Consider the following 57,671-nt stretch of genomic DNA (forward strand, 5'->3'; position numbering starts at 1 on the left):
AAATTAAGGTCCGCACCGAGGACAGCAAAGTTAAGGAAGGCACCGCTGTGCTAGACACGGTGACTGTCAAGGAAATCCTCAGGAAGCTGGTCAGCGATCTGGAGCCGATGCGCGGGCGCAGCATGTTTGAAATCGATTCTGACGGGAAGCTGGCCCGCCTGCTGCTGGACGGCAAAATCTACATTGTACGCGAGAAAGAATATACTGTCAGAATCCGCACTATGCTCGTTATGGAGGGTGTGCTGCAAATCTGGGTGGAGATCGCTCCTTATAAGCGCACCTGAGTCATAATCATGGTACAATAGTGGGCAAATCATAGAATGGTAGAGTATAGCCGAAGCACCGTTTCCCACCTTCCACTAAGGAGCTGTCTGTCCATGATTATGCTCATCAAGTATCTGCTGTTTGTTCTGCTGGTCGTCTTTATGATCAGCGCCGCCATGTACAGTTTCTCCTCCCGGAGGGCCGTAGACCCGCTAATCAAAGGGCTTAAGCGATCAATTATGAACATGCTGCTCGGCGCAATGCTGGTAACGCTCTCACTGATGTCGATGTTCATCTTCCGCGGCTCGACGCTTAATGTTGTCATTGAAGCAGCTTTTCTGCTGCTGGGTATCTTCAACATCTTCTCGGGGCTGCGCAGCCACGGGTACTACAGCCGGCTCCGCAGCGGGAGCTGAGTGTTTACGGTATCCGAAACCGGTATCAGAATGGGTATTTGAATCCGGCTATTAATCGGTATTTCAATCGCTATTTGAGTCATTGCATCTCTATGTGAATCTTTGCATTGGTATTTGAATCGCTAGTTATCTTTGAATCGCTAGCTAAATCGCAGCATCTCCCTCACTCGGCTCTCCGGTAGAACTATGCGAAGTGGAAATTGTACACTTATTACTGGCCAAGCCCTACCTTTCAGGGGAGCAGTTGGAAAAAAGGCACTTATTTCGTCCGCTTTCCTCCCCTGGTGCAGATTCCGGCGGATTAGATGTCCTTTTTCCACTTATTGTTCCAAAATCGGGGAGTTCGGGACAATTAGATGCCCTTTTTCCACTTGCTGCCCGCTGCTCATAATAGAGACCTATCCACTCAGTGTCCATGTAACCAGATGTCCAGTCCGTCGCCCATATAGTATTCAGCTTTTTCAGCCGTTCAGCTTCTTAGCTTCGCAGCCATTAATCCAACCAGCTATTCTATGGCTTGCCGCAATTCCCCTAGTTAGTCCCTAATGCAAATAGACCAGGTTACTCTCCCGGTTACTACAGGATAGCCTGGTCTATTTAGTCTGTATTCGTCTGTATTCGATTCTGATTCGTCTGCACTTGTCGATATTATTCGTTCTGTATTCATTTTCTGTGCGAAGACTGCATGTATTCCTACACTATTGCTAAATGTATATATTTGAGCGTTTTAACCGTGGTCAATCGACTGCAGCATCAGGACGGCCTTGGCCACAATGGTCTCCACGTGACTGATTTCAATCTCCAGCTTGCAGGTACGGCGGCTGATCTCCAGCAGCTTCGGCATGACGATAATGGAATGCTCGATTTGCACCGGGCGGATGAAATAGGTGGACATGTTATCCAGCACATAGTCATTGCCGGTGATGTCCTTGGCCGCCTTAAATGCGGAAAGTGTCATCAGTGTGGACAATATCCCTTCCGAAATCGTCCCCAGATCTGTTGCCATCTGCGGTGTGATGAAGCCGTGGAAGAACAGCTTGCCTTCCTCATCGCGCTCATCGGCAAAACCGTTCCAGATCAGATGATCGAAGGTCTCCCCGAGCTGCGGCTGGTTGCTGGCATCACGCAGACTCTGCAGCACTTCCCTGCGGGTCAGCGAGCCGACCAGCTTGCGGTTACGGTCCACGATCGGCAGGAAGTCGATCCCTTCCCACATCATAATCTGCGCTGCCGAAGCCAGGGAGGTCTGCAGTGCAGCGGTCACCGGGCTGCGGACCATGGCCTTCTCGATGCTCTGCCCTTCTGCGAGCTCCTCCACATCGCGGCGGCCCACGATACCGATGACCCGATTCCACTCGTCGGTCACCGGGAAGCGCTGCTCACCGCTCGAGAGGGACAATTCGCGTAATTCGCCGACTGTACTGGAGATTTTGAGCGTATTCAGGCGCGGCTTGCCCTCCACAATATCTTCCACGAGCATAATCTTCTTCTTGATCAGCCGGTCAAAAATCGCCCGGTTAATCATTGAAGCTACTGTAAACGTATCATGCCGGGAAGAAATCACCGGCAGGTCCAGTTCATCCGCCAGCGCCTTCACCTCTCGGCTGGTACCGAAGCCACCAGTTACTAGCACCCCTGCCCCCTGCTCCAGTGCAAGCGAATGCACATCATCACGGTTACCCACGATCAGCAGGCTGTCGGCATCGATATAACGGATCATGGCATCCACTTTCATCGCGCCAATCACATATTTATGAAGATGTTTGTTCAGACCTTCCGCTCCGCCGAGGACATGTCCCTCGACAATGTCCACTACATCTCCAAACGTAAGCTGATCAGAAATATTGCGCGGCTTTTTTTCTACCCGGACCGTACCGATCCGCTCCTTGGTAATAACGATTCCCAGGTTCTCCGCTTCCTTCACGGCACGGTATGCTGTACCTTCACTGACGCCCATTTCCTTGGCCAGCTTGCGGACGGAGATCTTCGTTCCCACCTTCAGACTTTCAATATGCTGCAGCAGTTGTTCATGCTTTGTAATATTATCGCCTTGACCTTCCAACTGTTACACCCCCATACCCCGATCTGTACTATTCTGTACCCATTATAACGCTGGTTACAGCGGAGTACAACAGAACGGGTATGCTTCTTTCAAGAGATATGTCAACTGTATGACAAGCGATACCAGAGGCGATTAAGGGCAGCCGCACTTAGAACAACACACACATAATGCATGCATAAGTACAGCCTTGAATATAGCTATAACACAGTTCACCCCCGGTCCGCAGCTTTCGCGAGACAGGGGGTGAGCCGCTTCAGCTTGCCTATAGGCGCCGGCCAAATCCTATAATCTCTGGGACACCCGGGTTTCTTCGTTCCACTGGCCCTGCCACTGCTCCAGCTTAGCCTTGCGGACCGCCTCCAGGCGTTTCTGCTTCTCTTCATCCACTCCGATGATAAAGTGCAGGTGCGAGGCAATCACCATGAAGGCAAATGCACACCAGACAATACCAAAGCCCAGCACCCAGCCGGGACCATTCTGAAAAGACAGCTTCGGCAGCGCGTACAGCAGCATCGCCAGAGCCGCCAGCAGATACACGGAATGCTTGAATTTGTTTCTTTTTTTCATTGTCGAACCGCTCCTTCGTTCTAAAGGGTTGTCAGGCTGAACTTGAATCTATATCTCTACTCTATGAACTTCAGGTTCGGATTATGAGACAAGTTGCTAATTTTTCATCTTGCTGATTCCGCTGCCTCCTGGTTAAGTCTAGCCTGAATGCCGGGAGTGTGAGATGATGGAGCCATGAAGAGGAGGAATTTACATTGAATAACATTTGGGGCCAGTCCGAGTACATAATCCGCAAAAAAGTATTCTCCGTCATGGGGGCAAAGCTGCATATTTACAACAGTTCGGAGGAACTTTTGCTCTTTTCGCAAATGAAGGCGTTCAAACTGAAAGAGGATATCGCCCTGTACACGGACGAGAGCATGGAGAGAGAGCTACTGCGCATTAAAGCCCGCAAAGTGATAGATCTCAGCGCCACCTATGATGTCTATGATTCGGAGACCGGGAAATCTCTGGGCGCACTCCGCCGCAAAGGCCTGAAGTCTATCATCAAAGATGAATGGGTGATTCTGGACACCGGCGATACCGAGATCGGATTCATTAAAGAGGACAGTATGTTCATGGCGCTTCTGCGGCGTGTCATTACTCTGATTCCGCAAAAATATAATGTGGAGATCGGCGGCATGGTCATCCCGGCCTTCCGGCAGAACTTCAACCCTTTTGTCACCAAAATTATCGCCGACTTCTCCGAGGACCGCAAAGGTGTACTCGATAGACGTATTGGCGTAGCTGCCGCGATTCTGCTCTGTGCCATTGAAGGCAAACAGGATTAGATTAGAAATGTCGGCCTTAGCATCAAAAAGAGGGTGATTCCGGAGCCAAATGGCACTGAAATCACCCTCTTGCTATTATCAGGAGAATCCCCTTCTATAGCGCTTATTGTTGTCCGCCGTACATTTGGGACAGGCTGTCGGTGATGATTTTGTTCACATCTTCGATGACTACACTAAGGCGGCGCTCTGCGTCGAACAGGCGGCGGATGCCGAGATTCAGGTTAAGCACCTCGAACAGCTTCTCCATCTTCTCCATTTCCTCCTGCGGAGGCATCTCTCCGCTCATCATCTGCTGCTGCAGCTCGATTTGGCTCTGACGGAAATTGTCGAGCATCAGCTTGCTCTCCGGATCTGCTTCGATCACTTTCATCGCGCTGGTGATATCTGATACCTCGGTGCTGTCTTTAATGGCTCTCGCCAGTTCATGTGCCTTGTCAATTACGTTCATTATAAATCCTCCTAAAAGTTTTGTTAGCATCTGCTTCCCTGAGTCTTCTTCGCAAAACTCGCTTCGTAAGCATACGCTTAAGTTTTGTGTATCCGCCCAAATTTCGCGGTCACGTTATTCCCCCTCCAGCGGCCAGACTTCTGTCTGTGCGGCCTGCACCTGTACTCCATCTGCTGAACGGGTCACCGCCGCCGGACATTTAATCCGCCCGGCACGGCTTTTTAAAGAATAGGTCAATCACCAAGGGTCAGATGTCTCCATATGATGAATGATATGTAACCCTAAAGATTCATATTGCCGGCATCATGCTGCCTACCGGAAGGAGATCCACGATGTCCCAACTCAAGATCCCGGTCCAAACGGTCCACTCGGGCATCCTGCAGGAAAACGCTGTAATGCTAGGCGACAAATCCATGAAGAGGCTCAAAATACCGGCGCACGGAACAATCCAGCTAACCTTCGGCTCTTTCCGGCAGGAGGTTACCGTTATTCCGGTTCCCAAATCCGACAGCCTGCGCGTAAGCGAAGGGCTGGCGCGCAGGCTGGGCTTAAGGCAGCGCCTCACGCTTAACGCTTCCTATAGTTCAGGCAGCCGCAATCTGCGGCTGGGGCCGATGATTGGAGTTCTGGTGAGCCGGGACCATCCCGAGCATCCCGACAGAGTGTTCGGCCAGATCACGATGTTCTGCCGGGAACTGACCAATGCCTGCCATGCACAGGGCGCCTATGTATATTTCTTTACCCCGGAAGCGCTGGAAACGCGCAGCACTACCATCCAGGGCTGGGTATACGATGAGGGCTGGCGGAAGCTGAGTCTTCCTGTGGCCGATGTGATCAACAATCGGCTGACGACGCGAAAGGTAGAGAACAAACCTAGCGTACAGCATTTTTTGGCGGATGTAAAATCCCGCTACGGAACTCATTTTTTCAATGAAAAGTTCCTTGACAAGACAGAGGTATTCGAAGCGCTGGCACAAGATCCCGCCCTGCAGCGGTATTTGCCGGAGTCACATGCCCTGAATGGCTTCGCCGTATTGAAAAGAATGTGCAGCAATTATCCTAGTGTGTTCCTGAAACCTGTACGCGGCAGCCTGGGCAAAGGCATTCTGCGCATCTCCAAAGAAGACGGCGGCGGCTATCGGCTGCAGTCGACAACACCGCTGGGGACACGCAAGCAAAGCTATCCCAGTCTGGCGAAGCTTTTTGGGTCCATTGCCCCGAAGATGAAAACGACCCGCTACCAGATTCAGCAGGGCTTGCCCCTGCTGGAGCTTGGACGGCGGCCGGTGGACTTCCGGGCACTCGTACAGAAGAACGGCACCGGCAAATGGGGCGTCACCTCCATTGTGGCCCGGACCGCCGGAAGTAATCATTTTGTCTCTAATCTCGCCCGGGGTGGGACGCTCAGTACGGTCCGGGAAGCCATCGGCAAAAGCAATCTACCGCCCGGAGCGAAGGAAAGCTCCCAGGTTCAGCTTCCCCGGGCAGCACTGGCGATCGCCAGAGGCGTAGAGACTTATATCCCGGCGCATTTCGGGGAGCTGGGCATCGACCTTGCGCTGGACCAGTCGGGCAGAATCTGGCTGCTAGAAGTCAACTCCAAACCGTCCAAGAACGACAATACACCGCTGAACGACCAGAAGATCCGCCCCTCCGTCAAACAAATGATTCTATACTGCCGCTATCTGGCCGGGTTATAAGGAGGACATCATGACCGAAACAGCAATGGGGTTCCTTGGCATTATGACAGGCCGTCGCCACGGGAATCCTCCCATCGCAGAACCGGAATTCTGCAGTCATCTATGCCGGGCGGCCCCGTTGTATGATCTGAAGGTCCTTGTTTTCCATCCGGAAGGTGTCGCCAAGGACGGCGCCTCTGTCAGCGGGTATCTCTGGCAGGAAGGTCAGTGGGTGCCTGCGCAGTCACCTCCGCCCGATATTCTCTACAACCGCTGTTTCTACCGGACTCCGGAGGAGAAAAGAACTGCAGCCGCTGCCCTGGCTGTACTCTCCCGCTGTCTTCCCTGGTCACGCGGACTCCCGGATAAATGGGGCGTGTACGAGATCCTGCGGCGCAGCCGTACAGCCGCTGCCCTACTGCCCGAAACTCTGGTTTATAGCGGCCGTGAAGCACTCGGCAACATGCTTGCCGAAAGGGAGTACGGTGTTTTTCTGAAACCCAAAACAGGCTCCCACGGCAAACGCACCATGCACGCTGTACTTCTGGGCAAAGGCGAAGGCGGCGGAGTGAGTCTGCGGGGAAGAGACCGGTTGAACGAACCTTTTCAATATGTTTTCGGTACGCTGGACGAAGGCCTGGACTGGATCCACGGCTTCATCGGCCAGCACCGCTATATCATACAGCCATATCTGCATCTCACCGGCAGCGGAGGACAGCCGTTCGATGTGCGGGTGCTGATGCAGAAGAACGGTACCGGCGCCTGGTCTATGACCGGTATGGCCGTACGTCTGGGAGGCCGGGGATCGCTTACCTCGAATCTCCACGGCGGGGGAACCGCGGTTCCCGCTCTGCCCTTCCTGCTTGCCGAATACGGCAACACAGGCCGAAGCCTGTATGAGGAGCTGATCTCAGCAGCCGCTCTCCTGCCTCCACTGCTGGAAGATTCCTGCGGGAGACTCGGAGAGCTCGGTCTCGATTTCGGCATTGATGCCGGAGGAAGAATCTATCTGCTTGAAGCTAATTCCAAGCCAGGGCGCACAGTGTTCCGGCTGACGGGCGACCGCCGGGCTGCTAGGCTCGCCGCCGAGAATCCGCTGCGCTATGCGCGTCATCTGCTGCTTACATCAAGCGGCAAACCACAAGCTGTCTCACCGGCAGCTCCGTTCAACGGGAGAATGATATCAATCGTTCCTAAGGAGGATTCATAAATGGGTCTCACTTTTTGCAATGTGCATTTCACCAAGCAGCCCCAAAGAGTTGTCTATGTCTCGGGTGAACTGATGAAAAGCCTGAAATTATCCGGCAAGAAAAACATCCGCCTGCGGCTTGGGAAGGATGCCATCCCGGCGATGATCAAGCCGATCAAACGCGCCGGCAAGCATCTCTTCCTGGCCTCGGGAGTGAAGAGCGCAATCAAGGTTCCGAAATCAGGCGGCATTTATTTGCGCAACCTGCAGAATGATGAGGTCCAGCTCGGACCGCTGGTCGGCGTACTGTCCGACGGGCCCGCCTCCGCGGCACAGCCTTTTGGCTCCCGTACCGGCTTCATCAAGCAGCTGCTGCGCGAAGGCAGCAACAAATGCTATATCTTCGCCTTCATGCCGCGTGACATCGACTGGCAGCAGGAGCAGGTCAACGGCTATTTCCTCACGGCCGGCGGCAAATTCGAGCGTAAGATGGTGCCGCTGCCGGATGTCGTCTACAACCGTCTGCCCAGCCGCAGAGCGGAGACTTCCCCATACATCAACCAGCTGCGGGAGCGGTTCGGACGCAAGAAGATTCCCTACTTCAACTGGAGCTTCTTCAATAAATCGGATGTTTACCGCCTGCTGGAGAATGACGGTGCCGCCAACCGCTTCGTGCCTGAAACACACAGCAATCCCAGCACAGAACAGATGCGCGATATGCTGGACCGCCACCACTTTGTCTATTACAAACCTTCCGCAGGCAGTCTTGGACACGGCATCTACCGCCTGACCTACCTGCCGAAGAAGGGGTACTTCGCCCGTTACCGTAAGAGCGGGAAGAATGTGCTGCTGCGCTTCACCAGCTTCGACAGCCTGATGCGCATGCTGCGCGGCCGTCACGGACAGAGCCTGCAGAATTATGTGGTTCAGCAGGGGATCCGGCTGATTGAGATTGACGGCTGCCCGATTGATTTCCGCTTCCATATGCACAAGAACGGCAGCAACCAATGGGTAGTTGTCGGCATCGGGGCCAAGAAAGCCGGCCGGGGCAGTGTCACCACCCACCTGAAGAACGGCGGCGCCCTGCTTACACCGCAGCAGGCACTGGGCCGTGTCTTCGGCGCAAGATCGGATGAAGTGCTGCAGCGCGCCAAAACAACAGCCGTCAAGCTGGCAGAATCCCTGGAAATCCAGCACCGGCATCTGCTCGGTGAGATTGGATTTGATCTCGGGATTGACCAGGATGAGGATATCTGGATGTTCGAGGCCAATGCCAAACCGGGACGCTCTATCTTCCGCCACCCCTCCCTGCGCGCTGAGGGCAAAGCTTCCATTGAGCACATCCTGGAGCATTGTCTGTATCTCAGCAAATTCCGCAGGAGGGATGACTTGTGAACAGCCGTATCCCTGACCCCGGCAAGCCCGTTATCGCCATCCTGACGACCAGTGACCGGCTGAAGCAGTTTCGCGGCAACCGCAATAACTTCCGCGATATTATCCGCACCGGCAAAGAAATGGGTTATCTGGTATATGTCGTCACCGTCCGCGACCTGAAGCTGGAGGAGCGGATGGTGAACGGCTTCGTCCCCTCTGCCAGCGGCAAGCTCTGGTACTCCATTCCTGTCCCGCTGCCGCAGGTGATTTATAACCGGATTCCGAACCGCGATGAAGAGGAGAAGGCACCGGTCGCCCGCAAAATAGCGGAATGTCTGGAGCATCCTGAGATCCAGCTGTACAACCCGAGATTTTTCAATAAATGGAATCTCTTCGAGTGGCTCAAGGAATCCAAAGCAACCTCAAAGCATGTGCCCAAGACCCGCCGTCTGCGCAGTGCAGCAACCCTGACGGCCATGCTGAAGAATCACGACAGTCTCTACCTCAAACCGGAGAACGGCAAAGCCGGCAAAGGGATTATGCGGCTGAGATACCGGATGGATGCTATGCTGCCTTACCGGCTGCAGATCCAGAGCGGCAAGAAGAACACGACCTACAAAGCCGCGTCCATCGAACGTCTGTGGGCCAGAATCGTCAGGGAAAAAGGGGTATCCCGCTACATCGTGCAGCAGGCCATTGTGCTTGCTGCGCACCACGGGCGCCCCTTCGATCTTCGCGTGCTGCTGCAGAAGAACGGCCGTGGCGCCTGGGCGGTCACCGGCATTGGCGCACGGCTGGCCGGAGCCCGCAGCATCACTACCCATGTGCCGCGCGGCGGCAGCATTGAAGAGCCCTCCAGCATGCTGGAGGGAACCTTCGGAGCAGAGCAGGCTGCGGCCATCCTGAAGAATGTCCCCACCACGGCGCTGCTGATTGCCCGGCAGATTGAACGCGCTTCGGCCACCATGCTGGGCGAGATGTCAATGGACCTCGGCGTCGATGAAGAAGGCGGGCTGTGGTTCTTCGAGGCCAATTCCAGGCCGATGAAATTCGATGAGCCGGCGATCCGCAAGCTGTCGCTGGAACGCATTTTTCATTATGGCCAGCATCTATCCCGCCAGACTAAGCCTAATTAAACCCGTAAAGGAAGTGACACCATGCAGATATCCTCACTCTACGACAGCAATCCGGTGCAGTGGAATTCCAGACTAGCCGGATTGCTTGAATTCCTGAGGGAGTATGGGGAGCAGCGGATTACGCTTCGCGGATGCAGGCAGCTGGCCCGGCTGACACCGGAGCAGCTCGCCTTGCCGGGAGTTTCGCTACTCGTTGCCACTGTACGGGGTCAGAACGGCCGTCAGCTCGCAGGTGTCAGCTTCGTCTCCGGCTACGGCAAGGAGGCCTGTGTAGTAGCCGTTCATCCCCTGTACCGCAAGAGGCATACCGGCACAGCCCTGCTTACCGCGCAGCTGGAACGTCTTGGGCAGCTGGAATGCCATGTAGCCTGCGATAACCCGGCCAGCCTGAAAATGTGCTTCAACAGCGGGCTAGCCGCCGTAGACCTGGTTAACGGCCCTACGGGTAAACCCACGCTGCTGCTGCGGTCCTCCCGGACTGCAGCCGGACCTACTATTCTCCCACAAGAAGGTGAACTCCTGTGCCAGAGCCCGTCTTAGGCATCCTCACGCTATATCTGAATGACGCCAAACAGCTTGAGGAGAAGAGCGTGTACCGGAGGATGATTATTGAAGGCAGCCGGATTGGCCTGGATGTCTTTGTGTTTACCCCCGCAGATGTGCATGTAAGCAAAGAACAGATCCATGCCCTTGTCTATGATGTCAAAAGCGGAACATGGTCGCGCAAATGGCGCTCCTTCCCGAATATGATCTATGACCGCTGCCGGATTCAGCGCAGCCAGCGGTTCCAGCAGTTGCTGCGCTTCCGCGCGCGGTATGATCATCTGACCTTCCTGAACCGTCCGCTGCGTAATAAATGGACGGTCCACCAGACCTTTTCACAGAAAAGCCGTTTCCGGCAGCATATGCCGGAGACTCTTCTATATCAGTCTTCCGCCGATCTCCACCGCATGCTGAAGTTCAGTCCGGTCGTCTACGTCAAGCCGATTAACGGCACGGGCGGACGCGGCATCCTGCGAATTGAGCGGCAGCGGGAAGGCAAGTCCCTCTACGATATCCAGGGACGCCGCCAGAGCCGGCAGATCATCGCGCCCCGCAAGGTGTCGCTGAGCCGCCTGGATTCGATTGTCCGCCAGTGGTGTCTCGGCGGACGGTTCCTCATCCAGCAGGGCATTCCGCTCCGCTTGCCAAGCGGCCGGTTCCATGACTACCGGATGCTCGTGCAGAAGAACGGCCAAGGCGTCTGGGAATTCACCGGCATGGCCGGCCGGGTAGGCGCGGCCCGCAGCGTCACCTCGAACCTCCATGGCGGCGGGCATGCGATGCGGGCCGAGGCCCTGCTGAAGCAGTGGCTCGGCAGCGAAGAGCGGGCCGACAAGGCCATGCGCACCGCAGAGAAGCTGGGAATCGAAGCTGCCGCGTACCTCGAAGATAGCTTCGGCGCGCTCTGCGAGCTGGCCCTCGACCTCGCGATCGACCGCGAGGGCAAGATCTACGTGCTGGAGGTCAACCCCAAGCCGGCCCGCGAGGTCTTCGCCCGCTCCGGCGACAATAGCACTTACCGCAAAGCGCTGGTACGCCCGCTGGAATATGCGATGTGGGTGTATAAGAACAAGAATACGCCGAGCTCGGCGAAGACGGTTGAGGAATGAAAGATTGGTAATGAACAGCAATGAACCGCTCCTTCACAAATACAGAAGGGGCGATTCTTATTACTGAATCAATAAAAATAGGTAAGGTATATAACAGATATTAACAAAATTGAGTTATTGTCTGAGTCGGAGAAAGAAAAACTTAAAGAAGTCACAGACAGATTTGTTTTCCGTGTCAATAGCTATTATCTTTCTTTGATTAACTGGGACGATCCGAAGGATCCTATTCGAAAACTAGTCATTCCAGGTGAAGGAGAGCTAATGGAATATGCCCGCTGGGATGCTTCAGATGAGGATACAAATTATGTTGTACCAGGCTGTCAGCATAAATACAGAACGACAGCACTTCTAATCGTATCCGAGGTTTGCGGGGCTTACTGCCGCTATTGCTTCCGTAAACGGTTGTTCCGTAATGATGTGAAAGAGGCTCAGTCTGATGTCACACTAGGATTGGAATATATTTCAAGTCACCCCGAGATTAACAATGTACTTCTAACGGGGGGGAGACAGTCTGATTCTCTCGACTTCGAAGCTTCGTTCAATCATTGAAAGTCTTAGAGCGCATATAGGAAGATCAAGAGCTGCTGAATTTGATTCAGACTCATTCTACTGAAGACAAACGGATATATGTGATGGCACACATTAATCATCCTCGTGAAATAACACCTGAAGCCAAAAAAGCTTTTAAAGCTCTTCATAACGCTGGAGCTATTGTCGTTAATCAGACACCGGTTCTCAAAGGTAAAAACGATGATCCCGTTATTCTCGGAGAACTTCTGGACCGACTTTCGTGGGCTGGAGACACGCCTTACTATTTCTTCGTTAACCGTCCTATCGCCGGTAACCGGGAGTTTGCTGGGGGAAATCAGGGAATTGGTTCAAATCATGCAGAAGTACGAATAAGAAGCTAAAGATCCTATTTTCAGCTTACTGCAGTGTGGGGTCGATATCCTTTTCATGGTTGTTTTGGCTAACCTCTTTGAAAAGCGAACCTTGCTCCAAAGCATCTTCTGACTTCAGGCCGAGCAAACGTTCTAATTCCCCAATGGTCACTGGTTTGGCATGCCGCATTAGTTCATATCCTAATTGGCCGTTTGGTTCAAGTGTAGCGGTTTGGACATCTGTGAAGTTCGTAATCCCTTGCTCTCTGAGCCTTATTTCAAGTTGGTCTACTGACATACGAATGGAGCGAAGAGTAGTAATGTTGATTTGTCCGTTTTCAATAACGATCTTGGATTGGCCACTAAGCACCTTTTCAAGCCAATTAAATTTCAATTGTAAATATTCAATAATTAATAATGACACAATAAATACCGAAGCAGAGCCTATCGCTTGCCACAATTCATGATTCGCAATAGGTTGAACTATGGTAGTACCGATTGAGATCATTATTACCGTCGTCGCTACACTCATCTGCGAAATTGATTTTCTGCCGGCAATTCTCAGAAGAATCATTCCGACTAAGACTAGAAAAGCAGATTTCCATATCCAAGCTAGATCCATCAGATCATCCTCCAGAAATACCGATTTCAATTAGTATGTAATTCTAAATTGTATCCTATTCAAAATTTATCCATAATGCATATATTGAACCTTTCCATTACAAAGACACTCCAGAACTATAAAAAAAACAATTAAGAGCTTCTTCCTCGATCTATTGTGGGAGAAGCTCTTCTCTCTCCTATTCACAAAATTCACGCCAGCGTACTTATGCCTTGCGGTTTGACTTAATGATTCGTTAACATAAGGCGCATTGTATTACGGGCCACTCAAACTCTTTGATTGAGATTGTTTATGATGTTAAAAGCGGAACATGGTCGCGCAAGCGGCAAGTTCCTCGTCCAGCCGGATATTCCGCAGCAGCTGCCCAGCAGCAGGTTCCATGACTACCGGATGCTCGTGCAGAAGAACGGCCAGGGCTTCTGGGAATTCATCGGCATTGACCGGCCAGGTAGCCGCTGCGCATACCAAGAAGACAGCTTCGGCGCAAGCTGCGAGCTGGCACTGGACCTCGCGATCGACCGCGAGGGTAAGATCTACGAGCTGGAGGTCAACCCGAAGCCGGCCCGCGAGGTCTTCGCCCGCTCCGGCGTCAGCGGTACCTACCGCAAAACGCTGGTCCGCCCGCTGGAGTACGCGATGTGGGTGTATAAGAACAAGAATACACCGAGCTCGGCGAAGACGGTTGAGGAGGAAATGGAATAGATCGACAAACAACCGCCCTTTCGCAGGTTTGCGAAAGGGCGGTTGTTTACTAGATTACGTGATCCTTAATTCATTTTCCCCGTTGTGCCAGCAGCTTCAGCAGAACCGTCACAGCCTCAGCTCTTGTAGCAGAGTCTTGCGGAGCAAATTCGTTGTTACCCTTCCCTTGCACGATACCCGCTTGCTTCACGAAATCAATGCTGGCCTTTGCCCAGCCTGGAATATTCTTATCGTCAGCGAAGCTGGTGGTCAGCTTGACTCCGGTAGACTCACCCAGCGCTTTGGCGAGGATGACCGCCATCTCGGCGCGTGTGATTTCTGCATTCGGACGGAAACCGCCGTCCTCATAACCTGTAATTATGCCTGCTTGCACCGCCTGTGCGATGGCTGTCTGCGCCCACACTCCAATTGTAGCTGAATCTGCGAATTTCAGATCCGCCCCTGCTCCTTGATGCTTCAGCGCATTCATCAGCATCACAGCGAATTCCGCACGCGTCACTGAATGATTCGGCTGGAACGTTCCGTCCAGGTAACCCTTAACCACGCCCATGCTCAACGCTTGCTGGATGTTGGCTTCTGCCCAATGTCCAGCGACATCACTCAGGATAACTTCCGTAGGACTCTCCGTGACCGGCGCTCTTACTGGCAATCCCGTCACTTCGTCTACACTGAGCACTGCATATTTCCCGAAGTGATCCACTTCCACAATGATGTGATTCCCTTCGCTCTTGCCGCCTGCGACTTCAATCCAGGCTTTCTTCACCTCATCATAATAGAATACCGCTGCTAGTTGGTTGCTTGTCACAAGGGATGGATCAAAGGCAATGTTCAACCTAACCGGTTTAATGAAGTTCTCCAGGAAGTTTTTGGTAACCTCGTACACGGGACTGAGCAGGAGCTCGTTATTTGGGAAAAGCTTTTGTGGATCCAGCACCTTTTCAATGGATAATATCAACTCTTTGTTTATAGCTCCGGCGGGAATGGAAATCTTGATGGCATCCTCGAAGCTAACTTCACCCGCCTGGTTTACGGGAAGCGTTAATGTACCGTTGGTACTGCTAACAATGATATTCGTTGGGAGGATGAAAGTACTTCCAGGGTCAATACTAACAAGCTGTGTAGCCGGGAATTCGGCAGTTATAATGCCTGAGTCCGCTGCATTCGTCGTTGATGCTCCAGCAACAGTGAAGAAGTTCGCAGGCACTCCCGTTAAGGTATACCCTGGCTTGGGCGTGATTGTAATCATCGCCGTATACGCCGTGCCTGGGGCAAATACGGTCATCGCTGGTGACCAGCTAACCGTGGCTATATATTCTGGCGAATAAGTCGCCGTCGTTACCGGCGTAGTCTCGATGATCGGTGCGGTCACACCCATTATCCCGGGTGTAGTAATTGGAACGTTTGATACAGGCACTTCCGTGACAGGCAACGCTGCCGTCGCCGGGAACTCGGCGGTTACCACTCCTGAATCTGCTGTATTGGTGGTGCTAGCTCCCGGTACGGTAAAGAAGTAGGCGGGTACTCCAGTTAAGGTATACCCCGGCTTGGGCGTGATTGTGATCGTCGCCGTATAAGCCGTTTCTGGAGCAAATAAGGTCGTCGCTGGTGACCAGCTAACCGCGGCAGAATATTCTGACGAGTACGTTACCATCGTTACCGGTGTGGCACCGGTTAGCGGTGCAGTTACACCCGCTATCTCTGCTGCCTTGATGGGAATAGCTGTCACAGGCACGATCGCCGTCGCCGGGAATGCGGCGGTTACCACTCCTGAATCTGCTGTATTCGTGGTGTTTGCTCCCGGTACGGTAAAGAAGTAGGCGGGTACTCCAGTTAAGGTATACCCCGGCTTGGGCGTGATTGTGATCGTTGCGGTATACGCCGTTCCTTCACCAAAGCTTGCGTCTGCCGGACTCCAATCTATCGCCGCTGTATACTCTGCCGTGTCCGCTATCGATGCTGTCGGCGCTTCACCTGCGACCGGCGCAGTCACTCCAGCTATCGCTGCCGTCTGGATAGGCACCGCTGCCGTCGCCGGGAATGCGGCGGTCACTACACCTGAATCCGCTGCATTCGTCGTTGTAGCTCCCGCTACAGTGAAGAAGTCTTTAGCCACTCCTGCTAAAGTGTAACCTGGCTTGGGCGTGAGGCTGATCTTCGCCGTGTAAACTGCTGCTCCCGCAAACTTCGTGTCTGCCGGAGTCCAATCTATCGCCGCTGTATACTCTGCCGTGTCCGCTATAGATGCTGTCGGCGCTGCACCTGCGACCGGCACGGTTACTCCAGCAATCGCTGCCGTCGTGATAGGTATCGCTGCCGTCGCCGGGAATACAGCGGTCACTACTCCTGAATCCGCTGCATTCGTAGTGGTTGCTCCGACTACAGTGAAGAAATCTTTAGCTACTCCGGCTAAAGTGTACCCCGGCTTGGGCGTGAGGCTGATCTTCGCCGTATAAATCGCTGCTCCCGTAAACTTCGCGTCTGCCGGAGTCCAGTCTATCGCCGCCGTATACTCTGCCGTGTCCGCTATCGATGCTGTTGGCGCTTCACCTGCGACCGGCGCGGTCACTCCAGCTATCGCCGCCGTCGTGATAGCTATCGGTGCCGTCGCCGGAAATACGGCGGTCACAACTCCTGAATCCGCTGCATTCGTAGTGGTTGCTCCGACTACAGTGAAGAAATCTTTAGCTACTCCGGCTAAAGTGTACCCCGGCTTGGGCATGAGGCTTATCTTCGCCGTGTAAACTGCTGCTCCCGCAAACTTCGTGTCTGCCGGAGTCCAATCTATCGCCGCTGTATACTCTGCCGTGTCCGCTATCGATGCTGTCGGCGCTTCACCTGCGACCGGCACGGTCACTCCAGCAATCGCTGCCGTCGTGATAGGTATCGCTGCCGTCGCCGGGAATACAGCGGTCACTACTCCTGAATCCGCTGCATTCGTAGTGGTTGCTCCGACTACAGTGAAGAAATCTTTAGCTACTCCGGCTAAAGTGTACCCCGGCTTGGGCGTGAGGCTGATCTTCGCCGTATAAATCGCTGCTCCCGTAAACTTCGCGTCTGCCGGAGTCCAGTCTATCGCCGCCGTATACTCTGCCGTGTCCGCTATCGATGCTGTTGGCGCTTCACCTGCGACCGGCGCGGTCACTCCAGCTATCGCCGCCGTCGTGATAGCTATCGGTGCCGTCGCCGGAAATACGGCGGTCACAACTCCTGAATCCGCTGCATTCGTAGTGGTTGCTCCGACTACAGTGAAGAAATCTTTAGCTACTCCGGCTAAAGTGTACCCCGGCTTGGGCATGAGGCTTATCTTCGCCGTGTAAACTGCTGCTCCCGCAAACTTCGTGTCTGCCGGAGTCCAATCTATCGCCGCTGTATACTCTGCCGTGTCCGCTATCGATGCTGTCGGCGCTTCACCTGCGACCGGCACGGTCACTCCAGCAATCGCTGCCGTCGTGATAGGTATCGCTGCCGTCGCCGGGAATACAGCGGTCACTACTCCTGAATCCGCTGCATTCGTAGTGGTTGCTCCGACTACAGTGAAGAAATCTTTAGCTACTCCGGCTAAAGTGTACCCCGGCTTGGGCGTGAGGCTGATCTTCGCCGTATAAATCGCTGCTCCCGTAAACTTCGCGTCTGCCGGAGTCCAGGCTATCGCCGCCGTATACTCTGCCGTGTCCGCCAGAGCCGCAACCGGAGTTTCTCCAGCTACCGGCACAGTCACTCCATCAATTGCTGCTGATTGGATAGGTACAATCTTGATATCCTGGGCATCTACACTCCGGATATGTTCAGCAATCGCTGGTTGTGCAGCCCCTTTTACCCGTAAATAAATCTTATCGCCTAGTCTGACTACAATGTTGTCCACGCTTGTATCGACTATCGGCGTGTACGAGCCTGTGTTGACTTTATACTCCATCCCACTTGCCACGCCGGTTAACTTCGTCGTTCCTGCATTCGTTCCTGGTGTCAAAGCTATAAACGCCCATAACTCAGGATAATGTCCTGGAAGCATATACCAATCTTCGCTGAAATCCCAGTCACTAAATGTGGTTGGATCTTGCATTTCTGCGGTTGTTTTACCCGTACCTTTCCTGGTATCCGTCTGTCCTGTTGTGCTACTATCGTAGAAGCTGTTGCTAATGGTTCCACTGGAGAGGTAAGCAACCAAGCCCCCCATATCATAATAATTACTCCCACTCACATTTCCTGTGGCATAACTATTGATAATGGTTCCATCGTTTCTAGCAACCAATCCGCCCACTAAAGATCTTCCAGCAACACTTCCTGTGGCGTAACTGTTTTTGATGATTCCGTTGCTGTAATTACTACCAACCAAGCCACCACTTATTCCATTTCCAGTAATACTTACCAATGCGTAGCTGTTGCTAATAGTTCCGTAGTTTTCATTAACTAAACCTGCTGAACCATTCACGATTCTTCCGGTCACGTAAGTGTTGCTAATAGTTCCGTAGTTAGTGGATAACAAACCACCCGATGAGTACCTTCCTTGCACCTCAATATCTTCCAGAATCATATTGGTAATATTCCCTGTAGACCTTCCAAACAATCCGACCTCAAAAACAATAAAAGGTTGATCAATTTTCAGATTTGTGATTTTAAATCCATTGCCGTCCATGTTCCCACTAAACGGAGAACTGCTGGAGCTATTGGCACTATAGATCCTCACTCCTATCGGCATCCAATTATCATAACTACTCAAATCAATATCAGCTATTAAATTAAAATAAAGACCTGGATCCAAATAGTTCCTAACCTCACTCAGTTGATCGGCCGTTGCAATCTGATAAGGATCACTTGCTGTACCCGTTCCTCCAGCGAAGCCTCCCGCAGCATGAGCCGTCCCACCTCCAGGTGCAATAACCCCCGATATTCCTCCTATTACCATTAGTAGCACCAGAAAAACCGACAATCCTTTTTTATACGCCTTATTCATACGCATTCCCTCCTCCAAAACTTCTCCACTTCATATATCTCTCACAAATATTTCCGATCTCCTAGCTTCTTTGTGTCATTTCTCATTGTATTCATCCCACTATAAGCCTTTCCGTGCAAAAAAATAACTCCCCATTTGGGGAGGTAGGCCTAATAATTATTCAACGAATATCTTTAACTCTTTGGCACGCTGCAAGGCATGTATCCGATTGTTCGCTTCAAGCTTTCTATACACATTCCGGATATGAAACTTTACAGTTTCGCCAGTGATGTTTAGATCTGATGCAATTTCCTTGTTCGCCAAACCAGCCGCAATCAATACTAGGACCTTCGTTTCCTGATCGGTCAGTAGTTCTTTACGGGGCTGTTCGGCTGGTAAGCTGTCTTGGCTCTTGACCTGCATAGCCTGAAGCAGTTGCTGCACATAACCAGAAGTAACAAGCAGCTTATCCCCCAAGTGATTATCTTGAAGTCTCTTCCCATAAGCCGCCAGAAGCTCTGCCATCACAGGGCCTTCATCTATAAAGCTGCGAATATACCCCCCCGGCTCTGCCTTTTGCAGGGCTGCCTCTACCTGAATCAGCGCCGCCTCCATTTGACCAGAGCGCTGAAGCGTCAGACTTTGCAGAATGATGACCTGAATACGATCACGCAGACGGTCTTCCCTCCCCAACATGCGATTTAACTGTTCCAGCAAGTACAGTGCTTCATCCATCCGCTCACAAGCAATAAGTACTCTGGCAAAAGCAAGATATTCTGTCACCCGATTCAACGAAACCTCATCCGTATGCGCAAGACCGCAGCTTTGCAGCCAGTCTAAAGCCTCTTGAAGTAAGCCTTGCTCCAGGGACAGACAAGCCTGTTCTGCTTCAATTCTGTACATAAACAATTCGTAATCCGGAGAGGCAATTTGCATTTTCAACTCGTTCAGCAGCGCTCTGGCCCGGATCGGATTGCCTTTTGCTTGCTGGATCCGTGAAGCATTCATGGATATTTGGATCATTATCCGCGCAAAGGGCTGCATATCCTGGCGTCCGAGCACCATCGCAGCATACCTCTCCGCCTCTTCGAGCCGGTTCCACTCGTATAACAGCTTGCTGTAGGAAGCGCATAAGAATCCGAGAAAAGGGTATTCCTGCTTGTTCTGCCACACGCTGATCCATTTGGGCAGGAATGCATCCGCTGCATGAAGATCATTGATATGGGTCAATAGATCGTCAAATGAATCAAAGCCCTGGTATCTGTTGCGTCCCACCGTCTGAAAGAAACTGCCTTCCGGCATATACTGCTCAACCAGCCCGAAGTAGTCTGACGTTCGTTCCACATCTTTGTGCAGATAGGAGGTGATCGCATGGAAAAAGTAGATATTGCCCATGGCCTGCTTCCATTCCGCATCCGATACTTTGCCCTCCAGTGCTTGAAACCGGATGGTTGCCTGTTTCACTCTGTGAAAAGCTTCGGTCCATTCCCCAACGCCCAATAAGACAGAAATATAAAATAATTCAACCATTGGCTTCTCAGCAAAGGAGTTTTCCGGTAAAACAGAGACCCATCGGATCAATACAACACTTTTCGTCTGGACTAACGTATGTAGATTTTTCTCAATTAACCGGACAGCATCCGGATAATATTTCCCTTCTAAATAATGTTCCACCGCTTCTTCGTCAAAGCCTTGTGACTCCAGCCACTCTGCCGCGCGAACATGCACCTGCATCCATTGATCTGTGTCTGTTCTGAACAATAGCTGCTGTAAGAAATCCGAGAGCAGGTGATGATACCTGTACCATGTCCGATGATCATCCAAGGGGACAATGAATAAATTCATTTGCTCCAGTCTCTCCAATTGTGCTTGAGCATTCGCCTGACCGGTTACTGCCTGGCATAAGGAAGCGTTCATGCGGTTCAGGATGGAGGTTTCCAATAAAAAAGCACGTATCTGCTCCGGCTGATGGTGAAATACCTCTTGCAGCAAATAATCGGAAATATCATGCTGATGGCCGCTGAACTGCTGAAGGGTAGCCGAAATATTGTCACTTTGCTTCAAAGAAAGGGCTGCCAGCTGCAAGCCGCTGATCCAGCCTTCCGTCTGCCGGAACAGCATCTCCACTTGGTCTGGAGTTAAGCCTAAATCCGTTGTTTCGCGAAAAAAAACAAGTCCTTCGTCCAAATGAAAACGCAAATCCTGCATTTTAATCTGATGGAATTCACCTTTGGCCAGCAGCCTGGCAGTAGGTATGGACAGATCCGTACGACTTGCAATATAGAGGTGAATATGTGGAGGTAAATGCTCTAGCAGATAGGTGATGGATTGATGAATAGCGGGAAGTTCTATGACATGATAATCATCGAGTATAACTACCAATTCGTTCGGAAAAGCATTCAATGCATTCAACAATTCCATAATCGCAGGCTCTGAAGATTGTGAAGGACCGCTATCCAGCAGGGATTGCACCGCTAAGCCGAATCCGGGCTCTCTCTCCTGAATAGAAGCGGTGAAGTAACTCCAGAACTGGATCCAATCATTATCCTGTGCGTCCAGCGAAACCCAGGCCACAACGCTGAGGCATTGTTTCACCCATTCACTTAATGCCGTAGTTTTGCCATATCCAGCCTGAGCGGAAATCAGTGTTAACTTAGCCTCCCTTCCTTCATTCAGCTTATGAAGCAGCCTCGGCCGGGCTACCAGAGATTTACGGACATGGGGGATATGAAGTTTAGTATGGACCAACAATAAATATCCCTCCGTATATTTGCAGCATGTTATGCTGATATTCGCTATAAGTTAGCACCGTCTCTTCAGTCTCATATTATATCAGATAAGATACTTAATAATATCGACTCCACCCTAAAAAGTAGCGGTTGATATTTTCACCCTTGGAACGTAGTTCACTTCATTTCTGCGAAACCAAGGGGTATAGGTATCTTTAACGAATACAATTGATCTTTCTTTCGCATATAAGTATACACCTTGTGCAATGAGTATTCTTGTCGCATACTCCAAGTAAGGGAGAGATGACATGAGAAGAATGAGGAAAATCACGATCACGAATGGCACGCAGATTTCGTTAAGAACTTCGGGTATGCCCCCGAAGCGGATATCATCGGGGCAGCTTTTAAAGCGAACGGTCATCTAATGCATGCAGGTACGGTACTATTGCAATCCTACTCGGTATATGAAGAGATTCTGATCCACTTTCAGAACAACATCAACGTCTATCTCGCTGAGCAGGATGGCGTGAAGCTTCTGAAGTGGCTAGGTGATGCGGTCAACGATCGGAAACCCTATTCAGTGGGCAGCAAGTTCCTCACGATGCCGGAGCCGGCGCAGAGATAATTCTGGAAGCTTCGGAACATTAGCATAAGACAGGGGAGAAAATCATTGAATTTGCGTGAAAAGCAGATGCAATGGACGAGGGAGATTATTAAGGATACAGCGCTGGGCTTGTTCTGTGCTCAAGGTATTGAGCGCACGGGTATGGCTCAAATAGCGGAGCAAGCCGGCGTCTCCCGGCGCACTTTGTATCATCATTATAAGGACAAGGAAGAATTAGCCGCTCAAATCTATGTCCTGAACCTGGAGCAGATGTTTGGACAGCTGCTGTTTGACTTTGATTTTGCACAGCCTGTACAGTCACTGGAGAAGATTCTGAATCAATACCTGGCGCTGAGAGATCATCAGGAGTCACTGATCTACTATGATGCCATTTTCGGAGTATACTACAGCACCCTGTCCAAGAATCCTGCGGACCTGCCTGATTTCAAGAAGGCTATGGAAGTCTGTTATTCGGGGTTAATACGCCTTGAGACCGAATCTGTGACTCTGGAGGACAAAAAGAAGTGGCTGGACATTCTGCAGAAGTCCACCCGCCTGTATTTCATGTATTTACAAAAAGCCGTAATTATTACCCATCAGCGGGGCGGTTTGGTTACCGAGGAAGACCGGGCAGCGGACCGGCAATTCAAGGATTTCATCATGAATGGTGTACGGGCAACCTGACGATCATCGTGGTTCCCTCTTCAGCCGTAACGTCCACCTCAATGCTCCCCTGATGCAGGGAAACGATTTTTTGGACAATCGCAAGCCCCAGACCGTTCCCGTTGTTATTTCCCCTGCGCGACTTGTCTGCTTTATAGAATCTTTGGAATATGGCGCCAACCTCTTCCGGAGAAATCCCGATGCCGTTATCGCTGATGGTGACGGATACTTCTGCTGCACTGCTGTCTACACGGATACGGATCTTCCCGCCTTCAGGCGTGAACTTGATGCTGTTGCTGAGCAGATTCATCCATACTTGCTTCAGTTGGTCTTCATCACCAATGATATTGACGGCTTCGGGCAGTTCCAGATCGATAACGATGCTTCGGGCAGACCATTGCGGCTCACAGGTCACAACAATAGTTCTAATCTGCTCGTCAAGCCGGAAGAAGCCTGCTTGGAAGGGATGATGTCCGGAATCCAGGGAAGCGAGCTTCAGCAAATTATCACTTAGTCTCGACAGACGTCCACTCTCCGCAATGATGATATCCAGATAGTCCTTGCGCTCCTCCTCCGCAATCAAATCATTATTCTGCAGCGCCTTGGCAAAGCCGGAAATAGATGTGAGCGGTGTCTGGATTTCATGAGAGACATTCGATACGAAATCCTGCCTCATCAACTCCAGCTGCTTCAATTCTCCGGCCATCTCTACATAGCTTTGCGTCAACTCCCCGATCTCGTCCACACGGTTCCTTTTAAGATCCACCTCGAAGTCACCTTTGGCCAGTCTTTTGGTTGCATCCGTCAATGCCTTGATCGGCTCCACCAGATATCTGGCAGCCACAACAATACATACACTTCCCAGCACAAGCACTAGCAGCAGCACAAAGAGTACCATCCGGTTGACGATATCCTCATTCTCGGCAGAGTACTGCAAGAACATTGCATACCACTCCCCCTTGAGCATAAAGGGCATCCCGATGAACGTATCCTTATCTTCCGTCGAGGAACGATAAATCTTTCCCTGCAGCACTTGCCGGACAACCCCGGGGGTGATGGTCACAGCCGGACTATCCGAGAGCCCGTAAAAAGTATGTTCTCCGGATGGATCGTACAGGTTAATGGGATGTGCCGATATCTTAACCATACTATTCAGGAACTCATTGGTATCTTTAGGCTTGGCGTCATCATAGCGGTGAATGATCTCCTGGCCCACTGCGAGCATTTCGCTCTGTCCCTTATAGCTTATTTGCTGCTGAAAAACATACAAGCCAATGAAAAAGGAACAGATCAGGCTGAAGATGATGATACTGAGAAACGTAAGAATGACCCGAACATACAGTGTCTTGATCATGGCTCAGGGATCAGCCGGTATCCCAGGCCGCGGGCGGTTTCGATTTGAAAACCCTCGCCATTGCCGCTGAACTTCTCCCTCAGCCGGCTGATATGCACATCTACAGTCCGCCCGTCCCCTTCATAATGGAGTCCCCAGATTTGCTGAATCAGTTGTTCTCTGGTGAAGATCTGCCCGGGGTGACTGATCAGCAGAAACAGAAGATCAAATTCCTTCAAGGGAAGCGTGACCGGTGCCCCACTGCGTGTAACCTGAAAGGTCCGGCGGTTAAGCACCACATTGCCGAGCTGCACGGACTGTGAAGTAACTACCAGTGAGCGTTTGAGCAGCGCTTTTACCCGCATCACCAGTTCCACCGGATCAAACGGCTTGGTCAGGTAATCATCCGTTCCGAGCTGAAACCCTTTGATTTTGTGGGCAGATTCCGCTTTGGCCGTCACCATGAGGAGGGGGAGGTTGGCATCCGAACGCCTGATTTCCCTGCACAGCTCCCAGCCATTCAGTCCCGGCATCATAATATCCAGAATGACAAGATCGATCTGTGAATCCTCTATGATGGACAAGGCCTTGGTGCCGTCCCCGGCTTCTTCGAGGTCGAACCCTTCTTTGCGCAGATATAGAGACATCAGCTTCCGGATATTATCATCATCATCCGCGATAAGTATAGTAGCCACGATCATCCTTCTCTCTTAAGCGTTATCCAAACTGCCAGCCGAGCAGATTCCAATAGTAGAAGAAGATCATCAGTACGACAGCCGAAAGCGTCACTAACGTGTAATGCACCCGTTTAAAGGCGGTCCAATACTTATTTATCCAAACCAATATAGCCGAGATTAACATTGCTAAGGTCAAGCCCGCCATAATGATTGGCATAACCAGGCTGACAGACAGCAAAGGACTGATACCGCTGAGCTTCTGCATAATGTCCATGGACATAATAACCATAAACAGAGTAATAAAAGATAACAGCGCCCAGCCGGCAGTTCCCGCAGATAATCGGATGGCCCGCTTTTCTGGGGGCGTCATCGCCTTGAACCTGCGTCTGAAGAAGAGGGGGCCGGGCAATGCCGTGATGAAAATGAATCCCACGACACCAAGGAGGATAAGCCAAAACTTACTCTGGTCCAAAAGGGGCGTACGCTCCAGCGGCATCTCCGGAGCCATGTCCAGGAGCATATGTGTAACTTTGCCGGACTCATCCGTAAGGAAGCCGATTTGATCGGTCCCTCCTTCAAGCTGGAACAGGTTAGGACCGATGGCTCTGTACAGCTGTTGTTCACTGCCGCTTCCCAAGGATAGCTTATTATCCGCAATCGTAACATTCAGCTGGGCAAAAAAGTTAAAGAACTTGTCAATATCACTTATGTTGCGGCGTGTAAATTGATAGGAGCCGGCATATTTCTGCACGGATTCCCCAGAAGCCGAGAACTCCGGCTGCTTCACTTCGGGAGCGGGATAATACCGGTTGAACAAGGCCTGGACCAGTTTTGCTGCCGATTCACTGCCTTGACCGCCATTGTAGGATAAGAAAATCCCCAGTTGCTTGGCAGGTGCGAGAAACAATTCCGTATTAAACATCGGATCGGAGCCGCCATGAGAGATTAATGTTAACCCGTTCACCCGCTTCTCAGCGAATCCGAGTGCTACTCCCGGCAGGCGCTTATCGAGCTGGAATGCCGTTGAATGCATGAATGCAGCAGTCTCAGGCTTCAGAATCTGCCGGTCTCCATATCTCCCGTCCTGCAGATGGGCGATCATGAAGTGTGCCATGTCTACCGCAGATACGGTACCCGAGCCGGCAGGACGAAATCCGCCCTCGAATGTAGGCGTGCCTGGAATAAAGCTTCCATTCTCGCTATTATACCCTACCACCTGGTACGGGATGAATGAGTCCGGCAATGGCTCCACGACCGTCGAATATTTCATGTCCAGCGGATCGAAAATATACTTTTGAATATATTCATTGTATGGAATGCCGCTTACATCCTCCACAATCATACCCGCAAGCGTGGCACCATAGTTAGAATAGGCACTCATCTCACCGGGCGGTCTGATCCGGGCAAGCATATGTTTATGGAGTGTTTCCGAGATGGACCCAGGCAATCCGGCTGGATCAGTGACGATCTGATAACCGACTCCCCCCTCTTCAAACCCTGCTGTATGGGTCATCAAATGACGCATGGTGACGGGTTCAGGATAAGTGGCGGGAATCTTCACGGATTTCAGGTAGGTGTTAATGTCCGTGTCCAGCTCAATCTTACCTTGTTCCACCAGCTGCATTACAGCAGTCCAGGTGAACAGCTTGGTCGTAGAAGCGATACGGAACATGCTGGTTACAGGGTCAACCGGAGCCGCTTGTTTCAGATTGGAACTGCCATACCCTTTGTCCAAAATGATCTTGCCGTCCTTAACGATGGAGATCACCGCTCCCGGAATTTGCAGCCGGTTCATATCCTCTTCCATGATTCCGTCAACGAAAGCAGTCAGACCCGCGATATCCTCCAGATTGGCGGCAGGTGCTTCAGTCTGAGGTACCACTGGCTTGGTTTGAGCCGTCCCGGCCTTGACATGTTTCCCGGGAAATATGAGGCTCATGCTTAACCCGATTACAGCTAATATTGTCAGACCAGCGGCCAGCCTTTTATTCATAGTTTTTTCCATATTATCCTCCGCATCATCTTATATATTGTAGTCCGGATGATCATCCGCCTGACACTTATAGAGACTAACAGAGTATTGTGAATAGAACGTTAACAAGACTATAAGCTGTCCACGAGCAGGTTCATTACACGAATCTATGAGCTGGTTCATCTGCGCAAATCCGTGGGCGAACAGGTCGGTGAAATTCTTCAGGTCGATAAACTTCTTAATGTCTATATAGTAATCCTGCCTGGTCCGCGCGCATCCTCATAGTGCGTTTGGAGCAGATGGAGCGAATGGAGCGAAGTAAGGCCACTATTACTCTAAATCCTGCACTCAATACAACATTTCCCTCCTTAAAAGGGCCGAAATTGGAAATTGTTGCACAAAATCTCTTAAGCCCCCTAATCGAATTGGAGTCCTAAAGATGCATAAGGTACACTAATAGAGAAGGGGATGAGGACATGAAAAGTAACAAGTTGTACGATGAACAACGGATTAAAGTTGCCCAGGAAGCGATTAATGGGACGAAGCTCTCTTTCCTCGCCCGTAAATATTCAGTTTCTCCCAGCACGATTACGAACTGGGTGAAGTTCTACAAAGAACGATTTGGTGAGCAAGCGACACCTTCAGTTAACGAACGTATTGAAGATGCCAAACGTGTCCAAGAGTTAGAGACCAAAATGGACACTGCGATTAAACTGCTGGGCGAAAAGGATTTGGAGATCGAACTCCTGCGTGAACTGCTAAAAAAGACCAACCCCGCTTACAAGACAGACTTGAAATAGCCGATGAAAGCATTAAGCGGGGCTATGCGGTATCGGTGGTACTTCGGCTGGTGGGTGTGCTGGAATCGACCTACTATGCCCGCAAACAGCGTCAAAAGGAGAACACCAAATCTACGGTAAGCTTAGGGACAGCCGGAAGACCGATCCCAGCGTATTCGTTGACGAAAGACGGCCAGAAGGTCAGCGACGAGCAGATCGAAGAATGGCTTAGCGAACTCGTTGCAGGCGAGGAACACGGCTACGGTTACCGTAACTTAGCGCATGCCCTCTACATCCAGCATGACTTAATTCTGAACCACAAGAAGGCCTACCGGCTTTGTAAAAAGCTAGGGCTGCTCCAAAAGAAACCTGACAAGAAAGTGAGATATCCAAGACGGCTTGCCCAAAACCGCGTGGTTACCGGAGCCAACCAACTTTGGCAAATAGATATTAAGTACGGATACATTCATGGCTACGACCGCTTCTTTTTTATCTTTGACATGATTGATGTGTTTGACCGCTGTATTGTCGGCTACCACTTGGGTGCAAGTTGCAGTGCAAAGGAGATCTGCACGACCATTAAGCAGGCGTTGAAGGCCCGTATACAGCCTGGAGGGGCTAGGCCTATTCTTCGCTCAGACAATGGTCCTCAATTTCTCAGTCATGCTTTTGCAGAGATGTGTATGGACCCGGATGAACCTTTGATTCATGAACGGATTCCGCCTAAAACGCCGAATATGAATGCATATATTGAGTCCTTCCACAGCATTTTAGAACGAGATCTCTACAGCAAAATGTACTTTGAAACCTTTGAAGAAGCCTACGAGACTGTCACGGAGTACATTGAATTTTACAACGAACGCCGCTTTCACGGCAGTTTAAACCGATTGAGTCCTAACCAATACCATGCGGCATGGAGAGCAGGCCAAGTGGCAGAGGTAAACATCTCACTTTAAGAAACTGCAAGAACCAGAGATTTCAAGAGAATGACTCCATAATTAAGGGGCCGAACCGAAATGCAGCAATTCTCCTCCACCAAGCCGATTATTGTAATAATTGTTGTATTTCGGAGGTCATTTTTTAGAAAATTAGGCTACTTGCTGGGATTTGCTCAACTGTTTGTTCAACTTGTCCAATGCAAACTTACTAAGATTGTAAGCTAGTGTACTGAGCTGGAAATCGACACTTGCCCGTACGCCGCGGTGACGTGTGCGTTTCATGCCAAAATACTCTTTGAGATAGGCAAAAACACGTTCCACTGCCGTACGCTTTTTGTACAGCTCTGTAAAGCTTTCGCTCCCTCTTGCGGGATAGGTATGCTTACGCAAATCCGTTTGGATGCGGATTTTAAACACCTTTTGGCATCCGGAACCCAGTAGTGGGCAGCCTTTGCACTCGCTCGGCTGGGTATACTTCAGCGTTTCGTACTTGGCATCAAAACTGTCGTAGCGGTAGGCATGTCCTTGGGAGCATACCGGCGTGTAGTCCACGTTCATTCCCTCGGGCGGATCTTTGCGGTGAATCATGGGAATCGCCGGATAGGCACCTAACGAATGAATCAACTGGTAGATAGACGCGCAGTCGTACCCTTTGTCGCCCAAGATATGCTTTACCTTCAGTGTGGGAAACTTCAGGGGCAGGCCTTTGAGAAGAATAACGGCCATGCGCTGGTCATTCGGATTCGCCGAACTAAAGAGGCCGCTCAAGATATACTGGCAGTCCGTATCGACGAGCAGATTCGCCTTGAAACCGTAGTAGCTCGTCATTCGACCCTTCGTATTTTTCTTGTCACAACGCGCGGCATGCCGGGGCAGCGCGGCCAGCAGTTCGTCATACGTGTAAGGTAACATCGCTTCAATGGTTTTCTGAAACGGTCCGAGACTTTGGTCATATGCTTCCTGTTCCTGACGCCGGCGTTCCCTTGCCGCATTCGTTGGACGTCCACGCTTGTCGTAGACGGGTTTCTTCGGTGGTTCGTTCACAGCCGCCTCAGGCTCAGGCTCGGGAAGTTTGAACTGAAGTTGCTGGGCTCCTGGAGCCTCATTTGGCTTTTGCCCTCGGCGAGCCGCACGGCGCTTGGCGGCCGATTCGCTAAATTGGCAATCCCAAGCCTCGACCATGGAGGAATCCACGGCAATATGTGTGCCGGTTACAAAGCCTTCTTCTAGGGCAGAGGTCACCAAGGTATCCTGCAGTTTTTCAAGCATCCCCGTGTGCTCCAGCGCATGAATCAAACGGGAATACGAAGATTCGCTCGGGATATTATCGGAGCCGGTAAATCGGCACTGCGCCCGAAACTCTTCGCTATGGGTAAGACGCCAGACCAGGGAAGAAACAAACTCGATGTTCTCCATTTTAGCGATGAGCAAGGAATAGATCATGGCAGGTACATTCAGTTGTTCGGGCCGGCCCCGGTTGTTCTTTTTCCGAAGAACGTGCAGAACCTTGGCGAGATCTAAGTGTTCAAAGATTTGGCTGTATTTATCTTCCGGGCGCATCAGGAACAATTCCTTGAAGGAAAACAGTTCTTCTTGTCGAATGGAATAGATAGGGATTACCTCTTTTCGTTCTCGGGTGTTGGTTTGGTCGCCTATATCTTCGAGAACTTGGGGAGGTACTCCTTTTTCTATGCCTAAAAAAAACAGTCCCAGCAAGGGTTTGGAATTATGAAATTGACTCTTTCATACAACATTTTATCCTGTACATCCGCGAGCTTAAGAATCCCATTAGCCGCTATAGGCTGGAGCTCTGAGACAACACCTCATTCCAAACAGACTCCCTAACTCACAAAACCAACTTGAATACTCAAAGCTCTTTTCCGGGCCAATGCATCAGCACTTACATAAACAGCTACAGAAACAACTACACGAACCACTACAGGAACAACTACAGGAACATATCGGGTACTCCCTGCACCGGCTCGTAATAACAAATATATGAATTTTGCATCACCGGACGGAGCAGACCTTTACGTACCAGCTCCTGCAGCTGCTTACGCGCCGTCCGAAAGTTCAGATGGTGTTGCAGCATCACGTCCTTGGGACGTAGTCCCTTGTCCAGGCTCCAAGCCAGTTTAACAATTTCCTTGTCCTGCGGGGAGAGGGATTGCCCGGACGGAACCCGGATCAATGAAGGGGCAATGATCATTTGCAGCAGCATGCGGCAGATCTCAGGACGGTTCTGCACATCATCGAAGGAGAAATGTATAATTCTCCAGCCCAGTCCATTCAAAAAGGTATCCCGGTCCTCATATTCAGGATGCAGATGATCCAGATTGCCGAACAGCGGCCACCAGACATTTTGCAGGAATAGCTTCTCGGCATATTGATGCCCCCGTGCCAGCCGGCCTCTGCGCTCCCCTGTTCTGACCGATAAATGCTGGTCCATTAGCAGCTGATGTGCGTTTTCAAATTCCATATTCAGTTACCTCCCTCTCTCATTTACGCAAAAAAAGAACGCCCCTCTGCCAGCAGCAGCTTGGGACGTTCTTCGTCTGAGTTAATTATACCCCTAGCACAACAGGTGCGGCAATCATGTTTCTTCGTACCTTTTAGGGAATTTCAACACCCATAGTGCTACAACTAAAATTATTTGTATTACCAAATAGTAAAAAGGGAAAATCATGACCAATTCAAATAATCCGCTATCAAATTTCAAATCTATAAAACCATATTCAGCAGGCTCACTTACTTTATCTTTATGAAGAAGAAACAGAAAACCAACACTAGGAATAGTACTTACACAAAACCAAAGTAAGTTATATCTAACTCTTCTTGTTACTAATGACATCATGCAGGTTACATACAGAATAATGAATAGAACAGAATATATTATGATTGCTTGTCGTACCGCTGCCTCGTCCCACGCCTCTGCTTTGATATTCAGAAAATGAATCACAAATAAATGCACCACTGCGATAAAAAACACTTGTGAAACTGCCCTTATTCCAGTAACAAATTTATTCTTCAAATACATATCACCTCACGATAGGCCCCTTATATTCTTTTCCATTACTCTTACATTAATAAGATAATATATAGTCATGATTAATTGGATGATTATAATACCTATTGGAAGCAGATAGATTATTTCAGCCGAATACTTCGGCATTGTATTGAATTCTCCCCCACTTAGCTAACGCTTGAAGTGGCGGATTCTTGCGAACAGAAGAGTACCCTCTTCTTATGGAGCAAGCGATCCCTGCGTTCCCGCAGTTTTACATTTTTGACGCTAGGGAAATCTTGAATTCTATCGTTTGGTTAGGTGGGGGTTAAACCGCTACTTGTTCAATATTGTGAGCGGCGTTTTCGTCACGGTCATGGATCGTCCCGCAGGGCGTACACGTCCATTCCCGAATGGACAGGTTCTTCACCTCGGGGTGGATCGTGCCACACACATGGCAACGCTGACTGGTCGGCTCAAACGTGTCGGCGATCCGAAGATTTCGTCCATACCATTTCGCTTTATACGTCAGCTGTCGCACCCACTCGCCCCAAGACGCATCAGCAATGGATTTTGAAAGCTTGGGGTTCTGAATCATATTCGCCACACGCAGATGTTCGATACTAATCGTTTGGTTTTCACGAATCAGTCTCGTGGTCAGCTTGTGGAGGAAGTCATTTCGTTTATTGGCAATGCGTTCGTGAATACGAGCGATATGCTGCCTTGCTTTCTTCCAGTTGGAGCCGCCCGGAGTACGCCGAGCCATCCGCCGCTGCCAAAGCGCCAGCTTGTTCTCGTATTGACGGTAAAAGCGAGGATTGGCGATATGTTCGCCGTTTGAGCATACTGCATATTCTTTCAAGCCTAAGTCGATGCCAATAGGTGTATCCACTTGGGGCAGAGGGTTCTTTTGAACTTCGCAAACGAGCGAGACGAAAAATTTCCCGCTGGCGTTTTTACGAACGGTAGCGGACAATATCCGGCCTTCCAGCTTCCGGGAGTTTGCAAAACGTATCCAGCCGAGTTTGGGGAGCTTCAAGCGACTGCCCTCCATGGCGATATTCCCGTTGGTGAATTTGGTCGTGTAACTTTGAATCGGATGCTTTCGGCTCTTGAAGCGTGGCGCTTGATTTTGCTTCTTGAAAAAACGATCAAAGCTATCCGCCACATGACGGGCAGCCGACTGCAAAGCGATGCTATCGACTTCTTTCAGCCAGTCGTATTGTGCTTTTAAACCGGGGAGTTGTGTCGCACAAGCGTGATAAGACAAGCCTTTTCCCGTTTCCGCATAGCTTTGATTCCAAGCTCCCAAGAAGTAATTGAACACAAAACGGCAGCAGCCAAACATTCGACGAATGAGTTGCTGTTGCTCTGTATTGGGGTAGATCCGATATTTATAGGCTTGATGAACCAGGGGTTTCGAAGAAACCTCCTGCGCAGACACGAGCATGTGCAACACCTCCTTTTAGTGATCTCATCCATATTATAGCACATACGTTCGTCTTGAAATCGAAAACTACTGATTCATCCCCACCCTATCGAGGGTGGAGTATTCTCAGCTTTTTTAGATAAACAATACACCGTTGAGAAAGCACATGGCGAGGGGAAGGATGTACGTTTTACACAGTAAAAATATTAACTCTGTTCCCCCTCCTCCCTCTATCCTGATCCCAAGAAAGTAAATTAATATCAAATGTATTGCAATTGCTGCCAGTATATATAGAATGGCTTGGAGTACCGCCTTTATAGATTTCTTCATTGTTTTTCTCCCTTGCTTTAACATGTATTAGGCAAAATGATTATTATTTGAATAAATCTCTAGTTATGTAAGCCAAGGCGCAAGTAAGAATAAGAGCATTATCGTGCTAAAACAGATCAGAAGCAAAAGATGAAGGTTCTTCTCTAATAAGTGTTTTGCAAAGAAAAAACAGATTACCAGGCACACTAACAAAAGGACAATATAAAACGACAGTTGATTATAGTCGGTTGCTGCCCAAAATAAACCGCCTCCGCCAGCAGAAAAGACTATGCCGATGACTAGAAAGTACATTCCCACTCCCATTAATCCGCTTAAAGCAACAAATATCAAACTGATAATCATATTCCGCTCCTTAGACTTGGTCACTGTTCCTCATCAGCAAGATATAATATCAGGAATCTATTGAATATTTTCCCTTTACCCCAAGTTATCGGATTCTCCCTGTGATTTGTGTAGATCAACAAGATTAAACACCCTTCTTCTGACATATCCTCAGGTGGTGCTGATACATCAATTTCTCGGCATTCTCCGCACCGACTTTGTCCATCTGGCTGATGAAATCGTTGTAGGGCGTTGTTGTCCTTAAGCTTCAAGCCCATAATTTCCTGCTTGAATTTCGGCAGGCCGTCAACCATGTCATAAGACTAGCCTTCAAAGAATAGGCATAATTGTTGTACGGAATACAATTCTGATTACCAGTTACCCCTGTGTTTGGGCGAATTGTTGTATTTCGATCGATCTCACGAGAAAAATGTTGTATTTTGTTCAGTAAATGATCACAGCAAAAAGCCGCCTCCCTGCCGCTGAATAGCAGAACCCGGAAGACGGCTTAGACCGTAAACTAATAGAAATAGATTAACTTAATTGCATAGTGGTTAGGCAGGTGTCATCGCTCTCGAAGGTGGATACTTCGGTCATGGCTTGTTTCCCGTCATGCGTGACGGTGATCTGAAGCTTCTGGTCGCGCGGGAGCCATAGGTCGATGAACCCGTTAGGCTGGGACTTCAAGGTCTGCTTCATCACTTCCTTGCCTTCGGCGTCTTCAATGTATACATAAAATTCCTGACCCGCCATTTCCCCCTGGCAGCCGGTCAGGCTGTGTGTTGCACACGGATGCGTCTTCTGCACATACGGGGCAACCGACAGAAAGAATTCGTTCTCCGGCAAATCATAGGTGACTTCATTTGGACCGCCGCTGTCCACGATGAGCTGGGTGGAGGTAATGGAGGCGGACTGGGACGTCAACGTGCGCGAGCTGTAATCAGACACCATCTGCTTAATGTCCTGAACAGCGGCCTGACTAACCGGCTGGCTGCTGCCCTGTCCCCCTTCAACGTCAGCCGTGTTTCGTTCACCGCTTCCGGCATAAATAAAGATTCCGATGGCCGCAACAACTGCACATGTACCCGCCACGATTTGTTTTCGCATACTCTATATGTTCATCTCCTTGTGGAATATCAGCCTTAATACTTGTCTTGATCATTTCTCCGCTCCACTTTCCAAACATACAGCAGGAAGAGCTGAAGAACAAAGTAAATGAAGGGAAGAAGTGCAATCAATTGAAAATCATAACCAAACAGACCCAAAAAATCTTCCTCAGCTTTACTTGCATCATAAGTTACTCTAGATACACTTAAAAAAATAAATCCCGGCACCAGGTTGGCAAGCCACCAAATGAGTTTGTATTTCAGAATATTAACCCGAAAAAAAATAATATAATTGATACATACAAGAATGACTGGAATGGCGTAAACTTGTTCCAAGTCTGATAAAACGGCATGATTCCAGCCCTCGATCCGAATACCCAGTACATAAATCAGTAACAAATGCAGTGAAATAAGGATTGCTGTACTTATCAATGCCTTTGTAATTAGAACCGCCAGATTCTTCATCCCCGCATCCTTCCGGAAATTTTTTCATTCCCGCTGCCTAGCCCATTTCTTCCCTCAATTCATATTCCATAAACAGAATATCACGTTTCATTTCCTTCATGCTAGCTCTGGTAATGCGTCCGCTCTCGTACATGAGCTGAATGTTGTCACGCTCCAGCTGAATCCCTGCTCTGGACAGCTCCTGCAGCGCCTCTTCAAACTCCCGTTTGGTGGAGGAAAGTGACTCCGTACGGGTCAATCTCATCTGCCCCCGTTCATAGCGCATGATCAGGGCGCTGACCGCTTCGGGTTCGGTCTCCCCTTTACTTTGCAGCGCTCTCAGCTTCTTCAAGACGTAGGCAAAATTGGCGGACTGCAGCCGGTTCCATTCCTCACGCCGTTCCTGGCCGCTCAGACGCACCTGCTGGATCACTCCTACAATCTCTTCCCAGCTTTTGATTGGAACCAGGTCATTCCTGTACTCCGGATCACGGGTGTGCATGAATAGCTGCTTGTTCAGCCGGTTCAGATAACGGTAGGCCGTGTACGGATTCACCTCCCGCTGCTTCATCGCAGTCAGGGTGTACTCTCTTTGCCACTTGAGCGAAGTAACACCCAGCATCCGCTCCATTTCCTCTGCAGCTTCATTTTTCTTCAGCATGCGGATTCTTGAGGTGTAGGTGCTGATTAAGTGGCTCAGGGCCATTCGCGAATGATCCGTAGCCTGATCGTTTAGACCGGAAACTACGTTGCGCAGAATTTCGATTTTGGCCTCAACCTCTTCTGCATTATGCTCTGCTTCATTTTCTTTGCCGAGCAGCAGCGGCAGCAGATAGTTGGAGGCCAGCAGGGTCCAGAGAATCACACCCGCCGCAAGGAAAATAATCAGATCCCTGGCCGGAAACCGGGTACCGTCATCCAGGAAAAACGGCAGTGACATCGTACTCGCGAGTGTGATTGTTCCCCGGACTCCTGACAGCGTGAGAATGAGGGCTTTCTTGAACTCCAGCTTCCAGTGTCCCCGCGGCTCCTCCCCTTCGGGAATATCCATGATCAGCATCCAGATCAGACGCAGGCCAAGAACGGCCGCTGTTAATAATAACGTGTACAGGATTACCTGGAAATTCCCGATATCCGGATTGTTCCAGACAGTCTGTATGATCTCCGGCAGCTGTGTACCCAGCAGCAGGAAGACCAGGCCGTTCAAGACAAAAATAATGACGGACCAGGTGCTTTTGGACACGATGCTCAGCTTAGCCACCTCGGGATTCATCTGCTTATATCCGAAGGAATGGGCAATACCTGCGCTGACAACGGCCAGGATTCCATTAACCCCCAGCTCCTCTGCCGCCATAAAAATCGCAAATGGAGTCAGAATCTCAATCAGCATATGTAACGTAACGTTCTCCATCCCGAGTCTGCGCAGCCATCGGACTATCCCGTATTTAATCAGCGTGAGCAGCAGCCCCAGCACGACACCGCCGAGTGAAATGGTAATGAAGCTAAGGCTGGCTGTTCTGAGGGAGAATGCCCCGGTGACCATAGCGGCCACGGCAAACTGAAAGGATACCAGACCCGAAGCATCGTTGATCAAAGATTCCCCTTCGAGAATCTGCATCGTCTGATGCGGGATTTTGACCTTCTGCTCCAACGCGCCTACAGCGATGGCATCCGTAGGGGCAAGTGCCGCCGCCAGAGCAAACGCCGCAGCTAACGGTAGAATAGGCAGCAGCCAATGCAGGAAGTAACCCAGGACGCCTACCGTCAGGAAGACCAACCCCAGTGCGAGCAGCAATATGGGCTTCTTCAGCTTCCATAACGCCACTTTATCCGCAAGCCTGCCGTCATTAAACAATAAGGGGGCAATGAAGAGCAGCAGAAACAGCTCCGGATTCAACGTCAGTTCAAAATGCAAAGGCAGCCAGGTCAAAGCCATCCCCAGCACAATTTGAATGATGGGCACGGAAACCGAAGGGATAAACCGGTTCACCAGATTGGACAACGAGACCGCGGCCAGCATCAGCAAAATATATTCAAATAATTCCAAGCGATCAAACCTCCAAGTCTGCACTCACTAGCGCTGCTATTAAAATAAAATTTGTATGTAAACTCAGTATAAACGATCTTTAGGCAAATATCCGCCCCTGCACTATCCGGGCATGCAAGTCAGGCAGCTCAGTTCACAAGCCGGATTGTTGTAAATTTGGCGGTCTGGGGTTGTGATTACGCATTACGTACGCTGTTCCTCAGTCCCTCCGGCAGTAAAGCGGGCTGCCAAAAGCTCAGCTCACAGTGTGCGGACAGCTACAAATTGTTGTATGTAATACAGCTTTGCTCCTGAATAAACCGGGTGCCCGGGAGGATTGTTGTATGAAATACAAGATTATTTCATATATCGGCTTGGTGGAGGAGGAAATCCTGCTTTTTATACAACAATTTTGAATAATAGCCGATTTAACGGGATAATTGTTGCATTTCGTGCAGGATTTTGCATCAAGTCTAAGCAAATTCGCATTCATTCCGTTTCCTGCAGCAGTCGCGTTGCTCAAACCAGTCTCTATCCACGTATGCAAAATAACCCCACAAAGTGGGGCTGTGGCTTCGATGATTACTCAGGCACTTTGGGGGGCCGAAGGCGGTCTTTAACGTGTACAAAGTCCCCTCTTATTTCATAAGCGGGCCCACCTCAACCTCCATTTGTCCGAGCAGTCCGTCCACGGTAGAGCTTTGCGTGTAGAGCCCGTCCAGCAGCCTCTGGATCTTCGTATCAATCTGCTGCCAGTTCTTATGGCCCGGCGCTATCCGGGCATCCGCGATCTGGTCGAGCACGGCCAGCTGGATGCTCTCCGGCGAAGGCTTGGAAGCCGCTCTCAGGAAGACATCCGATTCAAGCACGGATTTCCGGGACGGGACGAAGTATTGCGCGGTAACGCTCATGGCTTCTGCGCTGGTGATGAACTTCAGGAATTCCGCGGCTTCCGCCGGATGCCTGGTCTCGAATACAGAGACTCCCGCATAGCCGAGTGAAGTTCCAGTCCCCTTCACACCTGCCGGCATTGGAGCGATATCCCAATCAAAATCAGTAACCGCACGGGCCTTCGAGGTATAGCTGTAACGGTCCGTATACATACCGATCCGGCCGCTGTCGAAGGTTAGCTCATCGCCCGGAAGCGGATGCACCTTGTCCTTGAACATCATATCACTGTAGAGCTGCAGCGCCTCTCTCCCTGCCGGAGAATTCAGCGCAAAAGCCGTTGCACTGCTGTCAAACAGCTCGGCGCCATGCGACCAGAACAGCGGCAGCAGCGCATCCGACCAGTTGTTCCAGTCGCGGACCAGCTTCACGCCGTAAATGCCTTGCTGTGAATCAGTGAGGCTGCGCGCTGCCTTGAGAAATTCCTCGTAGTTCCAGTTCCCTTCCTTATACAGCTCCGTTGGCGTCTTCAGACCCTTCTCAAGAAACAGGTCCTTATTGTAGTAGATCAGCACCGGAGGCGTAGAGAATGGGATTCCGTACAGCCGATCCTCCCGCTTGAAGATGTCAAGTGTAGACGGATAAATATCCGCGTAGTTATATCCGGGATCTTCTTTGACCTCTGCTGCAATGTCCACCAGCTGGCCGGATTCCAGCAGCTGGGGAATCATCCGCTCCGCCAGCCAGCCGGCATCAGGCGCGGTACGGGAGGCCAGCATGATCGACAGCTTTTGCTGATAATCGGCAAACGGAATCGTCATGATCTCTACCTCCATCCCGGGATGGAGCTGTTCATATTCATCCACCAGGCCCTCAACCATTGCCTTCTGCGCATCGTTGCCCCAAATGCTGAACTTCAGCTTCACAGGCTCCTGCACAGCAGCCGCCTCACTTCCTCCTGCTTCTTCACCTTCCACTTTCCCGACAGACGCCCCGCTTCCTGCCCCTGAAGAGCAGCCCGCAGCCATTAATACCGCTATCATAAGGCTTAGCAGCCTTGTCCGCATCATTAATCCTCCTCCTGCCTGTCCCCGGCGGGACCGGCATTGTTCATGGCTTCCCAGTTCATCGGCAGCCGCAGTGAGACCGTTACCCCGCGCTCTGCCGTATGATCAAGAGTTAATCCGTAAGGCTCTCCATAGAGCAGCCGGAGCCGCTGATGGACATTGCGCAACGCAAATCCCTTTTGAATCCGGCCGAAGCCGCCCTGCTCCGTCTCTGTACCGGGCCGGGATTTATTCTGATACAGCTGTTCTTCAAGCTCCTGCATCCGTTCACCGGTTATGCCAAGACCATCATCCTTGACGGACAACACCAAGTCTTCCTCTTCCACCGAAGCCGTCAGGGCAAGCTGCAGCGTGTCCTGGCCCATGGCATGCTCAATAACATTCTCAATCAGCGGCTGCAGAATCAGCTTCGGCACCACGCAGTAATCGAAGGAAGAGTCAATATGGATTACAGCCTGCAGCTTGTCTCCAAGACGCATACCCTGGATTCGAAGATACGCTTCTACGAATCTTACCTCATCCAGAACGTACACCATCTGCTCCTGATGGCCGACCGTGTAGCGCAGCAGCTTCCCGAGACTGGTCACCACACCCGAGAGTTCCCGGGTATTGCCCTGAAGGGCCAGCATGTTCACCATTTCCAGGGTATTGTACAGAAAATGCGGATGAATCTGGCTCTGCAGCGCAAGCAGCTCGGCTTCCCGCTCCTTCAGCCGGGTCTCATAGACCTCTTTGACCAGACGGTCGATCTCGCCGATCATCGTATTGAAGCCTTCGGTCAGCTGCCCGATTTCATCGCTCGTAGTGACCGTCGCCCGCTCCAGGAACAGCCCCCGCTTCACCTGCCTCATCTTCGACTGCAGATGGGCAATCGGCTTAATCAGGCGGTTCGACAGCAGAATCGCCGCCGCATAAGCAGCCATCAGGGCTACGATTGAGACAATCAATGTAGAATTCGTTAGCTCGCGTGCGTCTTCCCGGAGCTGCGTCCGCGGAATCAGTGAGGTCACCTTAAGTCCCGTATATGAAGAGTGGGCAGAGGCTGTAATATAGGATTCACTTGAATCGGGAAGCCCGTCTGGCCCTGAGTACAGCATAACCTGATCCTTGCCGGTAATCTGCAGCAGACCGCTCCCGCTCGAACGCACCGTAGATACAATCGAACCGAACCCCCGTGCCGTCAGATCCACCTTGACGATCCCCAGCATGTCATTCGTATAGGGCTCACGGATAACCCGGGCCACCGAGATAATCCCCTGCTTCGCCTCTGTATAGTAGGCCGCAGCATGCGGCGGCAGGATGGCAAGACCACCGTCTTCCTGCTCAACCGCCTCCATCCAGTCTGCCATGCTGCGGTCCCACCGCTTCCTGACGCTCTGGTCCAGATTACTGAAGATTCCTCCGTCATTGGTGAACACCAGAATGCTCTCAATCTCACCCCGGTCAAAAGCCAGCGAAGAAATAAACAGATTCATCTTCAGCGTCTCATCCGTAGTTAAATAAGTGTTCGCCGAGCCGCTGCCGCTGTGCTTGCGGAGAATCTGCATCATATCCTCATCGTACAGCGGCGTAAGTGTAAGCCGGTCCAGTTCCTTAATGTAATGCTCCAGGTTGATATTAATCTGGCTCACAACCTGATTGGATAGCTCCACAGTGCTGCGCTCCACACCGGCAGTATATTTCTTATAGCTGATGGTGCCGATCACGAGAAACGGAATCGTAATCAGCAGGCAGAACAATACGATAAACTTGGTGCGCAACGGCACGTATATTGATTTGTTTGACCCTTTTCTGAATGGCACGCGGACAGCCTCCCCAAACTCTGGTTACCCACTCCAACATAGCATAATTCGAGTCCGAAGTCAGAGACGTTCTCCCTGGCTGGCGCAATAGCTTCCTCTACAAAAATACAGCAGACAGCACACCTCTTAAGGTTGCTGTCTGCTTACGTGCACAAGGCTGCTGTCTGAAGAAGTCCGCTCAGCTATTCTCAAGCTCTCCGGACCAAACCTCCGTCTGCCTCCAGAATTCAGCAGCAGTCAGCGTACCGCTGTGAATCATATAAGCGTAATCCAGCAGATTCGGCAGGCAGGGCAGATCCAGAAGATAACGGCTGAACGCATGCGCGGCGATCTCCGAGGTCTTGGTCACGCTGGCCCGGATGCGCAGCGGACCCAGGGAGAGGCTGCTGATGTCGTCAAGCCGCTTGTTGGTGTATCCCAGCTCCGTGAACTCCAGATCGTGGAACAGCTCATGCGCGAGATGGATGTCTGTGATTTCCTTCAGCGTGAAGGAACGGCCGGGAAGCAGCACACCGGCACACTGCCGCAGTTCTTCCATGGACGATTTATACAGCGTAATGGCGCGCTCCTTGGCCGACAGCTCAATCTGGGCGCGGAAGCGGATCTGCCCGATGGTGCCCTGCCGTTCATTGAGATTGACGCTGATTCCGCGGTCCCGGCAGATGGCCCCGACATCCGTGCCGTAGCGGGCTTTGAATGAAGTGGCCTGCTCCCTGCCGATCGCCAGCGGGCGCTCTACATAATAACGCCGTTTGCTGTGCGGTATTCTGTGAAACAGCAGATCATTTGTGAGTTCGGCATATCCCAGCACACTATCGCTTGGTAGCGTCCGTTCAGCTGTCTTCATCATCCTGTGCACCTCCTACTGATAGACGACAGCGAGTATTTCGCTGTTGTCCTCGAGCAGCTGGGTTTCCACTTCGAGAATGGAGAACAGCTGCTCCTTGGTCTGCATCCCGGTCAGATCGAGCATTTTTTCCTTATAGAAGACAAAGGTCTTCGGGATCGTCGCATTAGCGTCCGAATAGATTGTATTCTCCTCCAGGAACGAGGCAAACCGGTCGGCCATATTCTTCTTCAAAAAAGCCAGATGATACGCATTCGTCTTCTTAAATCGCACCACGCCCTCGCGGTCCAGCACGCCGACATGGCTGAGCTTCTTCTTCACCAGCCCAAACATGGACTTCTTGATTTCGCCGGACTCGAACAGGAACCATCTGCCGGAGGCCGCCTTCAGCTCCGTCTGGCCGGCCGGCTGGCCCAGTGCTTCCGCCGCCGTCAGCAGCAGCTCGTTCACGGGCACCTCGCGGCTGGCCAGATCCTTCGAGCGCAGCTCGGTCGAGCCGGTGGCGATGGCCCGCAGAATATTGCGCTGCGAATCGATCTCGATCGTCACGTCAACCGTGGCTTCATTCGCTCCGGACTGGACGATTTTCTCCATAATCTCCGCCCGGATCAGCTTGATATCCCGCTCTGTCGCACCGACCACAGTCTTCTCGATCTGCTCGCGGACCATTGCCATCCCAACGCCGATCGTGGAGATATACGGCGCATTATTGGCGATCTGGTGCTTGAAGCCTTCACTCGCCGCCATTGCCGGAACGAGCACTGCTCCGCTTCCGCCGCCGCCCACCAGCGTAACAAACCCGGTGTCCAGCTCATAATCGCTGATCATCTGGTTCACAACCGCCATCACCTTGCGGATGGCAATATCCATTGCTGCCCTTGCTGCGTCTTCCGCAGACATGCCGAGCCGGGAACCCAGCGCCTGCCAGGCTATTCTTGTGCTCTCCATATTCCCGCGGGCATAGTCCGTCTCCGGCACATGATTCAGCAGATTCGCCGCACCTGCCAGGGTCAGCGCATATTCATGTCCTCCCGCACCCCGGACGGTGACGTAATCCGGATCTCCCGGGCGCGGACTGACGAGACCGATGACAGGCTGCTCCAGATTCTCCTTACCGGTGAAGCATTCGTACTCCAGACCGGCGATATGCGCACTGCGCGGGCCGACATCCGTGATCTTGCCTCCGCCGATCTGGATCATGCTGCCCCCGGCAACGGCGAGCGTCCGTACATCCAGCGAACGCAGATAAGTCTTATGTCCGCCTACCTGGGCATTCTCAATCATCACCTTGCCGTTCTTGATCACGGAGATATCTACGCTGGTTCCGCCGACTTCGAAGAAAATACCGTCCGATATCTTCTCATACATCAGGGCGCCGGCCACACCGGCCGCCAGCCCTGACAGCATGGTCAGAATCGGACGCTTGCGCACCTCGTCGATGCTCATGACACCGCCATCGCAGCGCATGATCATCAGCTGGGAGGTAATCCCCGCTTCTTTGACGGCCTGCTCAGTCATGTTGGCGGTCTCCATCATCTTCGGAATCAGGCTCGCATTGACGACCGCTGTGCGGGTCCGCGTCTTCAGCCCATAGAGCTGGGAGATTTCATGTCCGCCGGTGGCGTACACTCCCCGGCTGCGCGCCGCTTCCATCACTCTCAGCTCATTGGCCGGATCATCGACACTGTAGGCTTCCGAGGCCACAATAACCTCTGCACCCTGGGCGAGCAGCTGATCAATCGCCGCATCGATGGTTTCCGGCGTCAGTTCCTTCGAATCAATGAACTTGTGATAGGTGGTAAGATATTTACCGGCAGCCAGCTCGATATTCGCCACATTGGTCTCGGAGCGGGCACTGCGGGCATCCAGTCCCGTGCCCATCCCCACGATGCCTACACGGGCAACATCTCCTTCGAGCAGAGCATTGGTGGCCTGAGTCGTCCCGTGGGCGATGAACTTGATGTCACCGGGAAGAATGCCGTTCTCGCTCATAATCCGCTGAATGATCTGGACAATCCCGCTGGCGACTCCGCGTTCATCGTGATGTGTTGTGGGCATTTTGACCTTGGACAACACCTCAAAGGTCTCATTGTCTATCGCAACGGCATCCGTGAAGGTTCCCCCGACATCGATGCCGATCCTGATTTGTTTATTGTTCATAGCAGGTTCTCCTCTCCATGAAGCTTATGTCTCTAATCTGCAATCTGTATTCGCCTAACCAGAGCTTAATCTAGAAAACGGTCAGACCCGCGATAATCATCGAGATCATCACAGCCGCGAACATCCATGGCAGGGTTTTGCGCAGCGTTTCAATAATATCCGTCTTGGTGTAGTCGGCGATCCAGACATTGTGGGAGTTGGTCGGATCGCTGACAGCCTGCAGATTGCTCACGATACGCAGTGCCAGCATAGCCGCAACTGGTGCCATTCCTCCGGCAACAATCAGTGCCGCGATTCCGCTGCCGAGTCCCCAGACGTTAAGCGGTCCACGGTAAATCGCAAGCGGAGACAGCAAAGTGAAGACGAGAATGTACATCAGCGGACTGGTTGGAATAATGCCTTCGATCAGCGGCTGAATCAGCAACGCCACCGGAGGTGCAGTTACCGCGCTGAGCAGCATCCCGATCCCGATCATCAGCCCGAGCGCACCGGCCACATCCTGAATCCCTTCCACCAGCGCACTCGACAGCACATGGATCGGACGCTTCGGTGTGGCGAGCAGCAATGTGACAACCGCCCCCATGAAGACTGCAGAGACAATATCAACCTTCAGGAAAAATACCAGCAGCACCGGAACAAGCGGGCTGATAAGCGCAATGGCTCTTACGTTTTTGGTATCCTGAGCCTGGAATTCCGGCTTGAGCGGCATGGCCCAGGCACGGCGGACCTTGCCGTCTTTGCGGGTATAGTAGACGATCATTATCAAGGCAATGACAATCAGCGGAATAGCGCAGATCAGTGAATACGAAGCAATCGTGTTCGTGGGCACCTTAAGCACATCGGTATAAATCGCCCAGGTGGAGACGTTGAAGACCACGCCGACCGCATTGGCCAGCAGGACAACAAGGCCGCTGACGAACGGCTTAAGACCGGCGGTGAGCATAATGGGAATAGCGATCGTTCCGACGAGAATGACCATGCCCAGCCCGTTGGCAGCCGAGAAGATTACAGACGCAGCGAGGAAAAAGATAAGGGCAATCGCCAGCGGCTTGTCACCGGCCAGCTCCGCAGCCTTGCGGATAATGGTCTTCGTGATGCCGACCTTGCTGAGAATCTGGCCGAACCAGGCACCGAAGATCAGTCCGGCGATGGCGGTAGACAGCTTCATGGCCCCGCCTGCGAGCACACCCTTGGTGATGGTGAAGGTATCCGGGTTATCGGACAGGAGCGGGATACCCGCGATCGCCGCCAGCAGAATCGCCATCATCGGCAGGGCGAGCAGCGTGGTCAGCTTGCGGGTCATCATCAGGCCCACAAACACAATGAATACAAGTAAAATGCCGATAATCTGCACAGTTTCCAAACCAATTCCTCCTAAATTTTTGTGAAATATACGTTGTTATAAGAATTATTGTGCTTAATTACCATCGGAAACCAAGCAAGCTTGGAATCAAATGAACGGTATAGATTAATCTTGAAAATGACAACCTTCCGTATCATATCCGCGCTTCCCAGTCTTTGAGAGCAACCAGCGTGGGGTGTAAGAAGCTAGTAACAGAGCTATAGCTATAGCAGCAGCAACAGAAACAGCAATAGCAACAGCAGCAACAACAGCAATAGTAACAGCAATAGCAATAGCAATAGCAATAGCAATAGCAATAGCAATAGCAATAGCAATAGCAATAGCAACTGCAACTGCAACTGCAGCAACAGCATTTAATTGTATTTCATACAACTAAAATCTGGCGAAAAGCCGGTTTTACCGGAATAATTGTATTCTGTACAACTAAAAATAACGATAAGTCCCCTTTTGAGGAATATGGGGATTATAACTGTATCAAATGCAATTAAAACCTTCGTAGCGCCATAAACGCTCACTTTAGTTGCACAAAATACAGTTAGAGCTTAGGCGCGGTCCCGTCACAGCCACCAGCCTGCGGCTCTAGCAAGGAGCACGGCGTGCTAATCCGAAAGATTAACAGTTCAAGCTGTACATTACATTATTTTTGCGCACCATGCTCCGCCCGTTACACCTCCAGATAAGCGCCATGCGCCACGAGTGTCTGCTGCAGTTCCTTATAGTCCACCTGCTGCACGGGGACTCCTTCTTTCACGGCCAATGCCGCCGCAGTACCGCCCGCCTGACCAATTGCCCCCACCGTAGGTGTAGTTCGTACAGCCGCCTGCGCTTCAAAAGTAGCTGAAAGACATCTGCCGACCACAATCAGGTTGTCGATTTCGTTCGTAATCAGGCAGCGGTAAGGGATGCCGTACATCGCCCCCCATTCCAGGTGATCCGTTGCGGTTCCCTCGCCGTCCGGGCTGTGAATATCAATCGGATAGCCGGAGTGGGCGATCACATCGGCAAAGGGCTTCACCGACAGAATATCCTGCGCGGTTAGCGTATACACGCCCTTGATCTGGCGGGAGCCGCGGACACCGATGGACGGACCTGTGGAGACTACCACAGACTCTTCAAAGCCGGGAATATACTTTTTCAAAAAGAGCTCCAGCTCCCTGCACTGTCTGCGCCCTTCAATCTCCGCCTCGCTGAGGCTCCACGGATCTGTGCTGTCCTTGCCCAGAATACGTGTGGTATTCATGATAATCTCACCGGGATTGCTCGTCTCGAAGAACAGCACATCCTCTCTCGGAATACTGATCTCACCGCGCGACTTGGCTTCCCGGAACTGCTTGTCGAAGCCGGCGACAGATAATCTGACCGCAGAGTCCATCACGGTGATATCAAGGTTCATGCGCGGGAAGTCCTCGCGGTGCTCCCGGATGTACGCCTTGATCTTCTCCGTGTCCACCCCCCTCATCTTCATCTTCAGGGTCATCGGCTGCGACTGCTCATCGGATTCACGGCCTTTGGTGAACGGCACTCCGGACCAGGCAGCCAAGTCCCCGTCTCCGGTAGCATCAATGAACACATCTGCCGTAATCCGGCTGAGCCCTGCCTTGTTGCATAAGGTAAGCGACTCAATGCGTCTGCCCGATACTTCAGCCCCGGCCAGCATCGTATGATACAGCACCTCGCCTCCGCTCTCCTGCAGCATCAGATCCAGCTCGTATTTCATCGCTTCGGCATCGAACGGTGTCACCGAATAAGTGTAGTTGGTCGCGTCCGGGATATGCCCCGGTGATTTGCCGAGTGCCTGAAGCCGCTGAATCAGCTCATCAGTGATCCCCTGGATAGCCTGCTTATGCCCGGCATGAAAAGTCATCATCGGCCCGACACCCGCAGCGGTTAGAGTTCCGCCGAGGAAACCCCCTGCCTCTATGATCAGTGTTGCGGCGCCTGCTCTTGCTGCCGCGATGGCCGCGATCGAGCCGGATACCCCGCCGCCTGCTACAACAACTTCATATTTCCGCATCATTGCTCCTCCTTTTCCCCTTTTAAGTTAACGGTTACATTACAGCTGTTCCCTGTACTGCGTGGGAGTGCTGCCGGTATAGTCCTTGAATACCGCCATGAAATGCTTGGAGCTTAGATAGCCTGATAATTTGGCTACCTCATAGATTTTGAGATTCGTTTCCTTCAGCAGCTGCTTGGCCCGGTTCATCCGGCACTCCGAGACATAATCCGTAAAGTTCTGCCCTGTTTCCGATTTGAACAGCACTGACAGATACTGGTGATTCAGATGCACCTGCTCCGCCATATATTGCAGTGAAATTTCCTGATCCAGCCGCTGCGTAACCAGTTCTTTCACTTTACGGATCAATTGCCTGCCCTTCAGGTCTGTTCCGCCCTCTTCCGGCTGGTCGGCCAGGCCGCTCCGGGTTCCGTGCTTGCGCCTGTAATCCCCCAGTGCCTGGGCCAGCTCCGTGCGGTCAACCGGCTTCAGCAGATAATCGCTAATGCCGTATTTGATCGCCTGCTTCGCATATTCAAAGTCGGCATACCCGCTTAGAATTAGAATGTACAGGTCAGGGTACTGGTCACGGACCCGCCGGATCATCTCCAGACCGTTCATTTCATTCATCCGTATATCCGTAATCAGAACATCGGGCTTCACACTCTTGAGCGCCTCCAGCGCAAGTCTTCCGTTCTCTGCTTCACCCACCACCTGAAAGCCGCCGATAACCTCCTCAATCAAATGTTTGAGGCCCGAACGGATCAGAGCTTCGTCTTCAACCAGAAACAGCTTGTGCAAGCCTATCCCTCCTCATCCACATTGTCCGGGCCTCTGCGCCCGCCTTCGCCGGGCTCCTGAGGTTCACTTCTGGTGAAACGCTTACACTATCAGTATAAATTTTGCATACCTCCAAAGAAACGGTCCACATTCGAGAAAAGGTATGAAATTTCGAGATTTATCCATACCCGTCCCCGCTGATGCCAAAACGGATGTCCTTAACGCCGGTGATCCGGCAGTAAAGACATCCGTGTGTACTTGCTTTTGTACAAACTATTCCGGGATCTGCTTCCTTACAGGTCTTGCGCTGTGCTGTTGTCGTACAGCCCGATTAATTCATCGAAGGAAGAAATAATAACGTCGGAGCCCTTCAGCTCATCCTGCCGTCCGAATCCGGCGTAGCCGCAGCCAATTACCGTCTGCCCGTTGCCCTTGCCCGCTTCCACGTCAGAGGAACGGTCGCCCACCATCCAGGCACTGCTGATATTGTGGTTGTCCAGCAGGAGTCCAAGCAGCTCAGTCTTGGTTGCCGTTCCTTGTCCGCCTGCACTGTATAAGCCCTCGAACAGCTCCTTCAGCTCATGCACCACTACGATGCTGTGAATATAATCCTCCAGCCCGTTGCTGGCGACGAACAATTTCACTCCGCGCGCATGAAGCGCACGCAGCGTTTCCACTACCTTAGGATACAGAAGGGTCCCTCCGGCTTCCAGTCCTTCAATTTCCAGCTGCAGCAGCAGCTCATCCGCCCGGCGGTGCACCGCCGCGTCCGCTTCCGGCATTACATTCTTCCAGATTTGCGCCAGCAGCATGCCAAGGCTGCCCAGAATGCGCTCCTCCGGCGGAGTAGGCCCGGAATACAGCCCTTCCTCGCGCAGGATATCAAACATTTTATGATAGGCCGGCAATAGCAGGCTCTCCGTCTGGAACAGCGTACCATCCATATCGAATACGATAGCTTCCGGTTTGTTCAATTTCGGCAGCTGCCCGTGCTCTGCCTGTGTCTGTTCTTCATAACTCATAAGGTGACCCATCCCTTCCAAATTGTTCTGCCTCTGACTCTCTAGTTCATCTGGAGCTTCCATAACACGCTTTAATGATATAGGAAAGCAGCACGTATTGTCTACGAACCCAAGAATATGCATTGATTTTATTATTTCATAATGATATATTACATATCGCCATATAACACATTGGTATAAGGAGTGTTTACACAATGAAATTAATCATTCAGTTTCTCAAACAACCCGTAACCATCGTCGGGATTATTACTGCGCTGCTGTTCCAGGTCTTTTTCAGCCTCATCTGGATCACCGGCTACGATCATGTCACTGACCGGGTAGATCAGCTGCCGGTCGCCATTGTTAACGGAGACGGCAGTGCAGCCCAATCCATCGCTGACAATATATCCACGTCCCTTAACTTCGAACAGGTGGAGGGCCTCTCTCTGGCAGAGGCGCAGGACCGGCTCGGGCATCGTTCCCTCCGAATGATTATTGAGCTTCCCCAAGGCTTCACCGCTTCACTAAGCGAGCCTTCGTCCGGGGCCAAGATCCGCTATTATCTGAACGAATCCAATCCGCAAATGGTCTCTAATGTCATGCAGGGCGTAGCGGCCAAAGTCACTGCTGCCATGGATGCAAAGAGCAGTGCTGCGGGACTTGGAGGCGTGCTCACTGCCATGAAGCTGCCGGAGGCAGAAGCCGCAATGATTCGAAGCAGCGCAGCAAGCCGGATCAGCTCCGATATCCAGATTGTGAATCCGGCTACCAACTTCGCTGAAACCATGGTTCCGCTAATGGTCGTTACGGCTTCCTTCACCGGCGCCATGCTGCTGGCCATGAATCTGAGCAAAGCCTCTGCCAGTCTGGCCGCTGCTGCCAGAAAATGGCAGATGCTTAGCGCCCGGTATGTGCTGATGGCTGGTACTGCACTTGCCGGCTCACTCATCAGCACTTCACTGCTGCACACTCTCGGCATCCACTCTTCGCAAGGCTTCCTCGGCATGTGGATGTTCGAATTTGTCGTCATCCTCTCCTGCATGACAGTCGCCAATCTCAGTCTTGTGCTGCTCGGCGATGCCGGAGCGTGGCTGAACATTGCGCTGCTGTCCTTGCAGATGCTGAGCTCCGGGGCAACGATTCCCCGGGACGTACTGTCCCCCTTTTACCAGTCGGCCGGCCAATTCTTCCCTGCTTACTATGCTGTGGACGGCATGCTGGATCTTGTCATAGGCGGTGAGGGTATCCTGCACGACGTGACGGCGCTGCTCTATATTGCCGCTGTTGCTACCGCTGCCTGTGTCCTGCTTACCCTGCTCCGCCGGGAGAAAAGCCCAATCCGGGCCGAAGCGGCAGCCAATGTCTGAGTACCTGCGAAGCTTCTGAGACCCTGACACCTTCCGCGAGCTCAAATTGAGTCCGGCAGCACAGATGTGATATGGTAGGAAGGAGAGAGAGGAGCGGCAGACGTTCATGAACATTCAAGATGTAATACTCGGGATTCTGAGTGAGAAGCCCCATTCCGGCTATGATATCAAGCGGCATTTCGAAGAGTATTTCTCCTTCTTCTTCGATGCCAGCTTCGGCACGATTTACCCGACCTTAAGCAAGATGGAGAAGCTGGGTCTGATCTCCAGGGAAGCGGTACGCCAGGAAGGCAAACCGGATAAGAACATGTTTACGATTACCCCCGACGGTAAGCAGCACTTCCAGGAGTATTTACGTCAGCCTGCGGAGAAGGAGGTGCTCCGTTCCGACTTTCTGATGCATCTGTATTTCGGGGACATGGCGGATGAAGAGACCATGCATACCCTGCTCCGCGAAGCCCTCCGGGCCAAACAGGAGATGTACGAGGATCTGGAGCATAAGCTGCAGGAGCTGGACAAAACCGGCAAGCTGACACCCTCCCAGAAGCTCTGTATGGAGCTGGGGCTGGTGCAATACGATGCTTTTATCCGAAGAGTACAGAGTGCGCTGGAGAGCTGAATTATCAGCATTGCCGGGCATAGATCTGCACGCAACACAAAACGGCAGTCCTCCTTAAGCCTAAGCCCGGGGAACTGCCGTCTTTGTTTATACTATTTAAAAGGGACCGGAGTGCAAACACTGTTAAAGTGCCTGCGCTGCGGTCCCTGCTGTCATTATTTATGGTGCGGTTTAGAACAAAACTTATACGTGGTCGAAGCTTGCAATCAGTTCGTCGAGAACATCTTTGCTGACCATTTTGCCTTTGAAGTTGATCAGGTTCTCGGCACTTCCGGAGAAGATACAAGTAGGTTCATATTTTCTGAGAATGATCTTTTCGCCGTCCACAAAAATTTCGAGCGGGTCTTTTATGTCAATTCCCATCGTTCTGCGTAGTTCAATCGGAATCACGATACGTCCCAGTTCATCTACTTTTCTTACAATACCTGTTGCTTTCATCATTATGCATCCTCCCTTGAAATAACGCTTGATTCATCATTCAGTGTTAAAAGCTATCAAAGCTTCTAAATAGTAGAAATGATTATGCTATATCTGCATTGTAAAGTGCTATTTCTTTCCTGTCAATTTTATTTCTACATCTTTTGATATATATCGACAAATTATTCGACAAAGTTTAGAGTATATTCGACAAAATAATAACATGAATCATATTTTATCCAATATCCTCTCGGATTGACAGTTTTTTATTTAAATTTTAGAAAAAACCTTGATTTTAGTAGTTTTAACTTCCGGTTATCCTAATCGCTGCGACTCTGTTCCTATTTCTGTTTCTGTTCATGTTCATGAAGATGTTCATTCCCGTTCCCCATCCTGCTCTTCTGCCCCACCTTTTATTGTTTTCTAGTCTCTGCTCCGAGAACAGTTGGATAAAAGGCACTTAATACTGGCTCAAGTTTCTCTGCCGGGAACAAGAGTTGGAAAAATGACACTTAAATCAAGCATAATCTGCTCGGTTAGTTATATGGGCAAAAATTAAATGATCTTTTTCCACTTAATAGGTCCAAAACTCTGTAAATGGGCAAATTAAGATACCTTTTTCCACTTCCTATATTTACTGGACTGTTTCAACCTCTGCTTCGTCTATACACCAAATCGCAGGAAGTGAATCGAACAACGGGTTCGGCGGAATTAGACGGATGATTCAGACGGTTGATTCAGACAGTTGATTCAGACGGTTGATTTCCCTATTAATAAAAATACCCCCTCAAATACCTGGAGTTCGATCCTCCAGCCCTTGAGGGGGCGGTACTTATTTAGGGTTAATCCTAAGACCGAAGCTCGAAGAGCCTCGCGGTCTTGCCCGGCGGGAGCGAGACGCTCAGTCTGCCTTCCGCCGGGTTCCAGCTCCATTCCGCTCCGTGCGCCTGCGGATAGGCGCAGCGGGCATCTGCGGCCTGTCCCTTCAGCTCAGGGACGGGCAGCGTAATCCCGGCTGCATCTCCGGCAATCCGCCATACGGCAATATAACGGATATCTCCGTGGCGCAGGCCGAAGCTGACCCATTCCCCGCCGCTGTCCGGCAGACCGAGCGGCCAGAAGGCGAACGCCTGCGGGATATGGGCGCGGATGGATTTGTAATAATCCAGCGCCTCCTTCACCAAGGCTCTGCGCTGTGGCGCAAGCTCGGCCAGATGGCCGCTCTGGTGAACGCGGAGCAGCAGCGCATTGACCATGTTGAAGATGACCTCTTCATCATCGCCTTCGCGCAGCGGATACGACCACACGGCAGATTGCTCCGGCGTCAGCGCCGCCGGGGAACCTGCGGCAATGGCCGCGTACTGCACATAATCCTCCTGGTCGCTGGTGGACTGGATGCTATGGCGGCTGAGCATGGCATAGTCCATCCGCATGCCGCCGCTGGAGCAGTTCTCGATTACCAGTTGCGGGTAACGGACGAAGATACTGTCCAGCCAGGCCAGATACGCCCGGTTATGCTGCAGCAGTCCATCCCCGAAGCTGTCCGCATCCGTCTCGGTACCAATTCCTGCGTTGATGTTGTAATCCATCTTGATATATCCGACACCGTATTCTTCCACCAGCCGGGCAATGACGCCATTGGCATGCTCTATGACCTTCGGACTGCGGTAATCCAGCTGATACCGGCTGCGGTCCTTCACCCGTTTGCCGTGGCGCATGAAGAACCAGCTGTCGTCGGTCTCGGCCAGCTTCGGACTGTTGACCCCCATAACCTCCAGCTCCAGCCACAGTCCGGGAATCATCCCTTTGCTACGGATATCGTCCAGCACATATTTGATGCCTTCCGGGAACCGCTCCATCGACGGCTCCCACTGGCCCACGCCATCCCACCACTCGCCCGGAGCATACCAGCCCGCATCAATACAGAAGTATTCACAGCCGACATCGGCGGCGGCATCAATCAGCGGCAGCAGCTTCTCTGTTGTCGGACTCCCCCACAGACAGTTCATGTAGTCATTAAAAATAATCCGCAGCAGCTCATTGTCCTCATTCGGTCTGCGGATGATCCGCCGGTACGCGGTCAACTGTTCTGCCGCGTCCTGGAAGCCGCCCTGCACAGCGCCTGCGGCCACCGGCACAGAGGTGAATTCTTCACCCGGGGCCAGCTTCAGCCACCAGTGATTGTCATGCTCCGTAGGCCCGCTGACCAGCAGCGTGAGCTGGTCGTACTGATCCGTCAGCTCCCAGTGCCAGGAGCCGTTGTGCTCAATCTGCCAGAACAGGCTTGTCCCGCTCTCCTTGTTCTGCAGTACCGCCATGGGCAGCAGCTCAGCCGCCGACCAGGAGCCGGTATTGCTGGCGGCAATCCGTTTCGAGCCGCGGTCGGCCAGATGGGACATGCCCAGCTCCGGCAGGCTATAGCTCTTCCACTGCAATTCACTCTGCCAGCCGCTGTGAGCAAGGCTAACTTCAATTTTACCGTTACGGTCTCCACTGCCCTCTTTATCCACTCCCGTAAGCGCAAAGGAGGAAATATACTCGACCGCAGCAGCCGCATCCCCTTCATTGCGCAAGACCGTCCAGGAGCGCACAATCTGCACGCTTGTATAGAACTGATAATGCTGCACCGCCCGCACTTCCGTAACCAGATCCAGCAGTGTAATTTCCAGCTTGCGTCCCAGCTCATTTACATAATCGCTGTGTCCGCTATATACCATACGAAGCCCCGGATATGACGCGCGGTGTGTCCGACCGTGATATTCTGCCCGGTCTTCGCCAGACAGTTGCAGCTCCAGCAGCCGGAAGCCGGGCTTGTTCTTCTCTTCAATATCACCAGCTTCAAGTGGCGCCGCGCCGAAATGCAGCAGCCGCACATCCTGCTCTTCCGTAATTTCAATCGTAAGATAAAGTCCGTTCTCGCCAATCTCTATGAGTGTGCTGGCCATGTATATTTTGCCTCCTGACAAATGTTAGTGTAAATATTAGTCTCTTTGGTCGTTTTGGTCTCTTTGTTTTCTTTGTTTTCTTTGTTCTCTTTGTTCTCTTTGTTTCTATGCCTCTCCTGATTATGAGGCCTTCTCTTATATTCGTAACTCCTGATTTCTTGCGTTGCTCGCATAAGTGGCGAAGTAACGGAGGGAGGTTTGGAATTGGAGGAGCGCCAGCGTCCGCCTGAAAGCTTTCCGCAGGAAAGCTCGCTTCGGAAGCATACGCTGTTTGGATTTCTACTGCGGCCAGCAGTTTAAATCGGGAAATCCAAACCTAACAGCGGCCGGAAATCCAAACATCCCGCAGTTACATATAGCCACTTCTGCCCGCCACCGCCACAAATCCGTGTTACATAGAAAGAAGGCCCCCTCAGTAATAAATCTACTTCGGAGGCCCTCCCGGTACTAAAGCTTTTATTGAGCGGACCCGAATTGAATCCAGGCCTTTTGAATTTCGTCAATCGCTTGATCCTTAGTCTTGCTGCCGCCGATATAAGCCTGCATTAATTCACCGAATTTCTGGTGGAACGTATCCAGCGAATAGTTCACCGACAGGTCGCCGGATTTCTCGGTTTTGAGGATCTCTTCCATTTCCTTAGGCATTTGCAGGTCAGGCATCGGTGCATCCTTGATTGGAGGAATAACCTTAGCTACTGTGGAGAACCAGCTCTTACCGTATTCGGAAGTGTACAGCCAGTTGAAGAATTCAATCGTTTCAGCAGCTACAGCAGAATCCTTGTTGATGCGCAGCGCCTGGTCGGCACCGGTGATGATCTGGGACTGCTCAGCTTTGTCGCTGACAGGGTAGCCGGCGATGCCCAGATCAAAGTCAGGGGTGATTTTCTTGATCGCTTCTTCATCCCATGCGCCTTTACCGGTCATGAATGCTGTTTTGCCAAGGGCAAAGTCACTGACTTCAGCATTGCTGTCGCGTTCCAGCGGCTTGTCCGTTCCGTGTTTTACCGTAGTATCAATGAAGGTGAAGAAGTTATCCTTCAGCACCGGATGATCCGCGAAGGTCGTTTTGCCGGCGATGAAATCAGCTACGAGTGTTTTAGCGTCAGTACCTGCATCAGTTGCTGCAGCGTCAACGAAGTGTTGGAAGATATGCTTCCATACCCACCACTCTTTGTAGGCGTTGGCGAATGGCGTGATGCCTTTCGCTTCGAGCTTAGTGATTGCGTCATCCATTTCAGCGGTAGTCTTAGGAACTTCAGTGATGCCTGCATCTGCCAGCAGCTTCTTGTTGTACATCAGGACGAACAGGTTGCCTTTGACCGGAAGTCCCAGTACTTTACCGTCCGTGGAGCTCATGTTGGAGCGGACAGCATCTGTCATCGCTGCTGCCAGCGGTTCATTGGTCAGGTCAGCACTGTATTCAGCGAAAGTATCGATATCGCCACCAGCGGTAGTCTGGAACACGTCAGGCGTGCTGCCTGCGGCAATTTTGGATTTCAACACCGTATTGTAGTCAGCCTGCATAATTTCCAGATTGATTGTTACATTTGGCTTAACCTTCTTGTATTCAGCGATGTAGGCGTTGAAAGCGTCTGTGTACTCGGGAGATGCGGTAAACATATTAATCGTGACGGGCTTGGAAGAATCTGTAGCTGTATTCTCTGCTCCATTTGTTCCACCCGTGTTGTTAGCGGCATTATTATTGTTGTTCCCGCCGCAACCGGCCAGCAGTCCGCCGACGAGCAGCAGACTCGCAGATAGTGCCATAAATCTTTTTAACATGATGTTGCCCCCTTTTCCTTATGCATCTTGTGGTCTTGCTCATCATTCTAAATAAAAAGAAAAAGGATAAGAATGTACATAAGTGAACTTATGAGGGTAAAAAAGTGTGTTCATGTAACCGTTTCACTTTTCTACCCCAGCAGCTGCAGCCGGAATTCAGAAGGTGAACAATCATAGTAATTACGGAACGCCTTGCTGAAATAGTTCTTATCCTTGTACCCCAGCATTTCGGAAATATCCTGAATTTTGAGGCCGGGATCAGACAGCAGTGCTTTGGCTTTGTCCATTCTTACCTTTTGCACATACTCATGAATGCCGTATCCGTACTGCCCCTTGAACAGCTTCATCAAGTATTCTCTGCTCAGGAAATATTTATCCGTGAACATCGATATCTTAATATCCTCAAAATAATGGTTATCAATGTATGCTTTAATATTTTCCAGCACGCTGCTGCGGTCTCCGGATAACGTCCGGCTGATCTCCCCGGCATACATCTCGAATATCCGGTTCAGCACACCTTCAAATTGTTCAAAGGAGGCAAAATCGCTGCGGATGCCCAGAGCGTGCAGCCCCTTATCCTTGCTGCTGCGGATTTGCGGCGGCACTGCATCCAGCTGTGCAGCAATCTCATTAAGCAGAATAATGAATTCCTGCAGGGTTCTGTCCGCTTCACCGAGTGTGAAATGCTCCGCATCCTTCCATTTGGAGACGAACTCGCTAAAAATATTACGCGCATGGTTCACGTTCCCGCTCTCCAGGCTGCTGCGGATCTGCGGCATCCGTCCGGTCAGTGAAGGATTGTCCCTGGACGCCGGCTTCTCCATCCTGCTGCCGCCGCTCTGCAGGATCATGCTGCCCTTCATGCCCAGCAGGTCAATCCGGTCGAGTGCCTCTTTGGCCTGCTCATAAGAACCGGCAATACTCAGGAGATCGCTGTAGGGATCACCTGTTCCGCCGGCACAGACGATGCCGAACAGCTCCTTCAGCGTAGCTGCGGCCTTCTTCATATGATGCAGAGACAGAAAGGCGGCGTCCGCCCCGTATCCGCCCTTCATCGTAAAGATAGCGATAAACTCCCGCTCCCCCTTGGGGCTGGCAAAGCTGAACGACTCAAACTGTCCGTCACTGTTCTCATTCATTACATTAGTTACGGCAAAATGCAGCAAATCCCGGTCCTCATGGAATCTTTCTTTGCGCACCTGCTCCAGATTAAGCATCCTCAGGATACCTACAGCGAAATGGCTGGCCGCCCCGTCCGCACCGATCAGCGGCAGGAAGGCTTCATTGGACTGCGTTTTGAAGCTGCGGTCTATAATGGACAAATACATCTTCTCCTTCAGCTTCGGCAAAGACATATTCAATGTAATATTGCGGTTGATGAACTCACTCTCCCGCTTCCGCTTCGCTTCGAGTATGTCCACCGCCTTGCGCAGCGCATGGTTAAGATCAGTCCGGTTAACCGGCTTAAGGAGATAATCCACCACCTTGGAGCGGATCGCCTGGCGCGTATATTCGAAATCATTGTAGCCGCTGATCACAATCAGCAGCAGGTCCGGGAACTCCTCCTCGGCGATCTGCAGCAGCTGGGAGCCG

The 57,671-nt window shown here is 51.4% G+C and carries 46 protein-coding genes and 2 pseudogenes (2 of these 48 only partly in view); 17 read left to right on the forward strand and 31 right to left on the reverse strand.

Annotation, left to right across the window (positions count from 1 at the left end; all coding sequences use genetic code 11):
* Together MKX70_RS28855 and MKX70_RS28860 are read left to right on the forward strand one after the other, a co-directional pair.
* A protein-coding gene (locus MKX70_RS28855) for a hypothetical protein (RefSeq protein ID WP_042234632.1) crosses the window boundary here: on the forward strand, window positions 1-284 show its 3' portion. Its footprint begins 220 nt before the window's first position; the window shows 284 of its 504 coding nt (coding positions 221-504); the start codon falls outside the window, past its left edge; its stop codon occupies window positions 282-284.
* Window positions 285-377: 93 nt separating this feature from the next.
* The gene (locus MKX70_RS28860; RefSeq protein ID WP_340841362.1) at window positions 378-680 is read left to right on the forward strand and encodes a YtpI family protein; all 303 of its coding nucleotides are present in this window, start codon (window positions 378-380) and stop codon (window positions 678-680) included.
* A gap of 727 nt (window positions 681-1,407) precedes the next feature.
* On the opposite strand, the gene MKX70_RS28865 is transcribed toward MKX70_RS28860, so the two are convergent.
* Both MKX70_RS28865 and MKX70_RS28870 read right to left on the reverse strand, forming a co-directional pair.
* On the reverse strand, window positions 1,408-2,742 hold the full coding sequence (locus MKX70_RS28865) for a DRTGG domain-containing protein (RefSeq protein ID WP_340841363.1): 1,335 nt from the start codon (window positions 2,740-2,742) through the stop codon (window positions 1,408-1,410).
* 282 nt (window positions 2,743-3,024) lie between these two features.
* Window positions 3,025-3,309 (reverse strand): hypothetical protein, encoded by a 285-nt coding sequence (locus tag MKX70_RS28870; protein ID WP_042234626.1) that lies wholly within the window; start codon window positions 3,307-3,309, stop codon window positions 3,025-3,027.
* Window positions 3,310-3,503: 194 nt separating this feature from the next.
* Here MKX70_RS28870 and MKX70_RS28875 point away from each other — a divergent pair, with 194 nt between their 5' ends.
* The gene (locus MKX70_RS28875) at window positions 3,504-4,079 is read left to right on the forward strand and encodes a hypothetical protein (protein WP_042234624.1); all 576 of its coding nucleotides are present in this window, start codon (window positions 3,504-3,506) and stop codon (window positions 4,077-4,079) included.
* Window positions 4,080-4,182: 103 nt separating this feature from the next.
* Here MKX70_RS28875 and MKX70_RS28880 read toward each other — a convergent pair whose 3' ends face one another.
* Window positions 4,183-4,527: a YlbF family regulator gene (locus MKX70_RS28880; RefSeq protein ID WP_042234622.1), complete on the reverse strand. Its 345-nt coding sequence runs from the start codon at window positions 4,525-4,527 to the stop codon at window positions 4,183-4,185.
* Window positions 4,528-4,859: 332 nt separating this feature from the next.
* On the opposite strand from MKX70_RS28880, the gene MKX70_RS28885 reads away from it, so the two are divergent.
* From MKX70_RS28885 to MKX70_RS28915, 7 genes and pseudogenes are all read left to right on the forward strand, one after another.
* Complete coding sequence (locus MKX70_RS28885; protein ID WP_042234608.1) at window positions 4,860-6,227, forward strand: YheC/YheD family endospore coat-associated protein; 1,368 nt, start codon at window positions 4,860-4,862, stop codon at window positions 6,225-6,227.
* A 10-nt stretch (window positions 6,228-6,237) separates the two neighbouring features.
* Window positions 6,238-7,416 carry a YheC/YheD family endospore coat-associated protein gene (locus tag MKX70_RS28890; protein ID WP_052416197.1) on the forward strand — a complete coding sequence of 393 codons (1,179 nt, stop codon included), beginning with the start codon at window positions 6,238-6,240 and terminating at the stop codon, window positions 7,414-7,416.
* The gene (locus MKX70_RS28895; protein ID WP_042234605.1) at window positions 7,417-8,790 is read left to right on the forward strand and encodes a YheC/YheD family endospore coat-associated protein; all 1,374 of its coding nucleotides are present in this window, start codon (window positions 7,417-7,419) and stop codon (window positions 8,788-8,790) included.
* Window positions 8,787-9,905: a YheC/YheD family endospore coat-associated protein gene (locus MKX70_RS28900; protein ID WP_042234604.1), complete on the forward strand. Its 1,119-nt coding sequence runs from the start codon at window positions 8,787-8,789 to the stop codon at window positions 9,903-9,905. Before MKX70_RS28895 ends, MKX70_RS28900 begins: the two co-directional genes overlap by 4 nt.
* 21 nt (window positions 9,906-9,926) lie before the next feature.
* Entirely contained in the window at window positions 9,927-10,445 is a 519-nt protein-coding gene (locus MKX70_RS28905) for a GNAT family N-acetyltransferase (RefSeq protein WP_042234602.1), read from the forward strand.
* Complete coding sequence (locus MKX70_RS28910) at window positions 10,427-11,557, forward strand: YheC/YheD family endospore coat-associated protein (RefSeq protein WP_042234600.1); 1,131 nt, start codon at window positions 10,427-10,429, stop codon at window positions 11,555-11,557. Before MKX70_RS28905 ends, MKX70_RS28910 begins: the two co-directional genes overlap by 19 nt.
* Window positions 11,558-11,647: 90 nt before the next feature.
* Window positions 11,648-12,411: pseudogene (locus MKX70_RS28915) on the forward strand (KamA family radical SAM protein); the annotation flags it as partial.
* A gap of 73 nt (window positions 12,412-12,484) precedes the next feature.
* Here the strand turns inward: MKX70_RS28915 and MKX70_RS28920 are convergent.
* The gene (locus tag MKX70_RS28920) at window positions 12,485-13,060 is read right to left on the reverse strand and encodes a DUF421 domain-containing protein (protein ID WP_042234592.1); all 576 of its coding nucleotides are present in this window, start codon (window positions 13,058-13,060) and stop codon (window positions 12,485-12,487) included.
* Window positions 13,061-13,351: 291 nt separating this feature from the next.
* Between MKX70_RS28920 and MKX70_RS28925 the strand changes: the two genes are divergently transcribed.
* Window positions 13,352-13,762, forward strand: coding sequence for a YheC/YheD family protein (locus MKX70_RS28925; protein WP_042234590.1), 411 nt, complete (start codon window positions 13,352-13,354; stop codon window positions 13,760-13,762).
* A gap of 70 nt (window positions 13,763-13,832) precedes the next feature.
* On the opposite strand, the gene MKX70_RS28930 is transcribed toward MKX70_RS28925, so the two are convergent.
* From MKX70_RS28930 to MKX70_RS28935, 3 genes and pseudogenes are all read right to left on the reverse strand, one after another.
* Entirely contained in the window at window positions 13,833-17,936 is a 4,104-nt protein-coding gene (locus tag MKX70_RS28930; protein ID WP_340841364.1) for an S-layer homology domain-containing protein, read from the reverse strand.
* A 30-nt stretch (window positions 17,937-17,966) separates the two neighbouring features.
* Window positions 17,967-18,719: pseudogene (locus tag MKX70_RS33495) on the reverse strand (GLUG motif-containing protein); the annotation flags it as partial.
* A 150-nt stretch (window positions 18,720-18,869) separates the two neighbouring features.
* Window positions 18,870-21,440, reverse strand: a complete 2,571-nt coding sequence (locus tag MKX70_RS28935) for a LuxR C-terminal-related transcriptional regulator (RefSeq protein WP_340841365.1) — start codon at window positions 21,438-21,440, stop codon at window positions 18,870-18,872.
* 426 nt (window positions 21,441-21,866) lie between these two features.
* Here MKX70_RS28935 and MKX70_RS28940 point away from each other — a divergent pair, with 426 nt between their 5' ends.
* Window positions 21,867-22,046, forward strand: a complete 180-nt coding sequence (locus tag MKX70_RS28940; protein ID WP_197073063.1) for a hypothetical protein — start codon at window positions 21,867-21,869, stop codon at window positions 22,044-22,046.
* A gap of 45 nt (window positions 22,047-22,091) precedes the next feature.
* A complete protein-coding gene (locus MKX70_RS28945) occupies window positions 22,092-22,709 on the forward strand; it encodes a TetR/AcrR family transcriptional regulator (protein WP_052416190.1) in 618 nt (205 codons plus the stop codon).
* Here MKX70_RS28945 and MKX70_RS28950 read toward each other — a convergent pair.
* From MKX70_RS28950 to MKX70_RS28960, 3 genes are read right to left on the reverse strand one after another with little or no spacing between them, the layout of a single operon-like run.
* Window positions 22,684-24,042 carry a HAMP domain-containing sensor histidine kinase gene (locus tag MKX70_RS28950; RefSeq protein WP_042234584.1) on the reverse strand — a complete coding sequence of 453 codons (1,359 nt, stop codon included), beginning with the start codon at window positions 24,040-24,042 and terminating at the stop codon, window positions 22,684-22,686. The two genes, MKX70_RS28945 and MKX70_RS28950, sit on opposite strands and share 26 nt — an antisense overlap.
* Window positions 24,039-24,716: a response regulator transcription factor gene (locus MKX70_RS28955; RefSeq protein WP_042242054.1), complete on the reverse strand. Its 678-nt coding sequence runs from the start codon at window positions 24,714-24,716 to the stop codon at window positions 24,039-24,041. The genes MKX70_RS28950 and MKX70_RS28955 overlap by 4 nt, the downstream gene beginning before the upstream one ends.
* 22 nt (window positions 24,717-24,738) lie before the next feature.
* Window positions 24,739-26,703: a serine hydrolase domain-containing protein gene (locus tag MKX70_RS28960; RefSeq protein WP_231637816.1), complete on the reverse strand. Its 1,965-nt coding sequence runs from the start codon at window positions 26,701-26,703 to the stop codon at window positions 24,739-24,741.
* A gap of 443 nt (window positions 26,704-27,146) precedes the next feature.
* On the opposite strand from MKX70_RS28960, the gene MKX70_RS28965 reads away from it, so the two are divergent.
* On the forward strand, window positions 27,147-27,470 hold the full coding sequence (locus MKX70_RS28965; RefSeq protein WP_042236251.1) for a transposase: 324 nt from the start codon (window positions 27,147-27,149) through the stop codon (window positions 27,468-27,470).
* 35 nt (window positions 27,471-27,505) lie between these two features.
* The gene (locus MKX70_RS28970; protein ID WP_052416376.1) at window positions 27,506-28,405 is read left to right on the forward strand and encodes an IS3 family transposase; all 900 of its coding nucleotides are present in this window, start codon (window positions 27,506-27,508) and stop codon (window positions 28,403-28,405) included.
* 132 nt (window positions 28,406-28,537) lie between these two features.
* Here MKX70_RS28970 and MKX70_RS28975 read toward each other — a convergent pair whose 3' ends face one another.
* From MKX70_RS28975 to MKX70_RS29055, 17 genes are all read right to left on the reverse strand, one after another.
* Window positions 28,538-30,103, reverse strand: a complete 1,566-nt coding sequence (locus tag MKX70_RS28975) for a transposase (RefSeq protein ID WP_340788734.1) — start codon at window positions 30,101-30,103, stop codon at window positions 28,538-28,540.
* A 232-nt stretch (window positions 30,104-30,335) separates the two neighbouring features.
* On the reverse strand, window positions 30,336-30,866 hold the full coding sequence (locus tag MKX70_RS28980) for a hypothetical protein (protein WP_042234579.1): 531 nt from the start codon (window positions 30,864-30,866) through the stop codon (window positions 30,336-30,338).
* A 114-nt stretch (window positions 30,867-30,980) separates the two neighbouring features.
* Window positions 30,981-31,418, reverse strand: coding sequence for a hypothetical protein (locus MKX70_RS28985; protein ID WP_042234578.1), 438 nt, complete (start codon window positions 31,416-31,418; stop codon window positions 30,981-30,983).
* Window positions 31,419-31,719: 301 nt separating this feature from the next.
* A complete protein-coding gene (gene tnpB / locus MKX70_RS28990) occupies window positions 31,720-32,841 on the reverse strand; it encodes an IS200/IS605 family element RNA-guided endonuclease TnpB (RefSeq protein ID WP_340841366.1) in 1,122 nt (373 codons plus the stop codon).
* A gap of 372 nt (window positions 32,842-33,213) precedes the next feature.
* The gene (locus MKX70_RS28995) at window positions 33,214-33,492 is read right to left on the reverse strand and encodes a hypothetical protein (RefSeq protein WP_042234572.1); all 279 of its coding nucleotides are present in this window, start codon (window positions 33,490-33,492) and stop codon (window positions 33,214-33,216) included.
* 513 nt (window positions 33,493-34,005) lie between these two features.
* Window positions 34,006-34,578, reverse strand: coding sequence for a CueP family metal-binding protein (locus MKX70_RS29000; protein WP_042234568.1), 573 nt, complete (start codon window positions 34,576-34,578; stop codon window positions 34,006-34,008).
* A 35-nt stretch (window positions 34,579-34,613) separates the two neighbouring features.
* The gene (locus tag MKX70_RS29005) at window positions 34,614-35,042 is read right to left on the reverse strand and encodes a hypothetical protein (RefSeq protein ID WP_042234566.1); all 429 of its coding nucleotides are present in this window, start codon (window positions 35,040-35,042) and stop codon (window positions 34,614-34,616) included.
* 37 nt (window positions 35,043-35,079) lie between these two features.
* Entirely contained in the window at window positions 35,080-37,068 is a 1,989-nt protein-coding gene (locus MKX70_RS29010; RefSeq protein ID WP_340841367.1) for a Na+/H+ antiporter, read from the reverse strand.
* Window positions 37,069-37,685: 617 nt separating this feature from the next.
* Window positions 37,686-39,005 (reverse strand): ABC transporter substrate-binding protein, encoded by a 1,320-nt coding sequence (locus MKX70_RS29015; RefSeq protein ID WP_340841368.1) that lies wholly within the window; start codon window positions 39,003-39,005, stop codon window positions 37,686-37,688.
* Window positions 39,005-40,804, reverse strand: coding sequence for a sensor histidine kinase (locus MKX70_RS29020; RefSeq protein ID WP_042135374.1), 1,800 nt, complete (start codon window positions 40,802-40,804; stop codon window positions 39,005-39,007). Before MKX70_RS29020 ends, MKX70_RS29015 begins: the two co-directional genes overlap by 1 nt.
* Before the next feature lie 178 nt (window positions 40,805-40,982).
* Window positions 40,983-41,654, reverse strand: coding sequence for a hypothetical protein (locus tag MKX70_RS29025; RefSeq protein ID WP_076242728.1), 672 nt, complete (start codon window positions 41,652-41,654; stop codon window positions 40,983-40,985).
* 12 nt (window positions 41,655-41,666) lie between these two features.
* A complete protein-coding gene (locus MKX70_RS29030; RefSeq protein WP_340841369.1) occupies window positions 41,667-43,811 on the reverse strand; it encodes a hydantoinase/oxoprolinase family protein in 2,145 nt (714 codons plus the stop codon).
* Window positions 43,812-43,881: 70 nt separating this feature from the next.
* Window positions 43,882-45,165 carry a citrate transporter gene (locus MKX70_RS29035; protein WP_256703768.1) on the reverse strand — a complete coding sequence of 428 codons (1,284 nt, stop codon included), beginning with the start codon at window positions 45,163-45,165 and terminating at the stop codon, window positions 43,882-43,884.
* A gap of 114 nt (window positions 45,166-45,279) precedes the next feature.
* Complete coding sequence (locus MKX70_RS29040; protein ID WP_340841370.1) at window positions 45,280-45,546, reverse strand: hypothetical protein; 267 nt, start codon at window positions 45,544-45,546, stop codon at window positions 45,280-45,282.
* 292 nt (window positions 45,547-45,838) lie between these two features.
* Window positions 45,839-47,191: an FAD-dependent oxidoreductase gene (locus MKX70_RS29045; RefSeq protein ID WP_340841371.1), complete on the reverse strand. Its 1,353-nt coding sequence runs from the start codon at window positions 47,189-47,191 to the stop codon at window positions 45,839-45,841.
* Window positions 47,192-47,227: 36 nt separating this feature from the next.
* Window positions 47,228-47,968, reverse strand: a complete 741-nt coding sequence (locus tag MKX70_RS29050; protein ID WP_340841372.1) for a response regulator transcription factor — start codon at window positions 47,966-47,968, stop codon at window positions 47,228-47,230.
* Between the two features lie 272 nt (window positions 47,969-48,240).
* Window positions 48,241-48,969 carry an HAD family hydrolase gene (locus MKX70_RS29055; RefSeq protein ID WP_336102848.1) on the reverse strand — a complete coding sequence of 243 codons (729 nt, stop codon included), beginning with the start codon at window positions 48,967-48,969 and terminating at the stop codon, window positions 48,241-48,243.
* A gap of 194 nt (window positions 48,970-49,163) precedes the next feature.
* Here MKX70_RS29055 and MKX70_RS29060 point away from each other — a divergent pair, with 194 nt between their 5' ends.
* Together MKX70_RS29060 and MKX70_RS29065 are read left to right on the forward strand one after the other, a co-directional pair.
* Window positions 49,164-50,315 (forward strand): YhgE/Pip domain-containing protein, encoded by a 1,152-nt coding sequence (locus MKX70_RS29060; RefSeq protein ID WP_340841373.1) that lies wholly within the window; start codon window positions 49,164-49,166, stop codon window positions 50,313-50,315.
* 106 nt (window positions 50,316-50,421) lie between these two features.
* Complete coding sequence (locus MKX70_RS29065; protein ID WP_042234542.1) at window positions 50,422-50,934, forward strand: PadR family transcriptional regulator; 513 nt, start codon at window positions 50,422-50,424, stop codon at window positions 50,932-50,934.
* A 183-nt stretch (window positions 50,935-51,117) separates the two neighbouring features.
* Here the strand turns inward: MKX70_RS29065 and MKX70_RS29070 are convergent, their stop codons facing one another.
* From MKX70_RS29070 to MKX70_RS29085, 4 genes are all read right to left on the reverse strand, one after another.
* Window positions 51,118-51,375 carry an AbrB/MazE/SpoVT family DNA-binding domain-containing protein gene (locus tag MKX70_RS29070; RefSeq protein ID WP_025708535.1) on the reverse strand — a complete coding sequence of 86 codons (258 nt, stop codon included), beginning with the start codon at window positions 51,373-51,375 and terminating at the stop codon, window positions 51,118-51,120.
* Window positions 51,376-52,199: 824 nt separating this feature from the next.
* Complete coding sequence (locus MKX70_RS29075) at window positions 52,200-54,296, reverse strand: glycoside hydrolase family 36 protein (protein ID WP_042234539.1); 2,097 nt, start codon at window positions 54,294-54,296, stop codon at window positions 52,200-52,202.
* Between the two features lie 456 nt (window positions 54,297-54,752).
* On the reverse strand, window positions 54,753-56,078 hold the full coding sequence (locus MKX70_RS29080) for an ABC transporter substrate-binding protein (protein ID WP_042234536.1): 1,326 nt from the start codon (window positions 56,076-56,078) through the stop codon (window positions 54,753-54,755).
* A 131-nt stretch (window positions 56,079-56,209) separates the two neighbouring features.
* Window positions 56,210-57,671, reverse strand: partial view of a response regulator transcription factor gene (locus MKX70_RS29085; protein ID WP_042234532.1) — the 3' portion only. It continues 185 nt past the right edge of the window; 1,462 of the gene's 1,647 nt are visible here — the last part of the coding sequence; the start codon falls outside the window, past its right edge; it ends in the stop codon at window positions 56,210-56,212.

The sequence above is a fragment of the Paenibacillus sp. FSL R7-0312 genome, from assembly GCF_038004445.1.
Taxonomy (GTDB): Bacteria; Bacillota; Bacilli; order Paenibacillales; family Paenibacillaceae; genus Paenibacillus_AQ.

Excerpts from the sequence above, each read along its gene's own strand:
- MKX70_RS28860 (WP_340841362.1), top strand. The coding sequence starts at position 378 with ATGATTATGCTCATCAAGTATCTGCTGTTTGTTCTGCTGGTCGTCTTT.
- MKX70_RS28870 (WP_042234626.1), bottom strand. The coding sequence starts at position 3,309 with ATGAAAAAAAGAAACAAATTCAAGCATTCCGTGTATCTGCTGGCGGCT.
- MKX70_RS28880 (WP_042234622.1), bottom strand. The coding sequence starts at position 4,527 with ATGAACGTAATTGACAAGGCACATGAACTGGCGAGAGCCATTAAAGAC.
- MKX70_RS28885 (WP_042234608.1), top strand. The coding sequence starts at position 4,860 with ATGTCCCAACTCAAGATCCCGGTCCAAACGGTCCACTCGGGCATCCTG.
- MKX70_RS28890 (WP_052416197.1), top strand. The coding sequence starts at position 6,238 with ATGACCGAAACAGCAATGGGGTTCCTTGGCATTATGACAGGCCGTCGC.
- MKX70_RS28895 (WP_042234605.1), top strand. The coding sequence starts at position 7,417 with ATGGGTCTCACTTTTTGCAATGTGCATTTCACCAAGCAGCCCCAAAGA.
- MKX70_RS28905 (WP_042234602.1), top strand. The coding sequence starts at position 9,927 with ATGCAGATATCCTCACTCTACGACAGCAATCCGGTGCAGTGGAATTCC.
- MKX70_RS28920 (WP_042234592.1), bottom strand. The coding sequence starts at position 13,060 with ATGGATCTAGCTTGGATATGGAAATCTGCTTTTCTAGTCTTAGTCGGA.
- MKX70_RS28925 (WP_042234590.1), top strand. The coding sequence starts at position 13,352 with ATGATGTTAAAAGCGGAACATGGTCGCGCAAGCGGCAAGTTCCTCGTC.
- MKX70_RS28930 (WP_340841364.1), bottom strand. The coding sequence starts at position 17,936 with ATGGGGGGCTTGGTTGCTTACCTCTCCAGTGGAACCATTAGCAACAGC.
- MKX70_RS28950 (WP_042234584.1), bottom strand. The coding sequence starts at position 24,042 with ATGATCAAGACACTGTATGTTCGGGTCATTCTTACGTTTCTCAGTATC.
- MKX70_RS28960 (WP_231637816.1), bottom strand. The coding sequence starts at position 26,703 with ATGGAAAAAACTATGAATAAAAGGCTGGCCGCTGGTCTGACAATATTA.
- MKX70_RS28965 (WP_042236251.1), top strand. The coding sequence starts at position 27,147 with ATGAAAAGTAACAAGTTGTACGATGAACAACGGATTAAAGTTGCCCAG.
- MKX70_RS28980 (WP_042234579.1), bottom strand. The coding sequence starts at position 30,866 with ATGGAATTTGAAAACGCACATCAGCTGCTAATGGACCAGCATTTATCG.
- tnpB (WP_340841366.1), bottom strand. The coding sequence starts at position 32,841 with ATGCTCGTGTCTGCGCAGGAGGTTTCTTCGAAACCCCTGGTTCATCAA.
- MKX70_RS28995 (WP_042234572.1), bottom strand. The coding sequence starts at position 33,492 with ATGATTATCAGTTTGATATTTGTTGCTTTAAGCGGATTAATGGGAGTG.
- MKX70_RS29000 (WP_042234568.1), bottom strand. The coding sequence starts at position 34,578 with ATGCGAAAACAAATCGTGGCGGGTACATGTGCAGTTGTTGCGGCCATC.
- MKX70_RS29005 (WP_042234566.1), bottom strand. The coding sequence starts at position 35,042 with ATGAAGAATCTGGCGGTTCTAATTACAAAGGCATTGATAAGTACAGCA.
- MKX70_RS29015 (WP_340841368.1), bottom strand. The coding sequence starts at position 39,005 with ATGATGCGGACAAGGCTGCTAAGCCTTATGATAGCGGTATTAATGGCT.
- MKX70_RS29025 (WP_076242728.1), bottom strand. The coding sequence starts at position 41,654 with ATGATGAAGACAGCTGAACGGACGCTACCAAGCGATAGTGTGCTGGGA.
- MKX70_RS29030 (WP_340841369.1), bottom strand. The coding sequence starts at position 43,811 with ATGAACAATAAACAAATCAGGATCGGCATCGATGTCGGGGGAACCTTC.
- MKX70_RS29045 (WP_340841371.1), bottom strand. The coding sequence starts at position 47,191 with ATGATGCGGAAATATGAAGTTGTTGTAGCAGGCGGCGGGGTATCCGGC.
- MKX70_RS29055 (WP_336102848.1), bottom strand. The coding sequence starts at position 48,969 with ATGAGTTATGAAGAACAGACACAGGCAGAGCACGGGCAGCTGCCGAAA.
- MKX70_RS29060 (WP_340841373.1), top strand. The coding sequence starts at position 49,164 with ATGAAATTAATCATTCAGTTTCTCAAACAACCCGTAACCATCGTCGGG.
- MKX70_RS29065 (WP_042234542.1), top strand. The coding sequence starts at position 50,422 with ATGAACATTCAAGATGTAATACTCGGGATTCTGAGTGAGAAGCCCCAT.
- MKX70_RS29070 (WP_025708535.1), bottom strand. The coding sequence starts at position 51,375 with ATGATGAAAGCAACAGGTATTGTAAGAAAAGTAGATGAACTGGGACGT.
- MKX70_RS29075 (WP_042234539.1), bottom strand. The coding sequence starts at position 54,296 with ATGGCCAGCACACTCATAGAGATTGGCGAGAACGGACTTTATCTTACG.
- MKX70_RS29080 (WP_042234536.1), bottom strand. The coding sequence starts at position 56,078 with ATGTTAAAAAGATTTATGGCACTATCTGCGAGTCTGCTGCTCGTCGGC.